At 65.6% G+C, this 42,103-nt stretch carries 42 protein-coding genes and 1 tRNA gene; 26 read left to right on the forward strand and 17 right to left on the reverse strand.

The window, feature by feature from the left end:
* The first annotated feature begins 122 nt into the window (after window positions 1-122).
* Window positions 123-1,655: a M81 family metallopeptidase gene (locus QGG75_00785; GenBank protein MDP6065781.1), complete on the forward strand. Its 1,533-nt coding sequence runs from the start codon at window positions 123-125 to the stop codon at window positions 1,653-1,655.
* Window positions 1,656-1,707: 52 nt separating this feature from the next.
* Complete coding sequence (locus QGG75_00790) at window positions 1,708-2,358, forward strand: pyridoxamine 5'-phosphate oxidase family protein (protein MDP6065782.1); 651 nt, start codon at window positions 1,708-1,710, stop codon at window positions 2,356-2,358.
* 285 nt (window positions 2,359-2,643) lie between these two features.
* Here the strand turns inward: QGG75_00790 and QGG75_00795 are convergent, their stop codons facing one another.
* Entirely contained in the window at window positions 2,644-3,504 is an 861-nt protein-coding gene (locus QGG75_00795; GenBank protein MDP6065783.1) for an amidohydrolase family protein, read from the reverse strand.
* 148 nt (window positions 3,505-3,652) lie between these two features.
* On the opposite strand from QGG75_00795, the gene QGG75_00800 reads away from it, so the two are divergent.
* Complete coding sequence (locus QGG75_00800) at window positions 3,653-5,311, forward strand: AMP-binding protein (GenBank protein MDP6065784.1); 1,659 nt, start codon at window positions 3,653-3,655, stop codon at window positions 5,309-5,311.
* Here QGG75_00800 and QGG75_00805 read toward each other — a convergent pair.
* Together QGG75_00805 and QGG75_00810 are read right to left on the reverse strand one after the other, a co-directional pair.
* Window positions 5,212-5,769, reverse strand: a complete 558-nt coding sequence (locus tag QGG75_00805) for a thiamine pyrophosphate-dependent enzyme (GenBank protein ID MDP6065785.1) — start codon at window positions 5,767-5,769, stop codon at window positions 5,212-5,214. The genes QGG75_00800 and QGG75_00805 overlap by 100 nt on opposite strands.
* A 110-nt stretch (window positions 5,770-5,879) precedes the next feature.
* On the reverse strand, window positions 5,880-7,061 hold the full coding sequence (locus tag QGG75_00810) for a glycosyltransferase family 4 protein (GenBank protein MDP6065786.1): 1,182 nt from the start codon (window positions 7,059-7,061) through the stop codon (window positions 5,880-5,882).
* Between the two features lie 253 nt (window positions 7,062-7,314).
* Here QGG75_00810 and QGG75_00815 point away from each other — a divergent pair, with 253 nt between their 5' ends.
* The gene (locus QGG75_00815) at window positions 7,315-8,289 is read left to right on the forward strand and encodes a nitronate monooxygenase family protein (protein ID MDP6065787.1); all 975 of its coding nucleotides are present in this window, start codon (window positions 7,315-7,317) and stop codon (window positions 8,287-8,289) included.
* Here QGG75_00815 and QGG75_00820 read toward each other — a convergent pair.
* Genes QGG75_00820 through QGG75_00830 form a run of 3 tightly spaced genes read right to left on the reverse strand, consistent with a single transcriptional unit; the run spans window position 8,286 to window position 10,388 of the window.
* Window positions 8,286-9,194: a DMT family transporter gene (locus QGG75_00820; GenBank protein MDP6065788.1), complete on the reverse strand. Its 909-nt coding sequence runs from the start codon at window positions 9,192-9,194 to the stop codon at window positions 8,286-8,288. The two genes, QGG75_00815 and QGG75_00820, sit on opposite strands and share 4 nt — an antisense overlap.
* 36 nt (window positions 9,195-9,230) lie before the next feature.
* A complete protein-coding gene (locus QGG75_00825; protein ID MDP6065789.1) occupies window positions 9,231-9,362 on the reverse strand; it encodes a hypothetical protein in 132 nt (43 codons plus the stop codon).
* A 3-nt stretch (window positions 9,363-9,365) separates the two neighbouring features.
* Entirely contained in the window at window positions 9,366-10,388 is a 1,023-nt protein-coding gene (locus QGG75_00830) for an alpha/beta hydrolase (protein ID MDP6065790.1), read from the reverse strand.
* Window positions 10,389-10,592: 204 nt separating this feature from the next.
* Between QGG75_00830 and QGG75_00835 the strand changes: the two genes are divergently transcribed.
* Together QGG75_00835 and QGG75_00840 are read left to right on the forward strand one after the other, a co-directional pair.
* Window positions 10,593-11,378, forward strand: coding sequence for a glutathione S-transferase family protein (locus QGG75_00835; GenBank protein MDP6065791.1), 786 nt, complete (start codon window positions 10,593-10,595; stop codon window positions 11,376-11,378).
* Between the two features lie 2 nt (window positions 11,379-11,380).
* The gene (locus QGG75_00840) at window positions 11,381-12,259 is read left to right on the forward strand and encodes an NAD(P)-dependent oxidoreductase (protein ID MDP6065792.1); all 879 of its coding nucleotides are present in this window, start codon (window positions 11,381-11,383) and stop codon (window positions 12,257-12,259) included.
* A 19-nt stretch (window positions 12,260-12,278) separates the two neighbouring features.
* Here QGG75_00840 and QGG75_00845 read toward each other — a convergent pair whose 3' ends face one another.
* The 9 genes from QGG75_00845 to QGG75_00885 all read right to left on the reverse strand — a co-directional run bounded on the left by QGG75_00845 (window position 12,279) and on the right by QGG75_00885 (window position 21,338).
* Window positions 12,279-12,887, reverse strand: coding sequence for a flavin reductase family protein (locus QGG75_00845; protein MDP6065793.1), 609 nt, complete (start codon window positions 12,885-12,887; stop codon window positions 12,279-12,281).
* Between the two features lie 11 nt (window positions 12,888-12,898).
* Window positions 12,899-13,873 (reverse strand): electron transfer flavoprotein subunit alpha/FixB family protein, encoded by a 975-nt coding sequence (locus QGG75_00850; GenBank protein MDP6065794.1) that lies wholly within the window; start codon window positions 13,871-13,873, stop codon window positions 12,899-12,901.
* A complete protein-coding gene (locus tag QGG75_00855; protein ID MDP6065795.1) occupies window positions 13,870-14,682 on the reverse strand; it encodes an electron transfer flavoprotein subunit beta/FixA family protein in 813 nt (270 codons plus the stop codon). Before QGG75_00855 ends, QGG75_00850 begins: the two co-directional genes overlap by 4 nt.
* An 18-nt stretch (window positions 14,683-14,700) precedes the next feature.
* Window positions 14,701-15,960, reverse strand: a complete 1,260-nt coding sequence (locus QGG75_00860) for a molybdopterin-dependent oxidoreductase (protein MDP6065796.1) — start codon at window positions 15,958-15,960, stop codon at window positions 14,701-14,703.
* A 68-nt stretch (window positions 15,961-16,028) separates the two neighbouring features.
* Window positions 16,029-17,288: a molybdopterin-dependent oxidoreductase gene (locus QGG75_00865; protein ID MDP6065797.1), complete on the reverse strand. Its 1,260-nt coding sequence runs from the start codon at window positions 17,286-17,288 to the stop codon at window positions 16,029-16,031.
* Between the two features lie 20 nt (window positions 17,289-17,308).
* Window positions 17,309-18,379 (reverse strand): ABC transporter ATP-binding protein, encoded by a 1,071-nt coding sequence (locus tag QGG75_00870; GenBank protein ID MDP6065798.1) that lies wholly within the window; start codon window positions 18,377-18,379, stop codon window positions 17,309-17,311.
* A gap of 43 nt (window positions 18,380-18,422) precedes the next feature.
* Complete coding sequence (locus QGG75_00875; GenBank protein MDP6065799.1) at window positions 18,423-19,496, reverse strand: extracellular solute-binding protein; 1,074 nt, start codon at window positions 19,494-19,496, stop codon at window positions 18,423-18,425.
* A gap of 82 nt (window positions 19,497-19,578) precedes the next feature.
* Window positions 19,579-20,487 (reverse strand): ABC transporter permease, encoded by a 909-nt coding sequence (locus QGG75_00880; GenBank protein ID MDP6065800.1) that lies wholly within the window; start codon window positions 20,485-20,487, stop codon window positions 19,579-19,581.
* Window positions 20,484-21,338 carry an ABC transporter permease gene (locus tag QGG75_00885; protein MDP6065801.1) on the reverse strand — a complete coding sequence of 285 codons (855 nt, stop codon included), beginning with the start codon at window positions 21,336-21,338 and terminating at the stop codon, window positions 20,484-20,486. Before QGG75_00885 ends, QGG75_00880 begins: the two co-directional genes overlap by 4 nt.
* A gap of 154 nt (window positions 21,339-21,492) precedes the next feature.
* Here QGG75_00885 and QGG75_00890 point away from each other — a divergent pair, with 154 nt between their 5' ends.
* Genes QGG75_00890 through QGG75_00925 form a run of 8 tightly spaced genes read left to right on the forward strand, consistent with a single transcriptional unit; the run spans window position 21,493 to window position 30,749 of the window.
* Window positions 21,493-22,275, forward strand: a complete 783-nt coding sequence (locus tag QGG75_00890) for an IclR family transcriptional regulator (GenBank protein MDP6065802.1) — start codon at window positions 21,493-21,495, stop codon at window positions 22,273-22,275.
* Between the two features lie 22 nt (window positions 22,276-22,297).
* The gene (locus tag QGG75_00895) at window positions 22,298-23,665 is read left to right on the forward strand and encodes a monomethylamine:corrinoid methyltransferase (protein MDP6065803.1); all 1,368 of its coding nucleotides are present in this window, start codon (window positions 22,298-22,300) and stop codon (window positions 23,663-23,665) included.
* 49 nt (window positions 23,666-23,714) lie between these two features.
* Window positions 23,715-24,416 carry a B12-binding domain-containing protein gene (locus QGG75_00900; protein ID MDP6065804.1) on the forward strand — a complete coding sequence of 234 codons (702 nt, stop codon included), beginning with the start codon at window positions 23,715-23,717 and terminating at the stop codon, window positions 24,414-24,416.
* 19 nt (window positions 24,417-24,435) lie between these two features.
* A complete protein-coding gene (locus QGG75_00905; protein MDP6065805.1) occupies window positions 24,436-25,254 on the forward strand; it encodes a DUF169 domain-containing protein in 819 nt (272 codons plus the stop codon).
* 5 nt (window positions 25,255-25,259) lie between these two features.
* Window positions 25,260-27,599, forward strand: a complete 2,340-nt coding sequence (locus QGG75_00910; protein ID MDP6065806.1) for a xanthine dehydrogenase family protein molybdopterin-binding subunit — start codon at window positions 25,260-25,262, stop codon at window positions 27,597-27,599.
* Window positions 27,593-28,060, forward strand: coding sequence for a (2Fe-2S)-binding protein (locus tag QGG75_00915; GenBank protein MDP6065807.1), 468 nt, complete (start codon window positions 27,593-27,595; stop codon window positions 28,058-28,060). The genes QGG75_00910 and QGG75_00915 overlap by 7 nt, the downstream gene beginning before the upstream one ends.
* Window positions 28,057-28,929 carry a xanthine dehydrogenase family protein subunit M gene (locus QGG75_00920; protein MDP6065808.1) on the forward strand — a complete coding sequence of 291 codons (873 nt, stop codon included), beginning with the start codon at window positions 28,057-28,059 and terminating at the stop codon, window positions 28,927-28,929. Before QGG75_00915 ends, QGG75_00920 begins: the two co-directional genes overlap by 4 nt.
* Entirely contained in the window at window positions 28,926-30,749 is a 1,824-nt protein-coding gene (locus QGG75_00925; GenBank protein MDP6065809.1) for an ASKHA domain-containing protein, read from the forward strand. Before QGG75_00920 ends, QGG75_00925 begins: the two co-directional genes overlap by 4 nt.
* On the opposite strand, the gene QGG75_00930 is transcribed toward QGG75_00925, so the two are convergent.
* Window positions 30,746-31,483 (reverse strand): sulfite exporter TauE/SafE family protein, encoded by a 738-nt coding sequence (locus tag QGG75_00930; protein MDP6065810.1) that lies wholly within the window; start codon window positions 31,481-31,483, stop codon window positions 30,746-30,748. The two genes, QGG75_00925 and QGG75_00930, sit on opposite strands and share 4 nt — an antisense overlap.
* A gap of 110 nt (window positions 31,484-31,593) precedes the next feature.
* On the opposite strand from QGG75_00930, the gene QGG75_00935 reads away from it, so the two are divergent.
* Genes QGG75_00935 through QGG75_00945 form a run of 3 tightly spaced genes read left to right on the forward strand, consistent with a single transcriptional unit; the run spans window position 31,594 to window position 33,682 of the window.
* Window positions 31,594-32,529, forward strand: coding sequence for an N-carbamoyl-D-amino-acid hydrolase (locus QGG75_00935; protein ID MDP6065811.1), 936 nt, complete (start codon window positions 31,594-31,596; stop codon window positions 32,527-32,529).
* Window positions 32,526-33,071 carry a thiamine pyrophosphate-binding protein gene (locus QGG75_00940; protein MDP6065812.1) on the forward strand — a complete coding sequence of 182 codons (546 nt, stop codon included), beginning with the start codon at window positions 32,526-32,528 and terminating at the stop codon, window positions 33,069-33,071. The genes QGG75_00935 and QGG75_00940 overlap by 4 nt, the downstream gene beginning before the upstream one ends.
* Complete coding sequence (locus tag QGG75_00945) at window positions 33,068-33,682, forward strand: thiamine pyrophosphate-dependent enzyme (GenBank protein MDP6065813.1); 615 nt, start codon at window positions 33,068-33,070, stop codon at window positions 33,680-33,682. The genes QGG75_00940 and QGG75_00945 overlap by 4 nt, the downstream gene beginning before the upstream one ends.
* Before the next feature lie 513 nt (window positions 33,683-34,195).
* Here QGG75_00945 and QGG75_00950 read toward each other — a convergent pair.
* Entirely contained in the window at window positions 34,196-34,948 is a 753-nt protein-coding gene (locus QGG75_00950) for a hypothetical protein (GenBank protein MDP6065814.1), read from the reverse strand.
* A gap of 110 nt (window positions 34,949-35,058) precedes the next feature.
* Between QGG75_00950 and glmM the strand changes: the two genes are divergently transcribed.
* The 9 genes from glmM to QGG75_00995 all read left to right on the forward strand — a co-directional run bounded on the left by glmM (window position 35,059) and on the right by QGG75_00995 (window position 41,972).
* Entirely contained in the window at window positions 35,059-36,423 is a 1,365-nt protein-coding gene (gene glmM / locus QGG75_00955) for a phosphoglucosamine mutase (GenBank protein ID MDP6065815.1), read from the forward strand.
* Between the two features lie 3 nt (window positions 36,424-36,426).
* Complete coding sequence (gene thiD / locus QGG75_00960) at window positions 36,427-37,230, forward strand: bifunctional hydroxymethylpyrimidine kinase/phosphomethylpyrimidine kinase (GenBank protein MDP6065816.1); 804 nt, start codon at window positions 36,427-36,429, stop codon at window positions 37,228-37,230.
* A 10-nt stretch (window positions 37,231-37,240) separates the two neighbouring features.
* On the forward strand, window positions 37,241-37,723 hold the full coding sequence (locus QGG75_00965; protein ID MDP6065817.1) for a PaaI family thioesterase: 483 nt from the start codon (window positions 37,241-37,243) through the stop codon (window positions 37,721-37,723).
* Between the two features lie 13 nt (window positions 37,724-37,736).
* Window positions 37,737-38,516, forward strand: coding sequence for a PhzF family phenazine biosynthesis protein (locus tag QGG75_00970; protein MDP6065818.1), 780 nt, complete (start codon window positions 37,737-37,739; stop codon window positions 38,514-38,516).
* On the forward strand, window positions 38,509-39,024 hold the full coding sequence (locus QGG75_00975; protein ID MDP6065819.1) for a GNAT family N-acetyltransferase: 516 nt from the start codon (window positions 38,509-38,511) through the stop codon (window positions 39,022-39,024). The genes QGG75_00970 and QGG75_00975 overlap by 8 nt, the downstream gene beginning before the upstream one ends.
* Window positions 39,021-40,073: a tartrate dehydrogenase gene (locus QGG75_00980; GenBank protein MDP6065820.1), complete on the forward strand. Its 1,053-nt coding sequence runs from the start codon at window positions 39,021-39,023 to the stop codon at window positions 40,071-40,073. The genes QGG75_00975 and QGG75_00980 overlap by 4 nt, the downstream gene beginning before the upstream one ends.
* A gap of 122 nt (window positions 40,074-40,195) precedes the next feature.
* Window positions 40,196-40,822, forward strand: coding sequence for a YeeE/YedE thiosulfate transporter family protein (locus QGG75_00985; protein MDP6065821.1), 627 nt, complete (start codon window positions 40,196-40,198; stop codon window positions 40,820-40,822).
* Between the two features lie 36 nt (window positions 40,823-40,858).
* Window positions 40,859-41,251, forward strand: coding sequence for a c-type cytochrome domain-containing protein (locus QGG75_00990; protein ID MDP6065822.1), 393 nt, complete (start codon window positions 40,859-40,861; stop codon window positions 41,249-41,251).
* Between the two features lie 631 nt (window positions 41,252-41,882).
* Window positions 41,883-41,972, forward strand: a tRNA-Ser gene (locus QGG75_00995).
* Window positions 41,973-42,103: the final 131 nt, after the last annotated feature.

A 42,103-nucleotide genomic window follows, 5' to 3' on the forward strand; every position in this document is an offset into this window, starting at 1 on the left:
TTCCAGTTCTCGAAACGTTAGGGGGACCGGGAAACAGCCAGCAAAAAGGGTCGCCGCGGCGGCCCTTTTTTTTTACTCTATGCCTAGCCCGCATTACCCGACCCCAACCCGTGAGGTTGATCATGTCCACCGCCAAACGCCTATTCATCTGCGGTATCGCCACCGAATCCCACGGCTTCAACAAAAAGCCGACGATCCTCGAGGACTTCACCGAACGTGGGCTTTTCTTTACCCACGAACACGAAGACCTCAGCCGCTTTCGTGAGGGCGACAACTATATCGGCGGGTATCTGGACGTGGCGGAGAGGGAAGGTTGGGAACTGGTAACCGGTGTCGCCGGCTTCGCCTACCCGGCCGGCCCGGTCGACGAGGCGACTTTCGAACACCTCAGGGGCCGGATCGAGAAACAACTTCGCGCCGAGGGCCCCTTCGACGGCATCTTGATGCCCATGCACGGCGGCATGGCCTGCGAACATCTGGACGACCCCGAGGGCGACCTGGTGGCCCGCATCCGCGAGATCGTCGGTAGCCAGGTGCCGATCGGCGTCACCCTCGATCTCCATTCCAACCTTTCGCCCCAGTTCGTCCGCGATTGCGACATCATTTGCGGCTTCCATACCGCCCCCCACATCGATGTGCGCAACACCTCGTTCCGCGTCGCCTCGCTCATGGCGCGGACCTTGCGGGGCGAGATAAAGCCCGAGTGCCACTCGATCCACCCGCCCCTGGTGACCGGCATCGACCACGGCCGCAGCACCGTGCCCCACGCCCCGCTTTTCGCCATGCTGGACCGGGCAAAGGAAATACAGGCTGATGATCCCCAGCTTCTGGACGCCAGCTTCATGGCCAGTTTTCCTTTCGCTGACCAACCCTGGACCGGCCCCTCGGCCGTGCTGGTGATGGATGGGCCGTCCGACAAGGTGAATGATTATCTGGATGAATTCGGGGCCGAGATCTGGCGCACCCGCGACGTCTTGACCATCACCATCGTCTCCATCGACGAGGCCCTGGACGTGGTGGATCGCACCTCGAACGAGCCCAAGCCCTTCCTGCTGGGGGATTTCAGCGACTGCCCCTATGCCGGTGCCTACGGCGACACCACGGCCTTTTTGGCCGCCATGATCGAACGCCAGGTCCCCAACGCCGTGTTCGCCCCCGTGTTCGATATCGAAACGGTCGAGCAAGTCCACGCGGCCGGTGTCGGCGCCGAGATCGACGTAGCGCTTGGCGGCAAGTCTGATCCCAGCATGGGTGGCGGGCCGCTCGAGGCCCGGGCCAAGGTGTTGGCTTTGTCGGACGGCAAGTTCATGCACAAGGGGCCCTTCCACCAGGGCCAGCCAGGTACGCTGGGCAAGAGCGCCATGCTGGATATCGGCGGTATCAACGTCATCGTTTGCTCGCTGCCCACCCAGATCCACGACCGCGAGCAACTGCGCCTCTTTGGCCTCGAGCCCGAAAGCATGAACCTGATCGTCAGCAAGGCCTTCAACCACATGCGGGCGGATTTGGAACCGATTAGCCGCGGTTTGCTTTATCCGGACGCCGGCGGCATCTTCAGTTTCGATTTCGCCCAGTTCCCCTGGGAGAAAATCCGCCGCCCGATATGGCCGCTCGATGATTTCGAAATCAGCCCGGCCGATATGGCTAGAAGTTGAGCGCGGGAGGTGAGTTCGGCCAGAGTGCCAGAGGCTTTGTAAGGGAAAAAGAATGTCCGAATTTGTTCGCACCAAGCGCTCGACCGTCGTCCGGGCGCCCAAGAAGGCCTGTTACAAGCGTGACGAGATCTACGCCATCCTCGACGAGGCCCTGATCAGCCAAGTGGGCTTCGTGGCTAACGGCCAGCCCTTCGTCACGCCGGTCAACCACTGGCGGGTGGGCGACAACCTCTATTTCCACGGCTCCAGCGCCGGCCGCCGCATCAGGATCATGGAGGCCGGCGCCGATCTCTGTGTCTCGGTGACGCTCTTGGACGGCCTGGTCTTTGCCCGCTCGGCCATGCACCACGGCATGAATTTTCGCTCGGCCATGATCTTCGGCCGGGCCCGCCTGGTCGAGGACGAGGCGGAAAAGCTGGCCGCCCTGAAAGCCTTGCTGGAACACCTGGCGCCCGGCCGCTGGGCCGAGGTGCGGCCGCCCAATGCCTCCGAGATGAAGATCACCAAGGTCCTGGTGATGTCGCTCGACGAGGCCTCGGCCAAGCTCCGCAGCGGCCCGCCGGCCGACGACGAGGAGGATTATGCCCTCGACGTCTGGGCCGGCGAGGTGCCGCTGCGCCAGGTGCGCGACGCCCCCATCAGCGACCCACGCCTGGCGGCCGGCGTCGAGGCACCCGGATACCTGCCCCAGGACGACACCTGACGCTAGCTCGCATTTCTCACCGGGTCATGGCCTGCGCGTCGCTGTGGCGTCGACAGGGTAGGAGCGCTGCGCCGCGCGATGTGGGACATCGGGCAAGCACAGCTATGCACCCTTTCGGCGCCACAGCGACGCCCGAAGGGTCGCCCCCAGCCGCGCGCCCGCTACGGAAAAGATCGAAGAGCGTAGTCCCGCTACGCTCATCGATCTTTTCCTTCCGGATCGCATCACCTGGGGGCGACGCAGGCCGTGACCCGGTGAGAAATGCGGGCTAAGCCGGCCCGCGACTCACTTTTCCGTCGGCGACCAGCCGTAAATACGCTCCAGAGTCCGGCCCATGAGATCCCCGCGCTCGGCCTCCGACAAGCGGTCGCTGAGGCGAAAGGCCTCCACCCCCTGCTCAAAGGTCAGCAGATTGACGGCCCGGGTCCAGTCGGTGCCCCACATGCAGCGATCGAATCCGAAGGTGTCGAAGATGCGGGCCAGCGGATCCCAGATATCGGGGTAGGGGAAGGGCTGGTGGGATAGCGTGCAGGCGCCGCTGATCTTGACGGCGACGTTATCCAATGGGGCCAATTCCAAAAGCCGGGGAAGGTCGGCAAATGGCTCCGCCGGGGCCGGCGGATGGAACGGTTGCTGGAGCCCCATGTGATCGATGATCAACATGGTCTGGGGGTGCTTGGCGGCAAGCTTTGCCACCTCTTGCACGCGGCCCCAGCAGAGCAGGTTGACCGGCAGCGAATGCTGCGCTGCGGTCTCGAGAACGCGGCTGACAGCCGGATCGTCGGGGTCGGTGGCGGCATCGGCATCCTTGGCAATCCCGGGAACCAGCATGATGCGGATCGCCACCGCGGCTTCCTTGGTGGCCCAGTCCGCTATGGTTTCGGCCACGGTGGGATCGCTGGGATCGACCGGCTTGACCAAGCCAAAGCGGCCGGGGTGAACCGCCTCGACCGAAACCGCGTAGCTGGCGTCGTAGCGGTACATGGTCCAGGCCGAGGTCAGCAGGGCGCCGTCGACACCCACGGCGTCCATCGCCGCCACCAGGTCATCGCCCGTTACCTCCGGGGGACCGGGGAGAACCGCGATCCAGGGCCGCCCCGGGTGATCCCGTTCATAGGCGTGGACTTGCGCGTCGATAATCGCCATTGATTCCATTCCTCCACCTGGTGGATAGGGAGTCCGCCCGTATTGTGCGGGAAATCAATTCCCCTGGCCCGCATTTTCCTGGCTCTCGAAAATCCCCGAAAGCGTTAATATCAATCGCCGCGATGTCGGCAAATATGGGAGGCCGGAGATGCTGGAGGGTTGCACGCCGTTTCCCGAGGCTTTTGCCGAGCGCTACCGGCGTCAGGGCTACTGGCTCGGCCTGACGTTGGGGCAGGGGCTGGACAAGGCCGTCGTCGAGTTCGCCGAGCGCGAGGCGCTGAGCCATGGCGCCGAGCGCTATACCTATGCCGAGCTGCGCGACACCGTCGATCGCCTGGCCTACCAGCTGGCCGGGCTGGGCCTCGCGCCTCGTGACCGGGTGGTGATGCAGCTTCCCAACATCCCCGAATTCGTTTTCGTCTTCTATGCCCTGCAAAAAATAGGCGTCATCCCGGTGATGGCGCTGAGGCCCCACCGGCACAACGAAATCCGCCATTTCCTGAGCCATTCAGGGGCCGTGGGCTACATCGGCCCCGACGCCATCGGCGATTTCGACTACCGAGAAATGGCAGCCGAGATGCAGGCCGAGAACGCCAACCTCGAACACGTTATCGTGGCCGGCGAGGCGGGCCCGGGCCAAATCTCGATCAAGGAGCTGCTGGACCGGCCCGTCGGCGACGATGTGGCCGAGCTGCTGACGGCCCGCCAGCCCGATCCCGGCGAAGTGGCGCTGATGCTGCTCTCGGGCGGCACCACGGCGCTGCCCAAGCTGATCCCGCGCACGCACGAGGATTATTTCTGCTACCTGCGGCTTTGTTGCAGCCGGGCCGAGATCAGTTCGCGCTCGGTCTATCTGGCACTTCTGCCCATGGGCCACAATTTCCCCCTGGGCTCGCCCGGCCTGCTGGGTACGCTGTGGACCGGCGGCCGCATGGTGCTGGCCCCGGACCTCGAGCCCGAGACCTTCTTTTCGCTGATCGAATCCGAAGGCGTGACCATCACCGCGGTGACGCCGCCGTTGGTCTCGGGCTGGCTAAGGTCGGAGGCCAGGGAAAAATATGATCTGCGATCATTCGAGGTGCTGCAATGCGGCGGCGCCCGGTTGCTGCCTGAACTCCGCCGCCAGGTCCGCGAGCTGCTGGGCTGTTTCTACCAGGAAGCCTATGGCACGGCCGAGGGCCTCGGCCATCTGGTGCCCTTCGGTGCCGCCGAGGAACAGGTACTGGAAAGTTCGGGCCTGCCCTTGGCCGCCGACGACGAGATCCGTGTGGTCGACGACGAGGGCAACGAGGTCCCGGAAGGCCAGAGCGGAGAGTTGCTGGGCCGCGGCCCCTACACCATCCACGGCTATTACAACAACGCCGAAGCCAACGCCGCCGCCTTCACGGCCGAGGGCTTCTACCGCATGGGCGACGTGGTCAAGCGCCTGGGCGCCTACGTCTACACCGAGGGGCGCAAGAAGGACCTGATCAACCGGGGCGGCGAAAAGATCAGCTGCGACGAAATCGAGGACCTGATTTTGGACAACCCCAAGATCGAAAACGTGGTCCTCGTCGCCATGCCCGACGAGGTCTACGGCGAAAAGGCCTGCGCCTTCGTGACCTTGCATGCCGGACAGGATTTGGATCTTGCGGAGCTGGTGGAATTCCTGATGACCAAGCAGATCGCCAAGTTCAAGCTGCCTGAACGCCTGGAGGTGGTTGATAGCTATCCCATGAGCCCGGTCGGTAAGATCCTGCGCAACGTGCTGCGCGACCGGATTGCCGATAAACTGGCGGCCGAGGGGAGCGGTGACGCTGGCGCCTGATGGGGGGATTCTGGGCGGCGGGTGCTGTCCTCGAGTTCCTGGGCCATCGCCAGGCCCAGCGAGATGGGCACGATGCCGCCCTGGATGCCGTTCGAGGAAAAGCGCTGGTAGTGCAGGTGCTGACTGCCGCCGCGGCCGGCGCAAGCGCCGGTCGACTTGCCCATGATTTCCGCGATCAGGCCCACCAGATTGCCGCAATAGGCCAGGAAATGGCCGTGGCAGCGATGGTTGGAAAAGACGTAGTCGGCCGCCTCGAGGGCCCTGGCAACGGCAACGCCTACGAATTCCTGGCCCACCGCGGTATGCACGGTGCCGAACAGTTTTCCCTCTGCGAAGAGCTCCAGGAGACGGTGCTCGGCCTTGCGAATCAGAAACGCGGTTCGCACCTCGTCCGCGTAGGGTCCCGCCGCCGGGCCGTCGTGCGTTGATCGAGGGCGCTCCAATCTCGTATCTGTCATTGGTATTTCAGCAGGAATCTCTGGTTGGCCGGGGGCCGGACGCTAGCACAAAAGCTTTGCTCGAACCAACATCCCGGGGCCAATCCACCCGAGCGGCGGAGAGTTCACGATCAAAGCGCCGGCGCCGGCGTATCGACCGGTGCCAGTTCGCGATAGATCTCGATGGTCAGAGCGACCACCCGTTCGACGCTGAATTCGGTTTCCGCCAGGGCTCGCGCTTCGGCGCCCAGGCGCTGGCACAATGGCGGGTCCTCGATCAGGCGCCTGAGCGCCCCGGCCAGCGCCTTGCGGTCGCCCAGGGGAACCAGGATGCCGCTCAAGCCGTCGCGCACCGCCTCGCGGCAGCCCGGGGCGTCGTAGGTTACGATGGGCCGGCCCGAGGCCGCCGCTTCCAGCAGCGCCTTGGGTATGCCCTCGCCGTATTCCGAGGGCAGGCAGATCACCCGGGCGGCGGCAAAAACCGCAGACATGTCGTCGCGCCGGCCCCACCATTCGACCACGCCCTCCTGGTGCCATTCGCGAAGGCGGGCTTCCGGCACGGCCTGGGGATTGCTGGGATGGGTGTTGCCGACCAGGGCGAAGCGCGCCTCGACGCCGGCGTTCTTGAGGCCGCGGGCGACCTCTACGAAGGTGCCGATGCCCTTTTCCCAGATCATTCGGGCCGGCAGCACCACCAGTGCCGGTCCCTCGGCGAAGGGCGCGGCGGGAAACTCGTCTAGCGAGACCCCTGAGCCGCGGGTGAGCACCATTTGCTCGCGCGGTGCCACGCCGAAGCGCTCCAGCGCCAGGGCGTTGTCCGGGTTCTGGACGATGACCCGGGCATTGGGCCGCCGGCTGGACAATCGGTAGCCCCGCACCAGGGCCCAGCGAAACAGTCTCGCCCGCAGGCCCGAGTTGATGAAATGATGGCCCAGTCCGGGAAAGGCGTTGACCACCGCGGGAACGTTCAGGAGCCGCGCCGCCAGGCCGCCGTAAAGCACCGCCTTGGCCGAAATGTGATGCACGATGTCGGGCCTGAGGCGCCGATAGAGGGCAAGGAGCGCGGCGATGGTCGAGAGCTCCTTGAGCGGGTTGGTGCCACGCCGTGAGAGCGGAATGTCGTGGTAGGCGAGATCGAATTTTTCGAAATAAGAACGCGCCGCAAAGCCCTTCGGCGCCCACGCGTTCTCGTCGGGGGCGGCGATGTGAACCCGGTAGCCCGCCTGGCGGGCGGCGAGGGCGAGGGGCATGCGGTGCGAGACGAAAAAGTAGGGCTCGTTGACGACGAACAGCAAGACAGGGGTACGATCCATGGGCGGCCTCTCGAGAGGGGCGGAAATCCGGGAAAGGGCGATTTCCCGAGCCGGCGGTCGGAACCGGCGGAGGCGAGGCAAAAGAGTAACGGCATCGGGGCTCGGCCACCAGATGCCAAGGGCGCCTATCGATATCAAGCGATTTGTTGCAATCCACGGGCAATCCGATTAACTGCGACTAAGGAATTCAATAACGAACGGCAGCGGGCGGGGCCCCCTTCGCCTGGGCCGGCGCTGGAGAGGAAAAATCACCATGAAGACACGCATCACCGAACTTCTCGGCATCGAACACCCCATCGTTCAGGGCGGCATGCACTACGTCGGCTTCGCCGAACTGGCGGCCGCGGTTTCCAACGCCGGGGGCTTGGGCATCATCACGGCGCTGACCCAGAAGACGCCCGACGATCTGGCCAGCGAGATCGCGCGCTGCCGCGAGATGACCTCGAAACCCTTCGGCGTCAACGTCACCTTTCTGCCGGTCATCGACGCGCCTGATTATCCCGGCTACGTCCAGGCCATCATCGATGGCGGCGTGAAAGTCGTCGAGACGGCGGGCAACAACCCCCAGAAATGGATGCCCATGTTCAAGGAAAACGACATCAAGGTGGTCCACAAATGCACCTCGGTCCGCCATTCGCTGAAGGCCGAGGCGGTGGGCTGCGACGCCGTATCGGTGGACGGTTTCGAATGCGGCGGCCACCCGGGCGAGGACGACATTCCCAACATGATCCTGCTGCCCCGGGCGGCGGACGAACTGAAGATCCCCTTCATCGCCTCGGGCGGCATGGCCGATGCCCGTTCGCTGGTGGCGGCGCTGGCCATGGGCGCCGAGGGCATGAACATGGGCACGCGTTTCATCGCCACCAAGGAAGCGCCGGTGCACGACAAGGTGAAACAGGCGATTTTGGACGCCAGCGAGCTCGATACGCGCCTCGTCATGCGGCCCTTGCGCAACACCGAGCGCGTCTTGACTAATCCCACCGTCGAGCGCCTATTGGAGAAGGAGCGTGAGCTCGGCAAGGACATCCAATTCAAGGACGTCATGGCCGAGGTTGCCGGCGTCTACCCCCGGGTGATGATGGACGGCGAAACCGAATCCGGCGCCTGGTCGTGCGGCATGGTGGCCGGCCTGATCGACGATGTGCCGACCTGCCAGGAACTGATCGAGCGCATCATGAGCGAGGCCGAAGCCCTGATCCAAAAACGCCTGGAGGGTTTTTTGGGCTAACGCAGGCGCGGCGTGGGGCGGCTGGCGATGGCGACGCCGACGGTGGCGCAGGCCATGCCGACGAGCGCCAGCGGCGGCATGCCTTCGTCGAGCACCAGCCAGGCGATCAGGGCGGCCGTCGGCGGCACCATGAAAAAGAGTGCCGAGACCCGAGAGATCTCGCCGCGCCGCACCATGAGCAGCAGCAGCGTCACCGAGATCAGCGAGTTGGCGATGACCAGGTAGGCGAGCGATATCGCCAGCTCGCCCGTCCAGTTGACGCCAAACGACTCGGTCAACAAAGCCAGCGGCAGAATGGCCGCCAGGCCGACCGCGTACTGCACCAGATTGGAGGTCACGGGATGGTGCGGCCGGCCGAATTTCTTTTCGTAAAGCGTGCCGGCAGTGATGCCGGCTAGGGCTACGAAGGCGCAGACCAGTGCCAGCACCGAAGCCGCCGCGATTTCGGACCGTGCCACGATCACCAGGGCCGCACCCAGGAAACCGAAGCCGAAGCCGACCCAGCGCCAAACGCCAATCCTTTCGGCTGCCAGCCAGGGCGCCAGCACGGCCACCAGGACGGGCTGCAGCGAAAGGATCAAGGCCATGCCACCGGCCGAGATGCCGAGCTTCAAGGACCAATAGGAAAGCCCGAAATAAAGCGCCTGGATCAGCAGGCCAACGACCGCCAAATGGAGCCATTCGGCTCTCTTTTTGGGCAGCGGCGGCCGCAGCACCAGCGCCAGCGGCAGCAGCAGCGCCAGCACGATCATGTAGCGGATGGCAAGAAAGGTGATGGGCTCGGCGTGGGCCAAGCCCATCTTGGCGAAGGTGAAGCCGCCCGACCAGAAAAGCAGAAAGATGCCCGGCGCCAGCACCAGCCAGAGCGGCCTAGGGCCCGTTTTTTCCGGCTTACGCTCTGTCACCCCGTCAACCTCGAACTACGCTTGGCGCCGCCGGGGCTAGTCGATGTCCCGCGCTTGGCCCATCTTCTCGGGCATCAGCATGCGAACCCCGACGATGGCGTCGGCGACGGCGCCAACCCAGTAACTGGCCCTGAGGAAGGCAATCTTTCTTTTGTGCAGCCTAGCCACCCCTCACCACGCCCCACGCAACCACCCCGCAACTTCCCGAATGCACTCGTTCCCCTGCGGAATGACCTTGGTCAGCGAAACGAAAGCGTGGATCTGGCCCGGGAATTCCCGCTGGGTGACGTCGTTGCCGGCGGTCTTTAGCGCCTCGGCATACGCCTCACCCTCGTCGCGCAAGGGATCGAACCCGGCGGTCACGACGTAGGTTTTGGGCTGGGCGCTCAGGTCCGGCGCCAAGAGCGGCGAGAGGCGCAGGTCTTCGAGATCCTCGAAGCCGGCCAGGTAGGTCTCGCGGTACCACAGCATGCGGTCCAGGGGGATGATGTAGGCGTCTTCGAGCTCGCGGATCGAGGGCGTGTCCATGCGGGCGTCGGAGGCGGGGTAGATCAGCGCTTGCAGCGCCGGGCGCCCCTCGGGGGCGGTTTGCTGGCAGATGACGGCCGAGAGCGTGGCCCCGGCGCTGTCGCCGCTGACGCCGACGCGGGCCGGGTCGCCGCCGAGCTCGGTGGCGTGCTCACGCACCCAGCGGTAGGCCGCCAGGCCGTCCTCGACGGCGGCCGGGAAGGGGTGTTCGGGGGCTAACCGGTAATCCACCGCGATGACGATGCAGCCGGCCCACTTGGCCAGCTTGCCGGCGATGCCGTCGTGGGTCTCGAGGTCGCCCTGCACCCAGCCGCCGCCGTGGAAATAAATCAATATCGGCAGGCCGGCGGGCTCTGCGGTATCGCAATAGAGCCGCGCCGCTAGATCACCGGCACCGCCGCCGACCGTGAAATCGCTTTTTTTCGCCAACGCCGGGCAAGGCTCGTCGAAGATCTTGGTGATCTGGCGCACCTGGGCCCGGGTTACCTCGACCACGGGGATCTCGCCTGGCACGCGCAGCGTGTTGGCGAAGATGCCCACGGCCTGGGCCTTGGGGTCCATGACGCGAGGGCCGAGTCTCTGGCGGCGGCCAGCGTAATAGATCGCCATCAGGGTTTCCGGCAGTCGCGTCAGCAAAAGCCGGTAGAGCACGATTATTTTCTTCATCAGCGGATTGTACGCCGCTTCGCTCGCAAATACGTCCCCGCTCCTAATTAGGTCCCTGTCCCCGAAACTCTGTCCCCGAAACTCCCCCTCGGGGTCGAGATAGGTCCCTGTCCCCGAAACTCCCCCTCGGGGCCGAATTAGGTCCCTGTCCCCGAAACTCGGGATAAGATCGTCGTTGACCCCGAAACCGCGAGCGGCTCAGGCGTGATCGAACTGCACCACAACGGGCTCTCGACGTGCTCCCAGAAGGTCCGGCTGGTGCTGGCCGAGAAGGGGCTCGAGTGGCAGGGGCAGCATCTTGATCTTTGGCGGGGCGAGCAGCAGCGGCCGGAATACCTGGCTCTCAATCCGGGCGGCGTGGTGCCGACGCTGGTCGATGGGGGCCGGGTGATCATCGAATCCTCGGTGATCATGGAATACCTCGACGAGGCCTTTCCGGAGCCGGCCCTGAAGCCCGGCGGCGCCGCTGAACGGGCTGCCATGCGGCTTTGGACCAAGCAGTTGGACGAAGGGGTACACGGCGCCACCAGCACGCTGAGCAACGCCGTGGCGTTTCGTTATCTTTTTCTCGACGGGGCCGGCGGGTTGGACGAGGCGCGGCTGCAACGGATGCCCGATCCGGCGCGCCGGGCGCGCAAGCGCGAACAGATCCTCGAGGGCATGGAAAGCCCGCTCTTTGCCGCCGCGCTGGGGCGCATCAAACGGCTGTTTGCCGACATGGAATCGGCGCTGGAGCGCCAGCCCTGGCTGGCCGGCGATGGTTTATCGTTGGCCGACCTGGCCCTGGCGCCGACGCTGGGCCGCATCGAGCAACTGCACTTCCAGGGTCTGCTGGCCGCCCGGCCGCAGCTCGCGGAGTGGTTCGGCCGGATGCAGGCCCGGGCCAGCTATGCCGAGGCCGTTACCGCCTGGCTGGAGCAGGATGATCTGGACCTGATGGCGGAAAAGGGCGAGGCTGCCTGGCCCCGGGCGGCGGAAATACTGGCTTAATCATGAATCAAGCGATCGCATTTCTCGGTCTCGGCGCCATGGGCTACCCCATGGCCGGACATCTGGCCCAGGCCGGCCACACGGTGACGATCTACAACCGCACGGCCGCCAAGGCCGCGGCCTGGGTGGCGGAGTATGGCGGCGGCCAGGCCGCTTCGCCGGCCGCGGCGGCGGCGGGGGCTGACGTGGTCATTAGCTGCGTCGGCGGCGACGACGACGTGCGCCAGATCGCACTGGGCCCCGGCGGCGCGCTGGCGGCCATGGCACCTGGCAGCCTGCTGATCGACCACACCACGACCTCGGCTGAACTGGCGCGCGAGGTGGCGGCGGCGGCTTTGGGACAGAAAATCGAATTCGTCGACGCGCCGATCGCCGGCGGCATCAAGGGGGCCCGGGCCGGTGTGCTTTCGATCATGGCTGGCGGCAACGCGGCGGCGGTGGCCCGGGCCGGCGCCATCGTCGCGCCCTACGCCCGCGGTTTCGAGCACATGGGGCCGGTGGGTGCCGGCCAGCTCACCAAGATGGTCAACCAGATCTGCGCCAGCGGCATCATCCAGTCGCTGGCCGAGGGTTTGGCCTTCGCCCAGCGCGCCGGCCTCGACGATGCCAAGGTCATCGAGGTCATCGCCAAGGGCTCGGCCGCCTCGTTCCAGATCGGCAACCGAGCCCAGACCATGCAACGCCGAGATTTCAGCGCCGGCGGCACCATAAGCCTGCTCGACAAAGACCTGGGCTTATGCCTCGAAGAAGCGGCACGGCTCGGCCTCGAGCTGCCGGTCCTGGAACTGGTCAAGGGCTTCTACGCCGACATCGTCGAACAGGGCGAAGGCCAGCACGACGCCGCCGCCCTGATCGCCAGGCTCGACGGGGTCGAAGAATAAAAAAATGCGGCTGAGCCGCTCAGTCCGGGGTCGGCATACTGAAGAAATTATCGACCACGGAGTAGTCGAAGTAACCCAGCCTAGCCAGCGGCCTGAGCTTGGCCATGTCGACCATGCCGTCCCGCAGCACGGCGTCGTCGATATGTACGCCCACGACCTGGCCCAGCACGATGAACTGGGGCACCTCGGCGTCGTCGGCCGGCAGCTCGATGGTCTGGTGGTGGCGGCATTCGAGATGGGCCGGGCTCTCGGCCACCCGCGGCGGCTTGACCAGGCGGCTGGGCTCGGGGGTGAGGCCGGCCAGGGCGAACTCGTCGCTTTCCGCCGGTACGTGGCGGGCGGTTTCGTTCATGGCGTCCTTGAGGGCCTCGCTGACGATGTTGACGACGAATTCGCCGGTCTCGCTGACGTTGGTCAGCGTGTCCTTGAGGCGGCCCCCAACGCGGCCGTTGGGCGCGAACATGACCATGGGCGGCGCGTTGCCGATGGCGTTGAAGTAGCTGTAGGGCGCCAGGTTGGCCACACCGTCCTGGCTCAGCGTCGAGATCCAGCCGATGGGCCGGGGCGCCACCAGGGCCTTGAAGGGGTTGTGGGGCAGGCCGTGGGGGGCGTGGGTTTCATAGAACATGGCGATTCCTTTCAGCCTCGGGCCTTGACCGCGGCAATCAGGGCCGGCAGCAATTCGTGGCAATCGGCCACCAGGCCGAATCGCGCGTGCTTGAAGATCGGCGCCTCGGCGTCGGTATTGATGGCGACGATGGTCTTGGCGTTGGCACAGCCGGCCATGTGCTGGCCGGCGCCCGAGATGCCCAGCGCCAGATAAAGCTCGGGCGCCACGGTGCGGCCCGAAAGGCCGACCTGGTAGCCCGGCGGACACCAGCCCAGGTCGCAGGCGACGCGGCTGGCGCCGACGGCGCCGCCCCAGAGCCCGGCCAGCTCGCGGGCCAAGTCGAAGGCTTTGGGTCCCTGCATGCCGCCGCCGCCGGCCACCACCACGTCGGCGCTTTCCAGGCGCACGCCGTCAGCGGCCTCGCGCCTGATGTCGCGGACCTGGGTGCGGACCGAGGCCGGATCCAGCACGCTCGCGCGCACCACCACCTGGCCCTGGTGCGGCGGCGGCGCCTCGAAGCACTTGGGTTTGACCGTGACGACGGCCGGTGGCGCGTTGAACGACAGCACTTCGTGGGCGTTGCCACCGTAGCAGGGGCGGGTCAGCCTGAGGCGTCCCTCGGCCACTTCGGCGGCGATGCAGCCGGTGGCGATGCCGGCACCCAGCCGGAAGGCCAATCGCGGTGCCAAATCGGCGCCTTGCGCCGTGTGAGCGATGACGATGGCTGCCGGCGTCAGTTCGCCGGCAACGGCGGCGAGGTCGGGCAGCCAGGCCTCGGCCTGATAGGGCGCGAGGGCATCCGCCTCCACCTGAATGACCGTATCGGCGCCGCCGGCCGCCAGGGCCGCCGCGGCGCCCCCCACTTCGGCGCCCAGGACCACGGCCGTAACCTCGCCACCCAGCGCCGGCGCCAGGGTGCGGGCAAGTCCCAGGAGCTCGAAGGAAAGCGCGCTCGCCTCTCCCTCGTCCGCCTCGGCCACCACCAGGATACCGCTTGCCGTCATGGTGCCTCCAGTACCCGCTCGGCCAGCAAGCGATCGAGCAGCGCCGTAGCCTGGCCGTCGGCATCGTCACCGCCGATGAATTCGCAGACGATGTCGTTGACGGGAACGTAGAGCCGCTCCAGCACGCGCCGCGCCCCGGCGGCGCCGACCTGGTCGGCCGACAAATCCAAATCGGCCGCCGTCCATTCCGTGATCGGCTTGCGCGCCGCCTTCATGGTCTCGCGCAGGCTGGCGTGGCGCACACGGCCCAGTTCGTGGGCGATGGTGACGACCGCCGGCAGCGTCGTGGCCACGGTCTCGCCGCTGTCGTCCAGCACGCGCTCGACCACCAGGCTGCCGTCGTCGAGCAGCAGGCTGCCGGCGAAAGTGACGGCCGGCAGGTCCAGCAGTTCGGCGATACCGCTGCCGACGATGCCGGCATCGCCGTCGGCCGCCTGGCGCCCGGCGAGCACGAGGTCGACATCGCCGATCTTGGCGATGGCCCGTGACAAGGCGAGCGCCGTGGTGAAGCCGTCACCATCGTCGAAGGCCGGGTCACTGAGCAGGAAGGCTTCGTCCGCCCCCAGCGCCAGGCCATTCTTGATGATGGCGCGGGCGGATTGGGCTCCCAGGCAAAGCAAACTAATGCGCGCCTCGGTGCCGCCGTCGCGCAGGCGCAACGCCGCTTCGATGGCCTGTTCGTCGAAGGGGTTTACGACGAAAGGCAGGCCGGGCAGCGGGATCACCCGGCACGCTTCCTCGTCGACCCGGAAGACGCTGGCGGCGATTTCCGGGTCGGGGATCTCCTTGACGCAGACGACGACGTGCACGCTTCGCTCCACCCCGGCCTATTCGATGGTTATCCGGGTGGGCACGATGCCGTCGAAGTGCTTGCGCATGAAGTTCCATTCGGTCTGCGGCTGCATCCGTTCGGTCTCGTCGCGAGCCCGGGCCAGGATGGTGTAATCACCCGGCTTGTCGACCTCCCAGAGATAGGACCAGCGCTTCCAGAGCCAGCGGTCGGGCGAATATTCGACATGCGCCTGCCGCCAGCTTTGGCCTTCGTCGAGGCTGACTTCGACGCCTGTGATCTCGCCCTCGCCGCTCCAGGCCAAGCCGCGCACCATGTGGCTGCCGCGAGGCAGCGGCGAATAGTGATCCTGGGGATCGGTGATGATGCTTTTGACGCCCAGCGCCGTCATCATCTTCTTGTCGGGGTCGTCGGGCGACTTGCCGTCGACGAAGTAATGGGTCTGGTGGTAGCAGTCCGGCATGTGGTCCATGACTTCGATCTTGTGGATCCACTTGACCCACCAGTTGCCGGCCCAGCCCGGCACGATCAGCCTGAGCGGCGCGCCGTGCAGGTGCTGCAGCCATTCGCCGTTCTGCGCCCAGGCCAGGATGGTGTCGGGGTGCAGGGCCTTTGCGATGGGCAGGCCCTTGTCGAAGTTGATGATGCCGGGATCGAAGACCTCGAAGTCGGTACGGCCGACCGAGCGGTAGATGTAGATGGGATCGGGCCGGCCCTCGTCCCAGCCCTCGAAACGGATGGCCACGGCATTGGATTTGAGGCCGACGCGGTCGAGCAACTCGTGCAAGGGCACGCCGGTCCATTCGCCGCCGCTGACCAGGCAGGTAATGTCGATCGCCGACTGCAGATCGTCGGCCTCGGGCATGTCCTCTCTCTCCTTGCCGCTCAGGCTCCAGTGCAGGCGTTCGTCCTCGGGGTCGATCTCGAACGAGGGCTTGGCCATGTTGCTGCCCGCCTCGAGGTAGTCGAAGAAGTCGGCATCGTTGCCGGCACACTCGATGACCGCGCGTACGCTGCGGCCGGGCAGCCGGCGCACGTCTTCGAGGGTCCAGGTGCCGGGGTTCTCGACCTCGCCGAAAACGGAAAACTCGTAGTCCTCGGGGTGAACCGGATCGGGCACCTGCAATTGGGCCAGGATGTAGGAGGCATCGGTGGGCGTGATCAGTCCTTCCATCTCCAGCAGCGGCATGCGCGTCGACACCACGCGTCCTTCCACGTCCTTGAAGATCTGCGGCCGAGCCCGTTTGCGATCGGGCCAGCCACGGACGAACTCGCCTTCGATTTCCTTCCTCGGCATAAACAAAATCCTCCAAACCTTCGGCCTGATGGGCCGATGCTCCCCGGCTGGCTGCCAATATAAGAAAGCTATTCGATGGTCACCCGAGTGGGCACGATACCGTCGAAGTGCTTGCGCAGAAAGTTCCATTCGGTCTGCGGCTGCAGCCGATCGGTCTCGTCGCGGGCCCGGGCCATGATGGCGTAGTCGCCCGGCTGGTCGACCTCCCAGAGATAGGACCAGCGCTTCCAGAGCCAGCGGTCGGGCGAATATTCGAGATGTGCGTCCTGCCAGCTCTGGCCGCCGTCGAGGCTTATCTCGACGCCCGTGATCTCGCCCTCGCCGCTCCAGGCCAGGCCGCGCACCATGTGGCTGCCGCGAGGCAGTGGCGAATAGTGCTCCTGGGGATCGATGATGACGCTTTTGACGCCCAGCGCCGTCATCATCTTCTTGTCGGGATCATCGGGCGACTTGCCGGAAACGAAATAGTGGGTCTGGTGGTAGCAGTCCGGCATTTGGTCCATGACTTCGATCTTGTGGATCCACTTGACCCACCAGTTGCCGGCCCAGCCCGGCACCACCAGCCGGAGCGGGGCGCCGTGCACGTGCTGCAGCCATTCGCCGTTCTGGGCCCAGGCCAGGATGGTGTCGGGATGCAGCGCCTTGGCGATGGGCAGGCCCTTGTCGAAGTTGATGACGCCGGGATCGAAGGTCTCGAAGTCGGTGCGGCCGGCGGAACGGTAAATGATGATGGGATCGGGGCGGCCCTCGTCCCAGCCCTCGAAGCGAACGGCCACGGCGGAGGATTTCACGCCGACGCGGTCGAGCAGTTCACTGAGCGGCACGCCGGTCCACTCGCCGCCATAGACCAGGCAGGTGCTGGGAATCGACGAGAGCAACTCCTCGGCCTCGGGCATGGGCCCGCGCTCCTGGCCGCCGAGGCGCCAGTGCAGGCGTTCGTCCTCGGGGTCGATCTCCAGCGAGGGCCTGGCCATGTTGCTGCCCTCGGCCAGGTAATCGAAGAAATCGGCATCGTTGCCGGCACATTCGACGACCGCGCGCACAGTGCGTCCGGGCAGCCTGCGCACGTCTTCGAGCGTCCACTGGCCGGGGTTCTCGACCTCGCCGAAAACCGAAAATTCGTAGTCCTCGGGATGCACCGGTTCGGGCATCTGAACCTGGGCCTGGATGAAGGTGGTATCGGTCGGCGCAACCAGTCCTTCGAGCTCCAGGATGGGCACCCGTGATCCCACCACGCGTCCCTCGACGTCCTTGAAAAGCTGCGGCCGTGGGCGCTTGCGATCGGGCCAGCCATGGACGAACTCGCCCTCGATCTCTTTCCTCGGCATGATAAACCTCCCCTGCTGCCTCAGCCGGCGAGCAGGCGGGCGTCGCCGAGATCCCAGGAAACCACGACGTTGGCGCCGATTTCGGCGCTGACCTCCTTGGGCCGGCTTTCGATGACGAGGTCGTGGTCGTCGCCGACGGCGATGAAAATGCGCAGCAGATTGCCGGCGAATTGGATATCCCTGACGCTGCCGCCAAGGCCCTGGCGGCCCTCGCCGGCGCTGCCGGAGGCCTCAATATGCAGCCGCTCGGGCCGGATCGCCAGCTGGGCGTTGCCGCTGGTCGGGGTCTCGGGGCTGAGCGGTACCTGTAGCCGCTGGCCCAGCACCTGGACGGCGACGAAATCGCCCTCGGAGCCGAGGATCTCGGCCGGCAGGAAATTGATCTGGCCGACGAAGTCGGCGACGAACTGGGTGGCCGGGTTGTCGTAGATCTGCTTGGCCGAGCCGACTTGTTCCAAAAGGCCGAGGTTCATGACCGCGATGCGATCGGACATGCTCATGGCCTCGGACTGGTCGTGGGTGACGTAGACCGCCGTGATGCCCAGCTCCTGCTGGATGCGGCGCAGTTCTATCTGCATGCTCTCGCGCAGCTTGAGATCGAGCGCCCCCAGCGGCTCGTCCATCAACAGCACTTTGGGCGTGTAGGCGACGGCCCGGGCGACGGCGATGCGCTGTTGCTGGCCGCCGCTCATCTGGGCCGGATAGCGCTCGGCCACTTCGGGCAGCCGCACCAGGTCCAAGAGCTCGGCCACGCGTTTGGCTATGGTCGCCTTGTCGACGCCGCGTTCGGTCAGGCCGAAGGCGATGTTGTCGAAAATGGTCATATGGGGAAACAGGGCATAGTCCTGGAAAACCATGCCCACGTCGCGCTTTTGCGGTGGTAGATGGGTGATCTCGGCCTCGCCGAGATAGATGTCACCGGCGCTCGGCGTGATGAAGCCGGCGATCAGGCGCAGCGTCGTGGTCTTGCCGCAGCCCGAGGGACCGAGGAGGGTGAGAAACTCACCCTCCTCGATATCGAGATCCAGAGATTGCAGCGCCTGGACGGGACCATAGGACTTGCTGACCCGTACGAATTTTACACTCGACATGCAACCTCTCTCCTCTTGACGCCCCGGGAAACCTGAGCCGCCGCTATCTTGCGACGGTGCGGTTCCACTCGTCCATCCAGGCACTGATGTTGGCCGTGCTGAAGTCGGGCCGATACATCCTGGCGATCTGGGCCGGATCGAGGATCATGATCTTCTTCAGTGTGGCGTCACTGGCCAGGTCCTTTACCGACTCGAGATTTTCCGGCACCACGCCGCGATTCTTGGCGAAGGTGCGTTGGAAGTCGGTATCGAGGAACAGGTTGATGTAGGCGTGCGCCGCCTTGGCGTTCTTGGATCCCTTGATGATGCCCCACAGGCCCTGCTTGACGAGGCCTGTGTACTGGCTGTTGAGCACCGGGTGCGCCGCGGCTACGGGCATGCCGGCATTGACGGCGCGGACGCACCAGCCGGCGTGGATGACGGCGGCGTAGATGTCGCCCGACTTGAGCTGGGTCAAGGCCTCGGCACCGCGCTTCCAGAACTTCAACGCCTTGAGCTTGGCGATGGCCTTGATGCCGGGGCTGGGGTTGTCGATACCGCCGCCGTTGGCCAAGGCGAAGCCGGCCACCGCGGAGAGGCCGCCGCCCGAGACGATGTCGGGGATCTGCAAGCGGCCGACCAGCTTGGGATGGTTGAGGTCGGCGTAGGTCTTGGGTGCCGGAATGCCGAGCTCCTTGAACTTGGCTTCGTTGTAGCAAATGCCCTCCTGGGTGGTCCAATGCGAGACCATCAGGTCATCGACCTTGCCTTTGGCGAGGTATTTGACGTTGGGGATCTGCGATACGTCGATGGGTTGCAGGAAACCGCCGTCGCGCATGCTGGGCACGATGGCGTCGAGGATTTCCATCAAGTCCATGGGCGCCTTGCCGCCGCGCGCCGCGATCAGCTTAGCCATGTTGGCCGGCGGGCTGCCCGAGACGAAGGTCACCTTGGCGCCCATGGCTTCCATCTTGGGCACCAACAGTTCCTTCTGGATCTTCTGCCAGGGGCCGCCCCAGGTGCCGATTCTGAGGTTGGCGCCGTCGAGCGATCCGGCGGCGACGCTGCCGCCGGCCAATGTCACGGCGGCCGTGAAAAGAGCCGCTTGCGCAAGTCTGGTCGTGGTCCAAGTACTCATGCTTTCCTCCCTGTCAAAGAATTTGATTTGCTTTACTACTACTCCTATCAAGATGGCACAGTGCCACCGATTGCCCGGTCTCTCAGCGGCCGTCGCTTGAGGCGAGCAAGGTCTCGAGGCCGACGATGCGTTGCACCAGCAACATGACGCCGAGCGAGAAGATGATCACCAGCGTCGCCGACGCCAGGATCGATGGATCGAAGTCGTTCTCCATGCCGAAGAAAAGCTCCACCGGGTAGGTGGTGAAGCCCGGCGTGGTGAGGAAGATGGAAATTGGCACGTCGCCGAACGAAACCATGAAGGAATAAAGCGCCCCGGCATAGATGCCCGGCGCGATGACCGGCATGGTGACGCAGCGGAAAGTGCGCCAGCGGCTGGCACCGAGACTGAGGGCGGCTTCCTCGAGGCCGGTGTCGAAGCGTTGCAGCACGGCCGCCGTGGTGCCGATGACATAAGGCGTGGCGTGGAAGAAATGGCCCACCGCGATGCCCAGGAAGGTGCCCGTCGGGTACCAGCCGGTGCCCCGGCCGATGGCGTAATAGAGGTGCAAGAACGAAATGCCGATGACGATCGAGGGGATCTGCAAGGGGATGCGGAAGAAGGTCGAAAGAAAGGCCTTGCCCGGCAGGTTGCTGCGGATCAGGCCGAGCGCCGCGGGCACGCCCAGCAGCACCGAGACCACCGCCGTCAACACACCCAGGCCGAGGCTTAGTGCCAGGGCGTCGTAGAGCTGTTCGGAAATCTCCAGGTACCACTTGAAAGTCGGTTCCTGCGGCGGGAAGACCATCACGGCGTAGGCCGAGCCCTCGTGCAGCGAGGCCCCGGCGATGACCACCAGCGGTGCCAGCAGGAAGAGATAGACGCCGCCGCACCAGGTCACGGTGAGCAGGCGGGCAAAGATGAAGCCGGGGCGGGTCCAGGGTTTTTGCTTGGCGGAGAGGGGCGCCAGGGGGGGTGCCAGCACATCGGCACTCGAACCCGGGGCCGTCATGTGATCACGAACCGCGTCGCCCGCAAGCGCCGGAAGACGATCACGGACAACAGGTTGATAAGAATGACGGCGACCAACAGCACCGCCGCCAGGGTGCCGCCCATGGAATATTTGGCCTCCATGATGACGGTGCGCTGGATTAGCACCGGCAGCGTGAAAACGCGGCCGCCGCCCAACAGCGCGGCCGAGGTGAAGGCCCCCATGCACATGTTGAAGATCATCAGGCCGCCGATGGTGACGCCGGGCAGGCTGAGTGGCAGCACGACGCGCCAGAACATGCGGATGCGGCTGGCCCCCAGTACCTGCGCCGCCTCTTCCAGCGAGCGCGGGATGGTCTGCACCACGGAGTAGAGCAGCAGCACGCCGAAGCCCAGCGAGAAGTGCAACAGCCCGACCACCACGCCGGCTTCGTTGCCGATGACGGTGAAGGGGTCGTCGCGAAGGCCACTCCACAACAAAAAGCGGTTCACCCAGCCGTCGGCGGCAAAGATGATGATCAGGCCGAAGACCTTGATGACGATGGTGATGAAGGTCGAGGAAACGATCGCCGCCAGCATGATCATGGCCAGGCGCGAGCGCATGCGGGCGATGACATAGGCCACCGGATAGCCCATCAAGAGGGTGAAGATGGTGGCCAGCCCGGCTACCTCGACGGTCAGCCAGAGCGATCGCAGATAAAAGGTGTCGGAGAAAAATCGCAGGTAGTTGGCGATCTCCAGGGTCTCGCCGATGCGCCCCAGTCCGAGGTCGCGATAGAAGCTGCCCTTGAGGAAAATGAACTGCGAACCCGCCATGAGCACGAAGGCCACGACGAACGGCGGCAGCAGCAAAAGCCCCCAGCGTGCCCTCACCTCGTACCTCCCCGTACCGCTCCCATTGCAGGCTTTTGGACCATATCCCTAACCTGCTTGTTGGTATTCTGGAGGGGAATGTCTTGACGGGTCAACAGCGGCTTGATTATGATCGTGCAGAAATTGGTACATTTGTTCCATCAGGTGGAACGAGATGTCGACACAAATCCGCGCCGTCGAGCGGGCCGCCCGCGTCCTCAAGGTATTGTCGGAAGACAGTGACGGTATGGGGGTGACCGAGGTTGCCCAGCGGGTCCAGCTCGGCAAGAGTACGACGCATCGGCTGCTGTCGTCGCTCAGCGAGGCCGACCTGGTGCGCGTGCGGCCTAGCAGCCGGCGCTATACGCTGGGCTATGGCCTTTTGCGTCTGACCGCGGAATGGCTCAACCGGATCGATGTGCGCACGCTGGCGCTGCCCCATCTCAGGGCGCTGCGTGAGCGTTCGCGCGAAACCGTCAGCCTGAACCTCAAGGATGGGCTGGAGCGGGTGGCGGTCGAGCGTCTCGACACCTCGCACGAGATCCGCTTCGTGGTCGATCTGGGACGGCCCTTGCCCTTGCACGTGGGCGCCGCGGGCAAGGCCATGCTGGCCTATATGTCGGAGGACGAGGTCGGCGCGGCATTCGACGCGGCCGGCCTGGAAGCGCGCCAGCGGCGGAAAATAGGCCGCGATCTGGCCGAGATCCGCCAGCTCGGCACGGCCCATACCATCGGTGAACGCGTCTCCGGCGCCGGTTCGGTGTCGGCGCCGATATTCAGTCATGAAGGCCTCGTGGTGGCCTCGGTCAGCGTGCTCTGCCTGGAATCGCGGCTGCAGAAATCGGTGGTCAAAACACTTCGCCACATGTGCCGCACGACGGCGCAGGCGATTTCCGGCGATCTCGGATGGCGCGGCGCCGGCAAACTTCACAACAAACCTCCGCCCGCTGGGCGGTAAGCAAGCAAGGAGGAAGAACGAGATGGTGGGGATCTGGGAGGTGGTTCGGCGTTCCAAACACGGGCCGATCATGCGCGAGGAGGATTTCGACCTCAAACGGCTGGTGCCCAAGGCCCGCGAGATGGTCAAGAAATACGACATCAAGATCGACCGCGATGCGCCAGTGCCCAGCGACGACGCCATGGCCGACCGGCTGTTTCAGGCCGGCATGGAATTGTTTCTCGAGGTTGGCGCATTCGTCATCGAGAACAACCGGGTGATCGAATTCACCCAGGCCGAGCTGAACGAAGCCCTGGAGTTTGCGCCCTCCGAAGTGCATGTCGGCGAGGGCCGCGACGCGCGGGTTATCAAGCAACGCAAGATCGAAGATCCCAGCCGGCCCATCCTGTGGACAACCTACGCCACCTGGGCGGTCAGCCAGGACGTCTACTATCCCATGGTCGAGGCCTACCTCTCCGACCCCTTGTGCGACGTCATCAATGCGCCCACGCTTTCGGTGGTGGACGGCGTCGAGATCGGTGTCGGTGATGCTACCGAATACTACGGCGCCTCGCGCATTGCCCAGATGCACCGCGAAGCGCGGCGCCGCGTCGGCCGGCCGGGCATGCCGGTGCTCAATCAGACGCCCTGCGGCGTCGAGGCCATCGGCATGCTGGCCGCGGCCCGCCACCTCAATCCCACGGATGGCTACTACGTGGCGCCGGTTTCCGAACTGCGCCTCGATCCCGACCGCTTGACCAAGGCCGCCTTCCTGCAGGACTGGAATGCCAACATCGGGCTGCTGTTTTCGGTCATTCTGGGCGGCATGGCGGGTGGCCCCGAAACCTCGGCAGTGGTCAACGTGGCCTACTGGTTCCTCGGCGCCCTGACCTCGAAGACACAATATTTCGTCTCCTTCCCGCTCAATATGATGGGCGTCAACAGCACCCATCGCGATACGCTGTGGACCATCAACATCAGCGGCCAGGCCATTTTCCGCAATTCCAATTTCGTCAGCTTCACCCAGCTGTTCACCCGCCACGGCCCCTTCACCAAGCTCTGCATCTACGAGTCCACCGCCTGGGCTTTGGGCGCACTCGCTTCGGGCTTCCAGCCCAGCTACATCGGCTTTGCCGGCGGCGGCAAGTTGAACCGGGCCAATCCGCTGGATTCGCACCTCATCGCCGAGGTCTGCCTGGGCGTGGCCGGCATGTCGCGCGAGAAGGCCAACGAGCTTTGCCTCAAGTTCAACGAAAAATACGAGGACAAGCTGTTGCCCGACCAGGATCTGGGCAAGACCTTCCCCGAACTTTACGACCTGGAAACCCGGCAGCCCCTGCCGGAAACCGTCGACCACTACAAGCGCATGAAGGATGAGCTGGCCAGTGAGGGCATTCCCTTCGTGACCTGAAGACAGCCCTACCCGGCAAACGACGACGATCAACGAGAGGAAATGGACAATGGCCAGCGAAACAGCGGCGGCAAACGACAGCGCAACCCAAACCCTGCTTGATGAGATCCGAGAATGCGTCATCGAAGGTGAGGACGAGCGGTGCGCCGAGTTGACCCAAAAGGCGGCGGACCAGGGGCTCGAGCCCAGCACCATCCTGGATCAGGCGCTGGTGCCCGCCATGAAACATATCGGCGACGCCTGGGACCGCATGGAGATCTTCCTGCCCGAGGCAGTGATGGCGGCCAACGCCATGAAGGCGGCGATGGCCATCGTCATCCCCATGTTCCAGGCCACCGCGGGTGGCTGGGAGCCCCGGGGCACCGTCGTCATCGGCACCGTCAAGGGCGATTTGCACGACATCGGCAAGACCATCGTCGGCAACATCTTGGCGGCCAACGGCTTCCAGGTGCATGACCTGGGCACCAACGTCTCGCCCGACCGTTTCATCGAGGCGGCCGAACAGAACAACGCCGACATCATCGGCCTGTCGGCCCTGATGACGACGACCATGCCGATCCAGCGCGATTTGGTCGAATTCCTGGCCGCCACCGATTTGCGCGAACGTTACATCGTCATGGTCGGCGGCGCGCCGACAACCGTAGAATGGGTCGAGAAGATCGATGCCGACGGCTGGGGCGGTGACGCCTATCAGGCCTGTGCCAAGGCCATCGAACTGGTCGACGCCAAGAAAAAGGCGGCCAGCGCCTGAGGCCTAAAGGAGAAGCAACATGCCAGCCGATTTGCAGATCAACTTCAAGGATTTGTCCGGCCGCTTGATGAATGCGCTCAATCTGGAAACACCGCCCGTGGGCGTGCTCTGGGCGACGCACAAGCCTGAAGGCGTGCAACGTTTCGAGGGCTCGCTCAAGGGCTGCCAGTTCCTCGACGTGGCACGCTTCGAGGGCCGGGTCTTTTACACCGACGCCGAAAGCCATGCGGACTGCAAGAACGGCAGCTATTACCTGGGCTTCAAGCCGGCTTTCGAGGGGCTCGGTTCGGGCGAGTGGCCGGGCGGCGACTATCCCGACAAGGGCCGCTCCATCTTCCGCACGCCGGTGGCCTTTCGCCGCACGCTCGAGCACTATTACGTGGTGCCCACCGGCACCATCAAATACATGGTGTTCGGGCCGCTCGGCGATTTTCCCTTCGATAATCGTAGTGGCGGCGGCATCGTCAACGTCTTCTGCACCGCCAAGGCCGGGGTTTTTCTCAGCCGCGCCGCGATCTACGAGGCCGGCGGCCTGGTCGACGGCAGCACCGGCCCTTCGGCCTGCTCGATGGCCATGGCCAAGCCGCTGATGACGGGCGAGACCTGCTTCACGCTGGGCTGCTTCGGCTTCCGCCAGTTCGTCCAGGCCAAGCCCGAGGAACTGTTCTTCGGCATTCCATTCGAGAAACTCGAGAACGTGGTCGAGAACCTTGAGCTGCTGCTCAGCCGGCGCCCCGATCTGGTCAAGCTGTTGGCCGAGCCGGTGGGTACGCCGCACGTCGCTTCCGAGGAAGAGATCGCCGTGCAGCGCTCGCCCGGCGCCATTCCCGAAGCCTGAGCGCCATGAACGAGAACGCCCCCAGCGACGGCCGACGCTATGTCGGCCACAACATCGGCCGCGCCGAATCACTGGAAAAAGTCAGTGGCCAGTGGATCTACGGCACCGATTTCACTTTGCCCGGCATGCTTTATGCCAAGGCCTTGCGCTCGCCCTATGCCCACGCCAACTTGTTGGCGATCGATACCAGCAGAGCGGCCAAGCTGCCGGGCGTGCGCGTCGTCGTCACCGGCGACGATGCGCCCTACCTGTTCGGCTCGGCGGTGCGCGACGAGCCCTTCATCGCGCGCGGCAAGGTGCGCTATGCCGGCGAGCCGGTGGCCGCCGTGGCCGCCATCAGCGAGGAGATCGCCCGCGAGGCCATCGACCTGATCGAGGTCGAATACGAAGAACTCGAGGGCATCTTCGATCCCCTGGCCGCCATGCAGCCGGGCTCGCCGCTGGTGCACGAAGACATTGCCGATTATCACCTCGAGCCGGTGTTCACGCGCTACCCGGACAGCAACATCATCAACCACACCAAGATCCGGCGCGGCGATATCGAGCAGGGGTTCGCGGAATCGGAAGAGATCTACGAAGACGTCTTCACCACCCAGTACATCCAGCACGCGCCGCTGGAGACCCACGTCGGCATCGCTCAGGTGGCGGCCGACGGCAAGGTGACTCTGTGGTCGAACAGCCAGGCGCCCTACAACTTCGTGCGCGACATGGCCGGGGCGCTGGATCTGCCCTACACCCAGGTGCGGGTGATCTGCACCGGCATCGGCGGCGGCTTCGGCTCCAAGCTCTACCTGCGTCCCGAACCGGTGGCCGTGGCGCTGGCGCTGCACACCGAGGGCAAGCCCGTCAAGCACGCCTTCACCCGGGTCGAGGAATTCACCGCTTGCGTGGCCAAGCACCCGGTGCATCTCACGTTCAAGACCGGCGTCAAGCGCGACGGAACCTTCGTGGCGCGCAAGATCACCGCCGTCTTCAATACCGGCGCCTATGCCGACACCGGGCCGCTGGTGTCGCGCAACGGCAGCTTCAGCGGCACCGGTCCCTATCGCTTCGACCACGTCTGGGTCGACAGCTACTGCGTCTATACCAACAATCCCCTGGGCGGCGCCTTTCGCGGCTACGGCGTGCCGCAACTGACCTGGGCCCACGAATCCCAGATGGACATGATCGCCGGGCGCCTGGGCATCGACCCGGCCGAACTCAGGCGCCGGAACCTCTTCGAGCTCGGCGATACCACCTGCACCGGCGAGGTGCTGCGCACCAGTGTCGGCGTCAAGGAGACCCTGGCCCGGGCCACCGAGGCGGCGGGCTACGGCCAGCCCCTGGCAAAGTCTTCCAGCCCCTATCTGCTGCGCGGCCGCGGCATCGCCACCATGCACAAGCTGACCTATACGCCGACCCACTCGACGGCCATCGTCAAGATGCAGCAGGATGGCTCGGTCAATCTCTTGTGCAGCTCGCTGGAGATCGGCCAGGGACTCTATACCGTGCTGCGCCAATTCATCGGCGAAAAGCTGGGTATTCCCTTCGAGCACATCTCCATCGGTGCGCCCGATACCGAATACACGCCCTACGACCAGTCGACCAGCGGCAGCCGTTCGGTCTTCCACATGGGCAACGCCGTCATCATCGCCTGCGACGACCTGATGCGGCAGGTTTGCGAGCTGGCGGCGCCGATGCTGGCGCGGCCGGTCGAGGACCTCGAGTTCCGCGACGGCGCGGTGTGGATCAAGGGCTCCAACGAATTCCTCGATTCGCCCGAAATCATCCGGCGCAAGTTCGGACCCCGCGGCAGCTCGATCCAGGGTCACGGTACGTTCATTCCGCCTAAAGCCCAGGCGCCCGACATGGAAACCGGCCAGAGCCCCAAAGTCTCGGCCTTTTGGATGTATGCCACCCAAGTCGCCGACGTCGAAGTCGATGCTGAAACCGGCCAGGTCAAGCTGTTGCGCATCGTCGCCGCCCACGACCTGGGCAAGGCCATCAATCCCGCCGATTCCGAGGCCCAGATCGAAGGCGGCGTGGCCCAGGGCGTGGGCGCCACCCTGCACGAGGAGATGATCGTGCAACAAGGCGTGGTGACCAACCCGACCTTCGCCGAATACAAGATCCCGACCGCCCGGGACGTGCCCGAGATCGTGCCCATCCTGGTCGAGGCCGAACACGAGGAAGGTCCCTATGGCGCCAAGGGCCTGGGCGAGCCGGTGCTGGCGCCGACCTCGCCGGCCATCGCCAACGCCATTTTCAACGCCACCGGTGCCCGCCTCACCAGCCTGCCGATCACGCCGGAAAAGGTGCTGGCTGCGTTGCAGGAGTTGCGGGATAGTCAGGAGACGAAATCGTGAAACAAACGGTCGCCTTCACGGTCAACGGCAGGCCCTACGAAGTCGACGTGCCGGTCAACTGGACTCTGTTGCGCCTGTTGCGTGACGAGCTTGGCCTGATCGGTACCAAGGACGGCTGCAGCCAAGGCGTCTGCGGTGCCTGCACGGTGTTGCTCGATGGTGTCACGGTGCGCGCCTGCCTCAGCCTGGCGGTGCGGGCCGACGGCCGTTCGGTGACCACCGTCGAGGGTTTGAAGCAGGACGGCAAGCTGCACCGCCTGCAACAGGCCTTCATGGACCAGGGCGCCGTGCAGTGCGGATTTTGCACGCCCGGTATGCTCTTGAGCTCGGCCGAATTGTTGGAAGAAAATCCCACGCCCAACGAGGACGAGGTACGCGAGGCCCTGGTCGGCAACCTCTGCCGTTGTACCGGCTACACGCGCATCGTCAGGGCCGTGGTGGCGGCGGGACAAGGCCAATGACGCTACCCAAGTTCAGCTACCGGGCACCCACCAGCGTCGAGGAACTGGTCGAACTGGTGGGGGAATACGGCGAAGACGGCCTGCCCGTGGCTGGCGGCACCAGCGTCGTGGTCATGTTGCGCGAACGCCTGGTACGGCCCCAGGCCTTGCTTAGCCTGACCGAGATCCCCGAATTGCGCCGCCTTGAAAGCAATGGCGTATTGCGGCTCGGCGCCATGGTTACGCACCGTGAAATCGAACGCTCAGGCCTGGTGCGCGATTTTGCCCCCATGCTGGCCCAGGCTTGCGGCCGGGTGGGCTCGCCGGCGATCCGCAACATGGGCACGCTATGCGGCAACATCGCGCATGGCGATTCCGCTTCCGACCCGGCACCGGCCCTTATAGCCCTTGGCGCCGAGGCCGTGGTGCAGGGGCCGGGCGGCGAGCGGCGCCTGGCGCTCGATAGCTTCTTCAAGGGATTCTTCGACACGGAACGGGCCGACGACGAGGTCTTGACCGCCATCGAGGTGCCGCCCGCAGCCGCCGGCAGTCGCCACGTCTTCCACAAATTCACCACTACTTCGGCCGAGGCCTTCGCGCTCGTCACCGTCTCCGTCTCCGTGGTGCCCGCCGCCGACGGCAGCTGCGCCGACTTGGCTATTGGCCTGGGTAGCGTCGGTCCGGCGCCGTTGCGAGCCCATGCCGCCGAGGCCGTGTTGCGCGGCCAGGCCGTCAACGCCGACAGCATCGCCGCCGCCGCCGAGGCCGCGGTCGGGGAATGCGACCCCACCTCCGACAGCCAGGGCTCGGCCGATTACCGGCGCCAGATGACCCGGGTCTGGTTGCGCCGCTGCCTGGCCCAGGCCTTCGAGCAAACCAGCCAGCCATGATCCGCTTCGCCGGTGCCCAGCGCCCGGTCCCGGCCACAGCCGGCGAGACGGTGCTGGCGGCGGCCCAGCGCGCCGGCATCGACATCGTCGCCACCTGCGGCGGCCGTGGCCGCTGCCGCTCCTGCCGCGTCAAGGTGCTCAAGGGCTCGCCACCGCCGGCCGGCATATCCGATCTGGTGCAGTTGGGCGACGACGAGGTCGGCGAGGGCTACCGCCTGGCCTGCCAGTTCACCCTGAGCGGCGAGGTCGAGCTGCAGATTGCGCCGCCCTTGGCCGAAAGCGCTTTCCAGATCCTCAGCGATACGGCCGCCGTCACGGGCCGGCTGGAGCTCGATTCCGGCGTGGCGCGGGATTTCGTCCGGCCCCGGCTTCCGGACGAGGAAAATCACCAGACCTCGGACCTGGAAGCACTTCTCCAGTCCCTGGACGGCGAGGCGACATTGGCTCTGGATACCCTGCGCGCCTTGCCGGCGGCGCTGCGCGAAAGCTCCGACGGCGTTACGGCGAGGCGCTTTGGCGGCCGCCTCATCGCGCTCGAGCCCGGCGATCGCCGGACCACGCTCGGCCTGGCTCTCGATGTTGGTACGACGACGGTGGTCGCCTACCTCATGGACCTCGACAGCGGCGAGAACCTGGCCACGGTCTCGGGCCTCAATCCCCAGACCGTCTACGGCGGCGATTTGATGTCGCGCATCGCCTTCGCCATGCAGGAGCCGGGCAACACCCGGCGCCTGCGCTCGCGCCTGATGCGCTACCTCAACGAACTGATCGGCGAGGCCTGCCAGCAAGCCCAAGTCGCGGCCACGGAGATCTACAAAGTCAGCGCCGTGGGCAACACCTGCATGCATCACCTGCTGCTGGGCATCGATCCCACGCATCTCGGCCAGGCGCCCTACGCCCCGGCGCTGCGTCGCGCTTATGTATGCGCTGCCCGTGAGGTCGGCCTCAAGGTCAACCCCGGCGCCCGGCTCTGTGCCCTGCCGCTGGTGGCCGGTTTCGTCGGTGCCGACAGCGTCGCCATGATCCTGGCCACCGGGCTCGACCGGCAGGACGGCGTGCGGCTGGCCGTCGACATCGGCACCAACGCCGAGATGGTGATGAGCCTCGGGGGCCGCCTGGTGGCCTGTTCGTCGCCGGCCGGGCCGGCCTTGGAGGGTGCCCAGGTGCGCTGCGGTATGCGTGCCGCATTGGGCGCTATCGACCGGGTGACGCTTGAGCAAGGCGACCTCTTGCTGCGCACCATCGGCGGCGCGCCGGCGCTGGGGCTTTGCGGCTCGGGCCTGGTCGACGCCCTGGCCGTGCTGCTCGACGCCGGCATCATCGAGGCCAACGGCCGCATGCCGCTGCGGGACGATTTGCCGCCGCCGCTGCAGGCTCGACTGCGGGCCGATGAGCGCGGCATACCCGAGTTTCTGCTGCTGGCGGCGGCCGACGCCGGCAACGAGCGGGATATCGTCCTCGGCCAGGGCGATATCCGCCAGATCCAACTGGCCAAATCGGCCATCCTGAGCGGCATCCAGACCTTGCAGCTTGTGCTGGGCGTGGCCGACGATGGGATCGACGAACTTTTGCTCTCGGGTGCCTTCGGCAACTATCTCGATTTGCAGAGCGTGCGCCGCGTCGGCCTGATCCCCGACCTGGCGGCGGAGAGGGTGCGCTACGTCGCCAATGCGGCCGGACTGGGGGCCCAGATGGCGCTGCTCTCGGAAACCGAGCGCCGCCGTGCCGACGACATCGCCAGCGCCGTCCGCCATGTGCCGCTGGCCGGCCATCTCGAATTCCAGGATATTTTCCTGGCCGCCACGGCATTTCCAAGCTAGCTCAATAAGGCCGTCAGGCCGGAGATGAAGACGATCACCAGCGATCCGCGGCGGTAGAGCTCGGGAACATGCTGGAACATGCGCGAGCCCAAGTGGACGCCGAGGGAAAAGGGCAGCGTCAACATCAGGCCCTGCAGCGCTTGGCTCGGGGAGATGGCACCGCTCAAGGCCAGCGGGGCGAAGATGAACAACGTGAAGAGGGTAATAATCATGGTGATGTTGGCGCGTTGCACCTCGGCCGGCTCGCCAGAGGCCAGTAGATAGAGCGACGCCACCGGCCCGCCGACCCCGCCCAGGCCATTGATCAGACCGGCGATGCCGCCGGCCACGGCGGCCGTCGCCAGGCTGCGCCGGCCACGGTAGATCCAGCCCCGCAGCAGCACCACGGCCAGGGCCAGCACGATGCCGCCGATAACCTTGCGCATCATCTGGGGATCGCCGCTGACCAGCAGCACGGTGCCCAGCGGCGTGACCGGGGCCGAGATCAGCGAGAGCGGCAGCACTTCACCCCAGGTGGTCCGCCGCCAGGCCCAGGGCAACATCTGCAGGCCGCCAAAAAGGCCCGACAGCATGGCCACGGCCACCGCCGTCGGTGGGGCGTAAAGCAGCGCCAGGAAGGGGATCATGACCAGACCGCCACCAAAACCGGCGAAGCCGCGAACGACACCGGCCAGGGCGACGACCGCCGCCGCCAGGGCAAACTGCAGACTGAAGATCTCGGGCAACGGAGCCATGGCCGAAGGGTCTAGCCGCGAAAGCCGTCGCCGGCAAGGCATGGCGAGTTGCCGAAAAGCGCTCTGGCTGTCACCATTGGCTCGACAGGCCAACCAGCGGAAGGAATCTCATGTCACGCGTCATCACCATCGGCGCGGCCCAGCTCGGGCCCATCCAGAAGGCCGAAAGCCGGGCCCAGGTGGTCGAGCGCCTGTTGGCGCTGATGCACCAGGGCAGTGCCAAGGGCTGCCAGCTGATCGTTTTCCCCGAACTGGCGCTGACGACATTTTTTCCCCGCTGGTACAGCCAGGACCAGGATGAAATCGACGCTTGGTTCGAAGCGGCCATGCCCGGCCCCGAAACCGAACCCCTGTTTGCCGCGGCCCGCGAACTCGGCCTGGCGTTCCATCTTGGCTACGCCGAAATGACCGTCGAAGAGGGCGAGCAGCAGCGCTTCAACACGGCCGTTCTGGTCGACGCCGGTGGCGAGATCGTCGGCAAGTACCGCAAGATCCACCTGCCGGGTCATGCCGAATATGATCCCGAGCGCGACTTTCAGCATTTGGAAAAACGCTACTTCGAGGTCGGCAACCTGGGCTTTCCGGTGTGGCGGGCGCTGGGCGGCATCGTCGGCATGTGCATCTGCAACGACCGGCGCTGGCCCGAGACCTATCGGGTGATGGGGCTGCAAGGTGTCGAGTTGGTGCTGCTGGGCTACAACACGCCAGCGACCAATTCCCAGTCCGACGAGGCGCCGCACCTGCGCGCCTTCCATAATCTCCTCAGCATGCAGGCCGGGGCCTACCAGAATTCGACCTGGGTGGTGGGCGTGGCCAAGGCCGGCAACGAGGACGGACATGAGTTGATGGGCGGCAGCGCCATCATCGCGCCGACGGGCGAGATCGTGGCCCAGTGCCGCACGCTCGGCGACGAGCTGGTGGTGGCGGATTGCGATCTCGACGCCACTCGTTTCGGCAAGGAAACCATTTTCGATTTTGCCCGCCACCGGCGCATCGAACACTACGGTTTGATCACCGAGCGCACCGGCGCCGAGCCGCCGCCATGAGCGGCGCCACGGGCACTGCCTCCAGCGGCGCCACGGGCACTGCCTCCAGCGGCGCCGAGATCATTGCCGCCATCGAGGCCAGCGGTGTCGAATTCGTCGTCGCGCTCCCGGATATCGTGACCAGCGAGAACGTGCTGAAGCCGCTCGCCGATCATCCCCGTATTCGCTTGGTGCGGGTCTGCAAGGAGGACGAGGGTATCTCGATCTGTGCCGCGCTGAGCTACTGCCAGCGCCGGGCGCTGCTGTTGATCCAGCAAACCGGGCTGCTCGATTCGCTCAATGCGCTGCGTGCCATCGCCGTCGAATACCACCTGCCGATCTGCCTCATGGTCGGGCTGCAAGGCAAGGAAGAGGGCGTGCCGCCGGCCCAGTCCGCGAGATATGGCGTCAGAATCGTCGAGCCCATTCTCGACGTCATGGAGGTGCGCCACCTGTTGATCGACGAGGCCGCCGACGTGGCCCGCATCGAGCCCGCCATCCAAGCCGCCTACCAGGCCTCGCACCCCGTTGTGATGCTGATCGGCCGGAGCCCGGGGCCATGATGCGGCGTGACCACTGCCTCGAGATCCTGGCCCGGCACCACGATGGAGAGATCGTCGTGGCCGCCTATCAGGCCGCTTTCGAATGGCAGGTCATCAAACCGGGACCGTTGAATTTCCTTTCGACGGGAGCCATGGGACAGGCCTCGTCCCACGCGCTCGGTTTCGCCCTGGGTCGGCCCGACAAGCGCGTCATCGTGCTCGATGGTGACGGCAGCTTGCTGATGAACCTGGGCAGTTTGGTGACCATCGCCAACGCGGCGCCGAGCAACCTGGTCCATATCCTCTGCCAAAACGGCACCTACGAGGCCAATGGCGGCCACCCCATACCGGGCCAGGGCGTGGTCAATTTTGCCGACCTGGCCCGGGCGGCCGGTTACCGGAGCGTCCACGAGGTGGCAAATCTCTATCACTGGGAAGCCGCGGCCGGCGGCATCATCGCCGAAACGGGACCGGTCTTCGTCGATCTCAAGGTCGAGCAAGGCGAGGCCTACCCGATGGACTTCTCCACCCTGCACAGCCTGGAGCAGCAGCAAGAGTTCCGTCAGGCGCTGCAGGCCGAGGCGCCGTCCCCCCCCACCCTGGCCCTCCCCCACAAGGAGGGAGGGAGCTAATTTTTTTGCCCCTCCCCCTTGATGGGGCTAAGGGATGCACACATCTTCAAGGGCGCAGCCAGTTGAAGCACGGGGAATTGACCACAGAGGCACAGAGGCACAGAGAGAGTTTTCAGGGCGCGCCGTGGCGGAATCTTCATGAGCCACCGGCTCTCAGCTGTCTTTTTGCCGGACACTGCCCTAGCGATGCAGGTATCAAGACTCTTCCTTGGCGATAACACCGGCCAGGCGACCGACGCCATTGGCCTCTTGGCAAATCTCTGTGCCTCTGTGCCTCTGTGGTCAATTCCCCGTGCTTCAACTGGCTGCGCCCTTGAAGATGTGTGCATCCCTTAGCCCCATGCGGGGGGCGGCTTAGCGCCGATCGCAAAGTTTGGTTTTTGCTGCTTGGTATTAGTGCAACGGGAGCAACGCGACCAGCCGCTACTGCGGCGCGCCCGCGCAGGCAGCGGAGCGGAGCGGAGCCGCCGTGAGCGACAAGAATCCTGAAGCGGATCTCGGACGAGATCCGCTTCAGGGATACGCCAGCTTGAGCTTGTAGGTATAGGCGCCGAAGGTAACTTTGGCGCCATCGGCGAAGTGTTCCTTGCTCTTGTCCAGCTTGCCGTCGTGGTCGAGGTCGATCCACAGGCCGTCGTTCTTGAACAGGCCATCGTGGCCGCGGCTCTCGAAGGCGATGGCCTGGTAGCGTTCGGCGCCGATGCGGATCCAGGCGCCGTAGTAGCACTGGGCATAGAAGCGCGGCCAGTTCTTGCCGCCGCTTTGGTTGACGAAAAACCACACCCGGTAGGGCCGCTGGGCGACGCTGCGCGGGCCGGCCACGTCGATCATGACGTCGAAGGCCGCCGCCATCTTGCCGGTGCCCTGGTTGCGGATGGGGCCGCCGTCGTCGGTCAAGTCCTCGTTGTTGTTGCGGTCGACCCAGACCGACCAGGTCTGGTTGTCGAGGTCGTCGAGCACGAAGCTGATGCGCCGGTCCTGGCCGTTGCCCAGCGGCAGGAAGCCATGCAGCACCTTTTTGGAGAGGTACTTGGGCTGGCGCTTGAGTTTCTCGTAGGGCTTGCCGGCGAGGCCGATGGCAATGCTATGGCCAGCCGCCAACCTCAGGGGAAAGCCCTTCTTGACGTAGGTGAACTGGGAATAGATGTCGACCGCCAGTTGCTGCTGGGCACCGGCGGCCGGGGCCACCAGGCAGATAGCCAGGCCGGAAAATACGGCCGCCAGCCGCAGCGCGGACCGGCGGCGAAGCGAAATCGCGCAAGTCATGGCCGGAACTCCCTGTCCGTTTCGCCAATTGTGCCGTTTCCTGGGCTCTCGGGCAACGTGGCGTTGACGGCGATGATTCCCTTGACGCCGCGTATGGGTTAAAACCAGCCATGACCCGCGCCTATTTCGGCACCGACGGCATCCGCGGCACGGCCAACCGCCATCCCATGACGGCGGAGGTGGCGTTGCGCGTCGGCATGGCGGCGGGCCGGCGTTTCATTCGTGGCAGCCACCGCCACCGCGTCGTCATCGGCAAGGACACGCGGCTTTCGGGATATCTGCTGGAGCCCGCGCTGACCGCCGGCTTCGTCGCCGTCGGCATGGACGTCACCCTGGCCGGTCCCCTGCCGACGCCGGCCGTGGCCATGTTGACGCGTTCGCTGCGGGCCGATCTCGGCGTCGTCATTTCGGCCTCCCACAACCCCTACCAGGACAACGGCATCAAGCTTTTCGGGCCCGACGGCTACAAGCTCTCGGACGAGGTCGAGTTGGAGATCGAGGCCCACATGGACGACCGCCTGGACGAAGGCCTGGCGGCACCCGACCGGCTCGGCCGGGCCCAGCGGCTGGACGACGCCGAAGGCCGCTACATCGAATTCGTCAAGGGCACCTTTCCCCGCCGGCGCACGCTGGACGGCATCAAGATCGTCATCGATTGTGCCAACGGCGCCGCCTACAAGGTGGCTCCCACGGTGCTTTGGGAACTGGGCGCCGAGGTGGTGGCGATGGGTTATGCGCCCGACGGCTTCAACATCAACCAGGGTTGCGGCTCGACCCACCCCGAGGCCATGGCCAGCCAGGTGGTGGCCCATGGCGCCCAGCTCGGCGTGGCGCTCGATGGCGACGCCGACCGCCTGGTGCTCTCCGACGAACACGGCGAACTGATCGACGGCGATCAGTTGATGGCCCTGATCGCGGCGCATTGGCAAGAGAGCGGCAAGCTCGCGGGCAACGGCGTCGTCGCCACGGTGATGTCCAATCTCGGCCTCGAGCGCCATCTCCAGGGGCTGGGGCTTGATCTCGTTCGCACCCAGGTCGGCGACCGCTACGTCGTCGAGCAGATGCGCCGCCAGGGCTTCAACTTGGGCGGCGAGCAATCGGGCCATATCGTGCTCAGCGACTACGTCACCACCGGCGACGGCCTGATCGCGGCGCTGCAGGCTCTGACCGTGATCGTCGAGGCCGAACGGCCGGCCTCCGAGGTGCTGCGCCGCTTCGAGCCCCTGCCCCAGTGCCTCAAGAACGTGCGCAGCGACGGCCAGGCGCTTGAGGACAGCGGGGTCAAATCGGCCCTGGCCGCGGCCGAAGCTCGGCTGGGAACGTCGGGCCGGCTGCTGGTGCGGCCCTCGGGCACCGAGCCCTTGATCCGGGTGATGGCCGAGGGCGAGGACGAGGTGCTGATCGAGGCCGTGGTCGACGACCTGATCGCCGCCGTCGCCGCCGCCAACGGCGCCGGCGGTGGCAGCGCGGAGTAGGCCGTGCAGGGCCGCGTGCTGATCATCGCCGGTTCCGATTCCGGGGGCGGTGCCGGGTTGCAGGCCGACCTCAAAACCGTCACCGCGCTGGGCGGCTACGGCGCCACCGCGGTAACCGCGCTGACGGCCCAGGACACCACCGGCGTGCATGGCATCTTCGAGGTGCCGCCCGCCTTCATCGCGCAACAGATCGAGGTCGTGCTGGCCGACATCGGCGCCGACTGCATCAAGACCGGCATGCTGCACTCGGCCGACGTCATCGCCACCGTGGTCGCCTGCCTCGAGGCCCGGGCGCCGGCGGTGCCGCTGGTGGTCGATCCGGTGATGGTGGCCAAGGGAGGGGCGCGGCTGTTGCTCGAGGAGGCCGAGGCGGCGCTGCGCCAGGAGCTGCTGCCCCGGGCCACGCTGCTCACCCCCAACCTGCCCGAGGCCGAGGTGCTGTGCGGCCAGAAGATCGCCGACGAAGGCGCCATGGCCGAGGCCGGAACCAAGCTCTGCGAGCTGGGGCCGGAGGCCGTACTGATGAAGGGCGGCCATCTGGAGGGCGATGTGGTCAGCGATATTCTGGTCACCAAGGTCGGCTTCGAGCGCTTTTCGTCCCCGCGCATCGAGAGCCGCCACACCCACGGCACCGGTTGCACGCTGGCCTCGGCCCTAGCCGTCGGCCTGGCCCAGGGACTCGAGCTCGAGGCCGCCGTGACCCGGGCTCGCGCATACGTGCACAAGGCCATCCTTCGAGCGCCGGGCCTGGGCGCCGGCCACGGCCCGCTCGACCACGGCCACACCATGAATCCCGAGACCTCGTGAGAGCGGAGCGATGGAACGCAGCCTGACCATCAGCTGGGACGACCCGGCGGCCTATGCCGAGCTTCCCGCCGACATGAGCTTCCTCGACATCTTCCGCGCCGTGGCGGCCGGCGAGCTGCCCCAGGCGCCCATCGGCCGCCTCATGGGCTTCGAGATCCTCGAGGTCGAGGAAGGCCGCGCCGTGGTCACCGGCCGGCCTGGTGAGCAGCACTGCAACCCCAACGGCTACGCCCACGGCGGCTATGCCGCGACGCTGCTGGATGCCGCCATGTACTGCGCCATCGCCACTTCGCTTAGGGACCGCACGCCGTGGACCACCATCGAACTCAAGATCAACTACATCCGGCCGCTGGGCCCGGCCACCGGGCTGGTGCGGGCCGAGGGCCGGGCCATCCACGTCGGCCGCCGCGCCGGCACGGCCGAGGGCCGGCTTTTGGATGCCGCGGGCAAGCTTTACGCGCACGGCACCACGAGCTGCATGGTCGGAGCCTGAAGGGGGAAGCGCCATGAAAATTCCGCTCTACCAGATCGACGCCTTCACGGACCGCGTCTTCGCCGGCAATCCGGCCGCCGTCTGCCCGCTTGAGACCTGGCCGGGCGACGACCTGATGCAATTCGTGGCCAGCGAGAACAATCTTTCCGAGACCGCCTTCTTCGTCGGCCGTGAAGGGCGCTACGAGTTGCGCTGGTTCACGCCGGCGGCCGAGGTCGATCTCTGCGGCCACGCCACCTTGGCGACGGCGCATCTGATCTTCAGCCGGCTCGAGCCGGGACTGGAAAAGCTGGCCTTCGAAACCCGTTCGGGCACGCTTCAGGTGGAGCGCGAGGGCGAGCGGCTGGTGATGGATTTCCCCGCTCTGCCGGGCCAGCCGGTGGCGCCGCCGCCGGCCCTGGTGGCGGGCCTGGGGATCGAGCCCGAGGCCGTGCTGGGGGCCGACGATTATCTTGCGCTGCTGGCCGACGAGGCGGCGGTGCGCACGCTCGAGCCCGATTTCGCGGCGCTGGCGCAGCTCGACCGGCGCGGCCTCATCGTCACTGCGGCCGGTTCGGACTGCGATTTCGTCTCGCGCTTTTTTGCCCCCCGCTATGGCATTCCCGAGGACCCGGTGACGGGCTCGGCGCACTGCACGCTGGTGCCCTACTGGTCGGCGCGCCTGGGCCAGAGCGAGCTTCATGCCCGCCAGCTTTCGGCCCGGGGCGGCGAGCTCTGGTGCCGGGACCAGGGTGCGCGCATCAAGATCGCCGGCCAATGCGCCTTTTTCCTGCAGGGCGAGATCGATGTCTGAGGCCGAACCGGCACTGAGCGTCGAGATCATCCGGGCCCGAAGCCCAGACGACCAGGCCGAGGTCAAGGCGCTGTTTCTGGAGTACGCCCAATCCCTCGATTTCAGCCTCTGCTTTCAGGATTTCGACCGCGAGATGGAGACTTTCCCCGGAATGTATGGGCCGCCGGACGGGCTCTTGCTGCTGGCCCGGGTCGATGGCAGCGCCGCCGGAGCCATCGGCCTCAGGTTCGAATCCCAAGCTGGCGGCGGCCGCATTTGCGAGATGAAGCGGCTTTACGCCCGGCCGGACTTTCGCCGCCTGGGGCTGGGCCGGCGCCTAACGGAAGCGCTGATCAATGGGGCCCGTGAGCTCGGCTACCAGGCCATGCGCCTCGACACCATGCCCTCGATGATCACGGCCACGGCGCTTTACCGGGCGCTTGGCTTCCGGCCCATCGCCAACTACAACCAGGGCCCGGCCGAACTCAAGCATTTCGAATTGAACCTCGAGAAGCCCCCCGCAACATGACCATCAAGATCGCCGTCATCCCGGGCGACGGCATCGGCCGCGAGGTGGTGCCCGAGGGCATCCGCGTACTCGAAGCGGCGGGCCGGCGCTTCGGCCTCGACTTCGCCTGGCGGGAATTCAATTGGTCGTGCCAGGACTATCCGCAAAGCGGCCGCATGATGCCCGAGGACGGCATCGAAACGCTGGCCACCTGCGACGCCATCTACCTCGGCGCGGTGGGCTATCCCGGCGTGCCCGACCACGTCTCGCTGTGGGGCCTGCTGATCCCCATCCGCCGGGCCTTCAACCAGTACGCCAACGTGCGCCCGGTGCGGCTCTTGGACGGTGTGCGCTCGCCCCTGCGCGACCGGGCGCCGGGCGAAATCGACATGGTCATCGTGCGGGAAAACGTCGAGGGCGAATATTCCCAGATCGGCGGTCGGCTCTATGCCGAAAGCGAGGCCGAAACGGTGGTCCAGGAGTCGATCTTCACCCGGCGCGGCGTCGACCGCATCATGCGGTATGCCTTCAAGTTGGCGCAGGGGCGCCGGCAAAAGGTCACTTCAGCCACCAAATCCAACGGCATCATCCACACCATGCCCTTCTGGGACGAACGTTTTTCCGTCGTGGCGGCCGAACACCCGGATATCGAGACCGACCAGTTCCACATCGATATCCTCTGTGCCCACTTCGTACAGCACCCCGACTGGTTCGACGTGGTGGTGGCCAGCAACCTCTTCGGCGACATTCTCTCGGATCTGGGCCCGGCCGTGGTCGGCGGCATCGGCCTGGCACCCTCGGCCAACATCAACCCCGCCGGCGACGCGCCCAGCATGTTCGAGCCGGTGCACGGATCCGCCCCCGACATCGCCGGCCAGGGCCTGGCCAACCCGGTGGCCCAGATCTGGTCGGGCGCCATGATGCTCGAGCATTTGGGCCAGGCCGAGGCGGCGGCGGCCATCGTCGGCGCCATCGAAACGACACTGGCGGATGGCTCGGCCCACACCCCGGACTTGGGCGGCAAGGCGACGACGGTAGAGGTGGGCCAGGCGATCGCCGAGCGGATCTGAGCCCGCTCCTGCCTCTGCCCCTGCACCGGCGCTGCCCCCTTTTTCGGCAGGACGAGGCTGACCCGCCCTCCGCCGGCTGATCTCCACCGCCGGCACCTCTTGCCCGCGCATACATCGCAGGGTTGGGTGTTCTGGTCTGGGCCGCGCTTTGGTACCGCAGCGGCGATGATGTGCTGGCCGGCAGGGTCGTCGTCATCGCGGCCGGTTTCGCGCTGGGCGTCGTTCTTCAGCGCTCGCGGTTCTGTTTCTCGCGGGCCATTCGCGAGCCCCTGATGACCGGTGACGGCGAGCAGAGCAAGGCGGTGATCCTGGCCCTGGCGCTGGGCGTCCCGCTGGCTTCGCTGATGTTCGCCAAGGAGATCATCGATCCCTATCTGGCCATTCCGGCGACCTTCTGGCTGGGCTCGCTGCTCGGCGGCACGGTCTTCGGCGTCGGCATGATCCTGGCCGGCGGCTGCGCCTCGGGCTCGCTTTGGCGCATGGGCGAGGGACACCTGAAGCTCTGGGTCGTGGTCTTCTTTTTCGCCTGGTCGGGCTCCACCTTCAGTGCCGTGCTTCGGCGCTGGGAGGTGATGTCGACGGAAATGACCCTGGACCTGGTCGAGGCCACCAAGGTCGGTTACCAGGCTTTCCTGCCCGCCATGACCGGCGGCTGGAGCGCCACATATGTGCTCAGCTTCGGCCTCTTGCTGCTCTGGTACGGGCTGGTTCGCTACAACGAATCGACCCAGCGTTTCACCGTCTTCTGAGCTGCCGAGACGGCTTCGCAAACAATGGAGGTTGGTATGAAAATGAAATCCCATGTGCTGCCAAAACTGCGGCGCAGCCTTCTTGCGACGTTGGCACTCGTATTGGCCTGGCCCCTGGCGGCTCGCGCCGAGCCGGTCAGTTTCAAAGACGATGTTTTTCCCATCCTCGAACTCAGGTGCCTGGAATGCCATCAGCCCGGGACCAAGGGTTTCGAGCAGAGCGGCCTGGATCTCCGGACCTACGAGGGACTGATGACGGGAACCAAGCACGGTCCCGTGGTGGTGCCGCGAAGTGCCTTCACGAGCAACCTGATCGTGGTGGTCGACCACCGTGCCAAGGCCCGTATGCCCCACGAGGGCAAGCGGTTATCGAAGTGCGAACGGCTGCTTCTGAGATTCTGGGTCGACCAGGGCGCCCGGAACAACTGATACCGAATCCGAATGATTAACCCGCATTTCTACGTTCTCGCCACCTTCCATGAGGAGGGACGGCAAGATGTTGCCGAAAAAGGGCAGGTTCTTGCCTGGCGGGGAGGAAGGTGAGTTTCAGGGCCAATCCACGCCGAGGCGATCTCGGCCAAGCTGACTTGTCGGCGCGTATTCATCACCGGCCGCTACCGCAAGGTGTTGATGGCAGGCCAGCGAATGGCCGCCGCTATCGTCCTGCGGCAACGCGGCCCGCGCTAGAGCATTTCAAGTTTTGTTGGAATCGCCCGGCCACCCGCTCCCCCTCCCAACCACCCACAGGGTACCATTGATGGGTGGTTGGGAGGAGGAGCGGATGGCCGGGATCAATCTTGAAATGCTCTAGTCTCAACAGTTTCTGAGGTGGTCCCGGAAAATCGGACAGGAGGGTAAGGTGTATTCCGCCGGACGACGGAGGAGTACGAGATCACGAAGCGACGCCGGTTCACGGCGGACGTGTCGTTCCGCTCCGCCCCCTGTGTGCTCGACCTACCTCGATCCGCGGACGACCTGAAGGCCATCGCCCTGCCCCAGTGCCAACCGCTGCCGGCGTTTCCAATTGCCCGGCGCGGGTTTATATTGCGCGCCTGCACCTGGAGGGGTGGCCGAGTGGCTTAAGGCGCACGCCTGGAAAGCGTGTGGGGGTTCACGCCCCTCGCGGGTTCGAATCCCGCCCCCTCCGCCAGTTTTTTGTATCAACCTATTGATAAACAATAATTTTTTCAGGTACGCCCTGCACCTACCCATAAAACAACCCATATGCCGCACAGCCCTTCTTACCGAAAATTGGCTGAAATTTGGCATCCTGGCGAACGG

This window comes from Alphaproteobacteria bacterium (assembly GCA_030740435.1).
Lineage (GTDB): Bacteria > Pseudomonadota > Alphaproteobacteria > UBA2966 > UBA2966.

Bases quoted from the DNA above. Each gene is read 5' to 3' on its own strand.
- QGG75_00785 (MDP6065781.1), top strand. From the start codon at position 123: ATGTCCACCGCCAAACGCCTATTCATCTGCGGTATCGCCACCGAATCC.
- QGG75_00790 (MDP6065782.1), top strand. From the start codon at position 1,708: ATGTCCGAATTTGTTCGCACCAAGCGCTCGACCGTCGTCCGGGCGCCC.
- QGG75_00795 (MDP6065783.1), bottom strand. From the start codon at position 3,504: ATGGCGATTATCGACGCGCAAGTCCACGCCTATGAACGGGATCACCCG.
- QGG75_00800 (MDP6065784.1), top strand. From the start codon at position 3,653: ATGCTGGAGGGTTGCACGCCGTTTCCCGAGGCTTTTGCCGAGCGCTAC.
- QGG75_00805 (MDP6065785.1), bottom strand. From the start codon at position 5,769: ATGACAGATACGAGATTGGAGCGCCCTCGATCAACGCACGACGGCCCG.
- QGG75_00810 (MDP6065786.1), bottom strand. From the start codon at position 7,061: ATGGATCGTACCCCTGTCTTGCTGTTCGTCGTCAACGAGCCCTACTTT.
- QGG75_00815 (MDP6065787.1), top strand. From the start codon at position 7,315: ATGAAGACACGCATCACCGAACTTCTCGGCATCGAACACCCCATCGTT.
- QGG75_00830 (MDP6065790.1), bottom strand. From the start codon at position 10,388: ATGAAGAAAATAATCGTGCTCTACCGGCTTTTGCTGACGCGACTGCCG.
- QGG75_00840 (MDP6065792.1), top strand. From the start codon at position 11,381: ATGAATCAAGCGATCGCATTTCTCGGTCTCGGCGCCATGGGCTACCCC.
- QGG75_00845 (MDP6065793.1), bottom strand. From the start codon at position 12,887: ATGTTCTATGAAACCCACGCCCCCCACGGCCTGCCCCACAACCCCTTC.
- QGG75_00850 (MDP6065794.1), bottom strand. From the start codon at position 13,873: ATGACGGCAAGCGGTATCCTGGTGGTGGCCGAGGCGGACGAGGGAGAG.
- QGG75_00860 (MDP6065796.1), bottom strand. From the start codon at position 15,960: ATGCCGAGGAAGGAAATCGAAGGCGAGTTCGTCCGTGGCTGGCCCGAT.
- QGG75_00865 (MDP6065797.1), bottom strand. From the start codon at position 17,288: ATGCCGAGGAAAGAGATCGAGGGCGAGTTCGTCCATGGCTGGCCCGAT.
- QGG75_00870 (MDP6065798.1), bottom strand. From the start codon at position 18,379: ATGTCGAGTGTAAAATTCGTACGGGTCAGCAAGTCCTATGGTCCCGTC.
- QGG75_00875 (MDP6065799.1), bottom strand. From the start codon at position 19,496: ATGAGTACTTGGACCACGACCAGACTTGCGCAAGCGGCTCTTTTCACG.
- QGG75_00880 (MDP6065800.1), bottom strand. From the start codon at position 20,487: ATGACGGCCCCGGGTTCGAGTGCCGATGTGCTGGCACCCCCCCTGGCG.
- QGG75_00890 (MDP6065802.1), top strand. From the start codon at position 21,493: ATGTCGACACAAATCCGCGCCGTCGAGCGGGCCGCCCGCGTCCTCAAG.
- QGG75_00895 (MDP6065803.1), top strand. From the start codon at position 22,298: ATGGTGGGGATCTGGGAGGTGGTTCGGCGTTCCAAACACGGGCCGATC.
- QGG75_00900 (MDP6065804.1), top strand. From the start codon at position 23,715: ATGGCCAGCGAAACAGCGGCGGCAAACGACAGCGCAACCCAAACCCTG.
- QGG75_00905 (MDP6065805.1), top strand. From the start codon at position 24,436: ATGCCAGCCGATTTGCAGATCAACTTCAAGGATTTGTCCGGCCGCTTG.
- QGG75_00910 (MDP6065806.1), top strand. From the start codon at position 25,260: ATGAACGAGAACGCCCCCAGCGACGGCCGACGCTATGTCGGCCACAAC.
- QGG75_00920 (MDP6065808.1), top strand. From the start codon at position 28,057: ATGACGCTACCCAAGTTCAGCTACCGGGCACCCACCAGCGTCGAGGAA.
- QGG75_00925 (MDP6065809.1), top strand. From the start codon at position 28,926: ATGATCCGCTTCGCCGGTGCCCAGCGCCCGGTCCCGGCCACAGCCGGC.
- QGG75_00930 (MDP6065810.1), bottom strand. From the start codon at position 31,483: ATGGCTCCGTTGCCCGAGATCTTCAGTCTGCAGTTTGCCCTGGCGGCG.
- QGG75_00935 (MDP6065811.1), top strand. From the start codon at position 31,594: ATGTCACGCGTCATCACCATCGGCGCGGCCCAGCTCGGGCCCATCCAG.
- QGG75_00940 (MDP6065812.1), top strand. From the start codon at position 32,526: ATGAGCGGCGCCACGGGCACTGCCTCCAGCGGCGCCACGGGCACTGCC.
- QGG75_00945 (MDP6065813.1), top strand. From the start codon at position 33,068: ATGATGCGGCGTGACCACTGCCTCGAGATCCTGGCCCGGCACCACGAT.
- QGG75_00950 (MDP6065814.1), bottom strand. From the start codon at position 34,948: ATGACTTGCGCGATTTCGCTTCGCCGCCGGTCCGCGCTGCGGCTGGCG.
- glmM (MDP6065815.1), top strand. From the start codon at position 35,059: ATGACCCGCGCCTATTTCGGCACCGACGGCATCCGCGGCACGGCCAAC.
- QGG75_00965 (MDP6065817.1), top strand. From the start codon at position 37,241: ATGGAACGCAGCCTGACCATCAGCTGGGACGACCCGGCGGCCTATGCC.
- QGG75_00970 (MDP6065818.1), top strand. From the start codon at position 37,737: ATGAAAATTCCGCTCTACCAGATCGACGCCTTCACGGACCGCGTCTTC.
- QGG75_00975 (MDP6065819.1), top strand. From the start codon at position 38,509: ATGTCTGAGGCCGAACCGGCACTGAGCGTCGAGATCATCCGGGCCCGA.
- QGG75_00980 (MDP6065820.1), top strand. From the start codon at position 39,021: ATGACCATCAAGATCGCCGTCATCCCGGGCGACGGCATCGGCCGCGAG.
- QGG75_00990 (MDP6065822.1), top strand. From the start codon at position 40,859: ATGAAAATGAAATCCCATGTGCTGCCAAAACTGCGGCGCAGCCTTCTT.